Source organism: Providencia sp. (genome assembly GCF_003533305.1).
GTDB lineage: Bacteria > Pseudomonadota > Gammaproteobacteria > Enterobacterales > Enterobacteriaceae > Providencia.
Genome location: NZ_DOEH01000022.1, coordinates 1 through 57,671, shown reverse-complemented (window position 1 = coordinate 57,671; position 57,671 = coordinate 1). Strand labels below are relative to the sequence as shown.

Here is a 57,671-nt window from a genome sequence, read left to right as displayed (position 1 = left end):
CTTTTTGAAAGACTTTATCTTAAAGTCCACAAATCAATATCGCAGGTGCTATAGTTAGCAAATGGAAGTGACATAAATTCTCACAAATTTAAATTTAGACTATTGCGCTGCGGCTAGTAGTATGACAGGTATAAAGGAGCCAAAAAATGAAAATATTAATTACTGGTGGCACAGGCCTAATTGGCACTCAACTTGTCCAAGAGCTCGTCTCTCGCTCACATCAGATAACCGTCTTGAGCCGCTCTCCGCAGAAAGTTTATAGTCTTTTTTGTAAAGCAGTTGAATGCTGGACCTCCCTTAGTGATATAAAAAACTTAAATGATTTTGATGCTATCATCAATCTAGCGGGGGAACCCATCGCTGAAAAACGTTGGACTGATGAACAAAAAAAAATACTCTGCGATAGCCGTTGGAAAATTACGCAGCAGCTAACCGAACTTATCAATGCAAGTGAAACACCTCCAGCAGTATTCCTATCAGGTTCTGCCGTGGGTTACTATGGTGATCAAGGCCAATCTGTTATTACTGAGTTTGACCAACCCCATGACGAGTTTACCCATCAACTTGCTCAGCATTGGGAAGCGCTTGCACAAAATGCACAATCCTCTGCAACGAGAGTCTGCTTAATGCGCACTGGACTTGTTTTATCGCCAAAAGGTGGCGTATTAGAAAAAGTGCTACCTATCTTTAAAATGGCTGCGGGTGGTCCTATCGGTCACGGAAAACAATTCATGCCATGGATACATATCGACGATATGGTCAGAGCAATTTGTTTTTTACTCGATTCCCCTGAACTTTCTGGACCATTTAATATGACAGCGCCTTACCCTGTGCATAATGACCAGTTTGCCGCTATTTTAGGAGATATCATCAACAGACCTGCGTTTGTCCGCACCCCTGCTTTTGTTATTAAAACCATGTTAGGGGAATCTGCCGCTTTAGTATTAGGCGGACAGCAAGCTATTCCAAAACGATTAGAAGACGCTGGGTTTGAATTCAAATTTGTCGAATTAAAAGAAGCACTAACTGACTTGTTAGTGAAAGATGATACTTAGCTAAACGAATATGAGCCTATTTATCCCCTGTCCAACGGGTAAATAGGTCGTTTTCTAGCTCGATATCAAACTGATCAAGCACTCTATTGATAGTTTGATCCACGATATCTTGAATCGTTGCAGGTTGATGATAAAAAGCAGGCATGGGTGGCATAATAACAGCGCCCATTTCTGCCGCTTGCACCAATAAACGCAAATGACCTAAATGTAGTGGTGTTTCTCTTATGCCTAATACTAATTTCTTACCTTCTTTTAACACTACATCTGCCGCTCTGGTCACCAACGTATCAGTATAACTATGCACAATGCCAGAAAGGGTTTTCATGGTGCATGGCATTATTACCATGCCAGCGGTACGAAATGAACCTGAGGAGATAGCGGCTGCAATATCACGACTATCATAGACATGGTCAGCTAGCTGATGTACATCTTTAACGCTATATTGAGTTTCTAAGGCTAATGTCTGGCGAGCCGCCGCACTTATCACCAAATGAGTTTCTACATTTTGTACAGGTTTTAATACTTCCAGCAATCTAATGCCATAAATCGCACCACTTGCCCCAGTTAACCCAATGATAAGTTTCTTCATACAGCTTTTCCGTTTAATCAAAGTCATCGGTAATAATAGTAGCAATTATTACAAAGAAAAGCCCTTAAATATATAAATCATGATCCTAACGATTCGTTAGCCTGCAAAGAGACATTAATCATAATAAATAACATCAATAGATACAAAAGTACCCGCGATTAAGGCGGGCACTTAAATTAAATAATAAGGAAATGTATAAAACTTAACCTTCGTTGTAGATTTCTAAATCTTCAACTTCATTCTTATCTTTAAGCTTTAACTCATCATCTCTACGTAGATTTTCAAGGTAATCTAAATAGCTTTGATCAATATCTTTAGTGACATAAATACCATCAAAAACCGAACACTCAAATTCATTAATTTCAGGATTTTCTTCGCGAACCGCATCAACTAAATCGGTTAAATCTTGGAAAATAAGTGCATCTGCACCAATCAATTTGCGAATTTCGTCTACTTCCCGACCATGAGCAATCAATTCATTGGCATTTGGCATATCGATACCATAGACGTTTGGAAAACGCACTTCTGGCGCTGCTGACGCAAAATAAACATTTTTTGCCCCAGCCTCACGAGCGAGTTCAACAATTTGCTCAGACGTGGTACCACGAACAATAGAGTCATCGATTAACAACACGTTTTTATCGCGAAATTCGGCACGGTTTGCATTGAGTTTACGGCGGACAGATTTACGACGCTCCTGCTGACCAGGCATAATAAAAGTACGACCAACATACCGATTTTTCACAAAACCTTGTCGATAAGGCTTATCCAAGATATGTGCAATTTCTAATGCAATATCGCAGGATGTTTCTGGAATAGGGATCACCACATCAATATGTAAATCATCCCATTCACGCGCAATTTTAGCGCCCAGTTTTTGTCCCATACGCAATCTTGCGTTATATACCGATATTTTATCGATAAATGAATCTTGGCGCGCAAAGTATACGTACTCAAAGATACACGGCGTCAATTGTGGGTTATCAGAACATTGGCGTGTAAATAACTGACCTTTTTCTGTTACATACACCGCCTCACCTGGTGCCACATCACGCAAAAATTCAAATCCTAGCGTATCAAGCGCAACACTTTCAGAAGCAACCATGTATTCATGCGCACCGTTTTCAAGAATACGGCGACCTAATACAAGAGGGCGAATCCCATGAGGGTCACGGAATGCCAACATGCCATGGCCAATAATCAATGCAACGCAGGCGTAAGCACCACGTAATTTTTTATGCATCGCAGAAACGGCACTAAAAACATTATCTGGTTCAAGAGGAAAATGATCGAAACGGTCTAATTCATACGCCAACACATTCAATAAAATCTCAGAATCTGAAGTCGTATTCACATGGCGGCGCGCTGTCTCAAATAAACTCCGCATGAGTTCGTGAGCGTTTGTCAGATTACCATTATGAGCAAGTGTGATTCCAAAAGGAGAGTTTACGTAGAAAGGTTGAGCTTCAGATGCGCTAGAGCTGCCAGCCGTTGGATAACGAACATGTCCCAGCCCCATACAACCTTGCAATCTGAGCATATGGCGAGTTTCAAAAACATCTTTAACTAAACCATTCGCTTTACGTAAACGAATATTGTTATTGCCATCGATAGTAGCAATACCTGCTGCATCTTGCCCACGGTGCTGTAGCACCGTCAATGCATCATAAATTGATTGGTTTACCGGTGTAACACCGGCGATCCCGACAATACCGCACATTAGTCTTTCCTCATCAGCCAGACGGAGAAATATTCTCCGGTAGGAAACTTGACGCATTTTGCAGGTAGTCAAAAAACCACCTGATTATATGACTGAACTGCGGAATAAGTTCTGAACGTTGCCAGTCCTCGCTTTGAGGAAGAGGCGTAAATGTATCGAGAAAGAATAGTAATGCCGATACAATTAACACACCACGCAACGCACCGAAACAGATCCCCAGAACACGATCTGTACCCGATAATCCCGTTTTTTGTACTAATGAGCTAATCACATAGTTAACGACTGCACCCACAATTAATGTGGCAATAAACAAGGCAGCAATGGCGATACCATTTCGAACTAACACATCCTCAAAGCGGGTAAAATAATCCGCCAAGTAAGGATAAAAGGTGCTAGCAACAAAAAAAGCACAACCCCAAGTGATTAATGATAATGCCTCACGTACAAAACCGCGGATCAGGCTTACTAGTGCCGAGAAGCCAATAATGGCGATAATTGTGTAATCAATCCAGACCATATTTCATTCCATAATTCGCACTCACGACAGCAGCGGAATGCATTCTAACAGAAAACGAAAACGTTTGCGTAACCATTTTACATTCAATTAAAAAAAATTAGCGGCGAAAAGAAAAATCATAATCGCCGCAGTAAGTTACTAAATCCCTTCATATTTTAAGGATGTTTATTTTAATATTAAGGTTTAAATGTTTGAATTATCCCTTTTGTCCCTGTAATTGCGTTTAGCTCTGAAAGCGAAGCTTCTAATTTCTGTCTTGACGCTTCTGGCCCAACATAAATACGCGTTAACTTATTGTTCACCGGTTTCGCTGGGACGGTATAAACCTGATATCCAGACAATCTAAGCTTCGCAACTATCTCTTCAACCTTGGCAGCATTATTCAATGCGATTACTTGAACCACAAATGCTTTACCTTGAGGCTCATTTTTTGGTTCTGGCTTAGGCTCTGGCTCTACTTTTGGTTTAGGCTCAGGCTTTGGTTCTGGTTTAGGCTCTGGCTTCTTCGGTTTCTCTGCTTCAATCGCCGCAGGAACGTTAGCTATGCCTTGAGAAACTTGATTCGCAGCTGCGGTCTGTACACTTTGCTTTTGCTCAGTGAGCGCCTCTGAAAGCATCGCCTCCGATGCCCCTTCTGAAGAAGCAGTTGATGCGCTATGCGTAATTGGCGCAATCGCTTCAATATCTTCTTCATCACCCGGTTTAGGAATGATAGGTATGGCTGCAAATTCATTTTCATTATATTTCTTATCGCCATCAAGCAGAGCAGGAAGCACAATTACCCCCACTGCGACTAATACAACGGCACCAGCCAGACGATTTTGAAATTTACTAGCCACCAGCGCTATCCTTTTGATTTTTCTAATAACATCATAACATGGGCTACTGTATGAAATGAGCCACAAACAATAATGACATCTTGTTCTTTTGCATCGAGGTTTGCTTTTTGCCAAGCTTGTTCAATGCAGCTAAATTCATTGGCACTATCGAGGTATTGGCTTAATTGCGCTACATCCGCCCCTCTGAATTCCGTCAGTGAAGCAACATACCAATCAGTAACCTGTTGTGATAAACAATTCAATGTACCTTGAATGTCCTTATCACCTAGCATTCCAACAACAGCACGTATACGTCGCCCTTCAACCGCTGGTAATTGCGCAAGCTTAGTCACTAAATAACCGGCAGCATGAGGATTATGTGCCACATCAAGTATGGTTAATGGCTTTTTACTGATAATTTGAAAACGTCCCGGTAATTGAGCTGTTCTCAAGCCTTGATGTATCGCTTTTTCTGTGATTTTCTGCGCTAAATGATGATCAATTTGCATCAAGCAACTGATAACACCTAGCGCCGTTGCTGCATTTGCTAAAGGCACATTAGGTAAAGGAAGTTTTTGCCATTGTTGCTGCGAGCTATGCCAAGACCAACTGTCGCCCTGCTCTACATAATGCCAGTCTTTGTCTCGACGAAATAGCAAAGTACCAATCTCATCCGCAAATGCACCTATTGAGTCAGGCATGTCAGGTTCACCAACCACACCATAATGGCCTTTTCTGAAGATTCCCGCTTTCTCGTAACCGATATGTTCACGAGAGGAACCCAGCCAATCAGTGTGATCTAGCGCAATACTGGTAATCGCAGCAATATCAGCATCAACAACATTCGTTGCATCTAGGCGACCACCTAATCCAACTTCGAGGATCACAATATCTAAATTAGCTTGTTTGAACAATTGCAAAGCCGCTAACGTACCGTATTCAAAGTAAGTCAGGGAAATATTGTCTCGCTGAGACTCTATTGTTGCAAAGGCTTGACAAAAATCGGCTTCTGAAAGCTCTAACCCTTGAATACGTACACGTTCGGTATAGCGGACTAAGTGCGGGGAACTGTAAACACCCACTTTCAACCCTGCTGCCATTAAAATGGACTCAAGAGTATGACAAGTTGTGCCTTTCCCATTCGTTCCGGTAACGGTAATAACACGGGGCGCAGGTTGCGTTAAATTCATCTGACGAGCAACTTGCCCGACTCGCTCCAACCCCATATCAATATTTTGGCTATGTAAGTCGGTGAGATAAGAAAGCCAAGCCTCCAAAGGAGACTTGGCATTAGGAATGATTAAATTACGCATCATTTTTTTTAAGCTTTGCAGGATCCTTTTCTCGTTCATTGATATCGATACCTTCAATATTTTCAGTAATATCGATTTCGATTTCAGGATCTTCAATAACAATAACCGGTGGCGCACTGAAACCCGGTTTGTTGGTTAATATCGCAAGAATTTCGGCGAGTTTATCTCGCATTTCAGGACGGCGAACAATCATATCAATTGCGCCTTTTTCCAATAAAAATTCACTGCGTTGGAAGCCATGAGGTAATTTTTCACGCACAGTCTGCTCGATAACTCGCGGACCTGCGAAACCAATCAAAGCCTTAGGTTCAGCAACGTTGATATCACCTAACATAGCAAGACTGGCAGAAACACCACCCATAGTAGGGTCAGTCAAAACAGAAATGTACGGTAAACCACGTTCTTGCATTTTCGCTAATGCTGCGCTGGTTTTTGCCATCTGCATCAATGACAGTAGTGCTTCTTGCATACGCGCACCACCACTTGATGAGAAACACACTAATGGACAGTTATCTTCCAAAGCTTGTTCCACTGCACGAACAAAGCGTGCCCCGACAACCGACGCCATTGAACCGCCCATAAAAGCAAATTCAAATGCAGCGGCCACGATTGGCATCTCTTTTAGAGTCCCTTTCATGACAATGATAGCGTCTTTTTCACCTGTAGCTTTTTGCGCAGCTGAAAGTCTATCTTTGTATTTTTTTGAATCACGGAACTTGAGAATATCTTTTGGCTCAAGCTCGCTACCTAATTCTGTTGTTGAGTTTTCATCAAGAAAGGCTTCAAGACGTTGACGTGCATGAATGCGCATGTGATGGTCACATTTTGGACACACCGACAAATTACGCTCAAGCTCAGCACCGTAGAGCACTTGCCCACAGCTGTCACATTTAGTCCAAACGCCCTCAGGGATATTCGCTTTATGCGATTGGGTTACGTTACCTTTCTTTAAAATCTTTTCAATCCAGCTCATTAATGGACCTTTTTGTCTGCTTGATCTCTGGCTAACACCAGTATGTAATTTTTTGCCATTAAACCACAATGATATCTCACTGTAGATAAAAACTTTTTAAACCTGCTAACGGTTATTCATTTTTTGTGCAGCTGCACGCTTTTCTTTTGCAGCAATACGACGATGTCGAATTATTTCAATCACCCCCGGTAAAATTGAAATAAAGATAATCGCAACTATCAGTAATTTCAAATTTTGTTGCACTATCGGTAAATCACCAAATAAGTAACCCGCATAGGTAAATAGTAACACCCATATTAACGCACCGGTCACATTATAAAAGGCAAAATGACGATAAGACATTTTTCCCATTCCTGCAACGAATGGCGCAAAAGTTCTTACAATTGGAACAAATCGTGCAAGGATAATCGCTTTTCCACCATGCTTTTCATAAAACGCGTGGGTTTTATCTAAATAAACACGACGGAAAATTTTCGAATCTGGATTTTTAAACAGCTTTTCACCGAAAATACGGCCTATAGTATAGTTTACTGCATCTCCAACAATCGCAGCGACTATCATTAAACCAACCATTAAATGAACATTTAAATCATTACTATCTAATGCAGCAATCGCACCCGCCACAAATAATAACGAGTCTCCCGGCAAGAATGGCGTAACAACAAGTCCTGTTTCACAAAATAGAATAAGGAATAAAATGCCGTAAACCCAATTACCATAGGTTGCGACTAATTCTGCAAGATGAACATCGATGTGCAAAATAAAATCGATAATAAAACTGATAAACTCCATAAAAATCCTCATTATGAATAGCATCCATGCTATTTCTCATCGTCGTTTGAACCTTAGTAGTAAGCCTTATCGCTGACTATCACCTCATGTTACAAACAACTTTAAGGTTAAATTAAATAAGATTTACATCAGCTCATCGGCAAGAAAAAGAGGCCCCATCACACTCGTAGGTAACTCATATTTTTCGAGATAATCAACTTTCACCAAGTATAACCCTTCGGCTTTAGCTGTTGCAGCTGCTTTAGATCTATCTTGTAACTCAAGAAGATGGCTTATCCAGTTAATATCCTGATTTCCACAACCTATCTCAAGTAAACTCCCAACAATATTCCTAACCATATGATGTAAAAACGCATTTGCTTTAATATCAACCACAACATAATGACCATGGCGGCTCACATTCACGTCCATCACATTCCGCCAAGGTGTTTTTGACTGGCACTGTAACGCTCTGAACGAGGTAAAATCATGTTCACCCAAAAGTGCCTGTGCAGCTTCATGCATTCTTTTTTCATCAAGTGGATAATGAAAGTGCGTTATACCATTTGATAATATTCCTGCTCGATAGCGATGATTAAAAATCACATAACGGTATCGGCGAGCTGTAGCGCTAAAACGTGCATGAAACTCATCATCGACAGGTTGAGACCAGCGCACAGCAATATCACTGGGTAAATGGGTATTAGTCCCAATGGTCCATGCTGACTCTTTACGCAATGCAGAGGTGACAAAATGAACCACCTGCCCTGTTGCATGCACGCCTGCATCCGTACGTCCTGCACATTGCACTCGAATAGGCTCAGCTGCAATCTTAGATAAAGCCTCTTCGAGACAACCTTGTACACTTACGACTTCTTTTTGACTCTGCCAACCGTAATAATTACTACCGTTATATTCAATACCTAATGCGATACGATATAACTTTTTTGATTCTGACATCAGTAAAATAGCTCCTGAGCCAGTTTTTCCGCAGTTTCGATTGCCATTAACGCGCCACCAAAACGGACATTATCCGCAACTGACCAAAACTGTAAGATTTCAGGAATTCCATAATCATTACGTAGACAACCAATACTGAGTTGGTCATTACCCGAAGCATCTGTAACTTGAGTTGGATAATCACCCTCTTCTGAGACCTGAATATCAGCAAAACGTTCAAGTTCATCACGCGCTTCTTCCGCACCCATCGGCCTCAATGACTCTAAATAAACCACTTGGGCATTACCATAAAATACCGGAGACTGCACAAAGCTGACTGCAACTGGTAAGCCGTCATCTTGTAAAATTTTACGCACCTGCTCAACAAGGCGGCGCTCTTGCACGACAGTACCTTCCATATCACCTAATAATGGCAACATATTAAATGCTAATTGCTTACTAAAACGCCCTTCTTCAGGCGGAATACCATTTAGTAAACGCGCGCTTTGCCCTGCAAGTTCATCAACCGCCGCTTTACCATGTGCAGAAACCGATAACATATTCGTTAAAGTAATACGGCCGATCCCTGCGGCATCAATCAACGGCTTTATCGCGGTTAATAACTGGCTAACGTAGCTATCTGCTAACGAAATAATATTTCGATTTCGATAATCAGCTAAAACATGCGCATTAACACTTGGCACAACTAAAGGAACGTCAGGATCTTGAGCAAAAACGCCACTGCTATCAATAACAATACAACCCTCTTGTGCCGCCTGCTCTGCATATTGCAAACTTGCGGTTTCTCCCGCCGCAAAAAAAGCAATTTGAGCTTGAGACCAATCAAAATTGGCAGCATCTTCGACTGGGTAGCTTTTACCGTTAAAACGAATAACTTCACCTGCACTTCGTTCACTTGCTAATAAATACAGCTCGCCAACAGGAAACTCTCTTTCTTGCAGCAAAGTAATAATGGCTTCACCGACTGCGCCAGTTGCCCCTAATAACGCAATATTCCAACCTTCAGTCATGGTCGTTCCTCTAAAAATAAAAACCAAATGCTATTATTCAACTAATTGTGCAGTAAATCCTAATGCATTCAGTTGAATGGCAGTTTGTGCATCATCACACAAAATTTCAAGAGATGACCATTCGCGGCGCTCTTGATAATGTTTGCGTAACTTGTCAAATTCACCGGCTATCGCTGCGACATCTCTCAGTGCAGCATCATCACGGCGCACATCATACACTAGATGCACTAATCTTTTGAGTTGACCTTGCGTTAATTTACCATTAAATGTAATTGAACTGATATCGGGTTTTGGCAACAGTGAAGATAGCGACACTTCACAGGGTTTACCCAAGAATTTACAATAGGCTTCATAGACTTGAGTTGTTCCCCGAGCCTTACCTTCCAAGGTATAACCCGCAATATGAGGTGTACCAATATCAACCCAATCTAATAATTCAGTGTCTAAATTTGGTTCAGGCTCCCAAACATCTAAAATGACACTGAGTTGTTGTCCTAGTTTAAGCTGTTGTAATAACGCTCGATTGTCCACCACTTCGCCGCGACTCGCATTAATTAAAATCGTACCAGCACGCAAATTAGATAACCGCGGTTCATCCATTAAATGGAAAGTTTTATATTCACCAGAAATATTTAGTGGCGTATGAAAAGTGAGAACATCCGCTTGCTCAAGCAAAACATCTAATGACACAAAGTTTTCATCGTCACCATTAGCGGCTCGAGGAGGATCGCATAATAGCGTTTTAACCCCCCAAGCGGATAGGCGATGATGCAAACGCCCACCGACATTGCCGACACCAACAATACCAACAGTTTTATCTCGTAAATCAAAATTATCGCGCTCGGCAAGCAACAATAAAGAAGAGAAAACATATTCGACTACTGCGATAGCGTTACAACCCGGGGCAGAAGAAAATGCAATATTGGCCTCAGATAGCCATTCAGTATCAACATGATCAAAACCTGCGGTTGCCGTCCCTACAAATTTAACCGGCGTGTTATTCAACAGTGAGCTATTGACCTTGGTAATCGATCGCACCATTAAGGCATCCGCATCAACAAGTTCTTTCTCTGGAACTGGACGCCCTGGCACTGCTTTCACTTCCCCTAGCTCACTAAATAGCTGCTGAGCATATGGCATGTTTTCATCAACTAGAATTTTCACTTAATTTGTCCCAATAGATTGACGTATCTGTTGCTCGAGATATAACAAGGGCCTATATTTTGCCACGTTCCCATAAAAGCCACTACCCTAGATTACCTTGCACGATAAACTCTTTTAAACGAAAACGGTCAGGCGTCACACCTGATATCTGCTGGAACATAGCAATAAAAGCAGATGCAGAGCTGTAGCCGACATCAAGAGCGACTTCATAGACACTTTTTCCTTGTTCCAATGCGGCTACTGCATGTAAATAACGTAAACGTTGCCGCCACTCACTAAAAGACATCCCCAATTCTTGCTGGCAACGCCTTGATAGCGTTCTTTCTGAGGTATAATAGCGCTTCGCCCATTCCGCCAATGTTGTATTATCGGCAGGTTCTTTTTGTAATTCTTGTAATATCGGTGCTAGAAAACGGTCTTTAGTGGTCGGTAAATAGGTATCTTGGCAAGGCAAAACAGCGAATTGGTCAATTAATACCTCAGCCAATCTCGTATCTTGTTCTGTCTCGGGTAGTGAAACACCGCGTAGAAACATATCGGTCATAATGGAATGGAAAATTGCACTTAACTTTACCACGCAAGCACGCTGCGCAAATTTATCATTGTATTTTTGTGAAAAATCAATAATCCGAAATTTAACACTTTGCTTGCTAAAACTAGCATGTTGAGTATTGGCCGGTATCCAAATACAAAATTCAGGCGGCGCTAGATAATGTTTGCCCTCAACCTCCATTTCCATAATACCGCAGACAACATAAAGCAACTGCCCAAATGCATGTGCATGGGATTTGTACTCTGTCTGGGTATTAATTTGCTCATGACGTAATGCAATAAATGTGGGTTCAATAATATTGCATTCATTCACTAACCAAGTGTCAGATTTTGAATTTCGCATCTTATCCTGTCTGAAAAACGTTATCGAATGTCTGGTAATCAGTATATATAAAAAATCAGACAGATGTATACTAGTCCCACTCATTTGGGAGAATGCTTTTAATGAAAAATTTTCTTTTTCCGCTCATTGCGGTTTTTTTATGGTCACTCAATGCTATCGTCAGCAAAGCAGCAGCGACGGCAATAGATCCGGCTGCAATATCATTTTATCGTTGGGCTTTAGCGCTTGTGGTGATGACACCTTTTGTTTTTCGGTCAGTGCTTAAAAATAAACAAATTGTGATGAAACATTGGTGGCAGCTCGCCATTTTAGGTGCTTTGGGCATGATGATCTACCAAAGCCTTGCCTATTATGCAGCTCATACTGTCAGTGCCACATTCATGGGAATAATGAATTCATTAATTCCATTATTAACAGTTATTATTAGTATTTTTGTGCTACGCATTATTCCAACCGTGGGTATTGTTGTTGGTGCAGCCCTCTCGTTATCAGGCTTAGTGTGGCTAGTCAGCCAAGGCAATCCAAGTAGTCTGTTAACACACGGTTTAGGTACGGGTGAGTTACTAATGATCATAGCTTCCGCCGCTTATGCCTTATATGGTGTTTTAACTAAGCGCTGGGGGATTAAACTCTCAAGCTGGGATTCTTTGTATATACAAATCTTTTTTGGCGTGATTTTATTAATACCAAGCTTTGTATTAGCAGATGACGTCTCTTTAAATAGTCATAATATTGGATTAGTTCTTTTTGCGGGTATTGCCGCATCCATTATTGCACCTGCGATGTGGATCCAAGGAGTCATGCGCTTAGGTGCCAATACCACGTCAATATTTATGAACCTTGCTCCGGTATTTACAGCCATTATTGCCATCTTTGCACTCGGTGAAGAATTAAAAAGCTATCACTTAATAGGCGGAGGTGTGGTTTTATTAGGTGTAATGCTAGCGCAACAGCTCCGCACGCCGCTAACTCAAGTCTTTAGCCGTAGGAAAAAAACAACGCAGGAAGATAGCTGCCAATAATAACGATACGATTACAGTCTATCTATTCTATAGCGTGATACAAGTTTGAATGCAATGTCGTAACCAATATGCCCCACTTCCGTGGGGCTATTTTTATATAGATACTTTATGACGCTAATTTAGATAAATATCTTTTCATTCCCCTATTAATATTTATTGCGACTATGCTTTTTCGTGTGCAATGGGAATGGGATCTCAATGTTATATATTTTATTAATCATCCTACTAAATTTGCTTTTTATATATTTCGAAAATGCTTCCTTTAAAATTCTCAAGTCTTGCTTCAATATTGGAAAATGAAACCTCGTTACATTCATATCGATCCTTTTCATTTAAGTGATGAGATATATTTTACGATTTCAACCATAGATAAGTTCTCATACTTACAGCACCAATAATTTAACAAAATGATTCTCCATCAAGACTCATCACTTTTTTTCAAAAAAAAAACGAGAACCTAAGTTCTCGCTTTTTCTATTCGCACAATAATGACGCGATATAATACAAATTACGCTTTATATTTGCTCATCACTAATGTTGCGTTTGTACCGCCGAAACCAAAGCTATTTGACATAACAGTATTCAGTGCTTGCTCAGTAGGTTTAGTCACAATATTCAAACCTGCTGCTTTTTCGTCAAGATTTTCAACGTTAATACTTGGTGCAATAAAACCATGCTCTAACATCAATAAGCTATAAATTGCTTCTTGAGCACCCGCAGCACCCAATGAGTGACCTGTCATTGCTTTAGTTGCAGAAATTGCAGGTGAATCATGACCAAACACTTCTTGGATAGCTTCTAGTTCTTTCGTATCACCTACAGGCGTTGAAGTACCATGAGTATTAATATAGTCAATTTTGCCTTCAATACCGTGCATTGCCATTTGCATACAACGTACCGCACCTTCACCTGAAGGAGAAACCATATCGGCACCATCAGAAGTTGCACCATAACCCACAACTTCAGCATAGATGTGCGCGCCACGTGCTAATGCATGTTCTAACTCTTCAACAACAACAATCGCGCCACCACCTGCAATAACAAAACCGTCACGGTCTTGGTCATAGGTTCTAGATGCTTTATCTGGCGTTTCATTGTATTTCGTTGACAATGCGCCCATTGCATCAAATTCACAAGTCATTTCCCAGCTCAGCTCTTCACCACCGCCAGCAAAAACAACATCTTGCTTACCTAATTGAATAAGCTCAACGGCGTGGCCGATACAGTGTGCAGAAGTAGAACAGGCTGAACTAATTGAATAGTTTACGCCTTTAATTTTAAACGGAGTTGCCAAGCAAGCTGAAATACCTGATGCCATTGCACGCGTTACCATATAGGGACCGACGCCGCGTAAACCTTTAGCACGCATACCATCAGAACCCGCCACTTGGTTACGAGGTGAACCACCACCTGAACCAACAACGATACCAGTACGTAAATTTGAAACTTGGTCTTCTGCTAGATTTGAATCTTTAATTGCCTGCTCCATTGACAGGTAAGCATAAACTGAGCAATCGCTCATAAAGCGGCGGATCTTACGGTCAATCAAACCGTCAGTATCCATTTTAACATTACCCCAGACATGACTACGCAGCCCTGCCTCTTTAAATTCTTCTGAGAAAGTGATCCCGGAACGACCTTCCTTCAGAGAAGCCAGTACTTCTTCCTGGTTATTACCAATGCTGGAAACAATACCTAGGCCAGTGATGACTGCACGCTTCATTCGTTACCTCATAACTATAATTATTTGATTGCGGGATTACATGCAGTCACTTTAGCTTACACTTGTACGCTGAACAAGTCCGATCAGGGTAAATATTTGTATTTTTTTATTTATGACACTCATAAGACTTTTATGTGAAGGTAGCCTTACGCCGTCATCAGCGCTAAAATTCAACCATTATTTAAGTAAAAATGGATTGTAACGTGAAAAAGATAGCCATAGAGACTGCAAACCTTAGCTGGAATGAGGAAGGTACGCCAATGTCTGAACAATTTGAGGATATTTATTTTTCAAATCAAAGTGGCTTAGAAGAAGCGCGCCATGTGTTTTTACACGGAAATCATTTCCCTGAACGTTTCTCAACTCATCCATTTAAAACCTGTGTTATTGCAGAGACCGGATTCGGTACTGGATTGAATTTTCTCGTGTTATGGCAAGCTTTTGTTCAATTCAAATTAGCTAACCCACAAGCTACAACACAACGTTTACATTTCATTAGCTTTGAAAAATACCCTTTAACAAAACAAGATTTAATTACAGCGCACAGCTGTTGGCCTGAACTTGCCCCGCTATCAAAACGATTATGTGAATATTGGCCACAGCCCCTAGCTGGAAACCATAGAATACTCTTAGAAAATGGTGCGATAACCTTAGATTTATGGTTTGGTGACGTTAATGAACAGATATCTCAACTTAATTTCAGCTTAAACAATCAGATAGACGCTTGGTTTTTAGATGGATTTGCCCCATCAAAAAACCCACTTATGTGGAGCGAACAGCTGTTCACTACAATGGCAAAATTTTCCAAAAATAATGCCACATTTTCCACTTTTACCGTAGCGGGTTTTGTCAAAAGAGGATTACAACAAGCAGGTTTTGCCATTCATAAAGCCAAAGGTTTTGGTCAAAAGCGTGAAATGCTAATTGGTAGCTTAATTAAAAAAAGCACTGATCTACCAACACCATGGTTTGCACGATTACCTGCCAGTAAAACTGATGATATTGCCATTATTGGTGGCGGATTAGCCAGTTTAACCGCCGCTTATACCTTGATGAAACGCGGCGCTAAAGTCACACTTTATTGCAAAGACAAGCGAGTAGCCCAAAATGCATCAGGAAATCGACAAGGGGCAATTTACCCGCTACTCACTGGCAATAACGATCCCCTAGAACGTTTTTTTGTCAGTGCATTTCCATTTGCCTCGCGCTTTTACCATTATCTCGCCACCATAGGATTAGAATTTGATGGGCAGTGGTGCGGTGTTAGCCAACTCGCCTATAATGATAAAATTGCTCAAAAAATTGAAACCATGTTACAAACACAGTGGCCAGAAAATTTTGCAGTTGGTAAAAGCAAACAACAACTGAGTGAAATTTGCGGAGTGGAAGTAAATCATTCAGGTATTCACTATGCTACTGGTGGCTGGCTTTGCCCTGCTCAACTTTGTGACAGTTTAACTCAATATCTTCAAGCACAAGGTGTTGAGTTTTGTTTTGAACATGAGGTTAACCAACTCGAGCACAACGACGATAATTGGCAATTAGATATTGATGTTGCTGGCACAACAAAACAATTCATTCATCAAACTATTGTTATCGCTAATGGCTATAAACTCAGACAATTTACACAAACCGAATACATTCCAATCACGCCTATTCGTGGACAAGTCAGCCATATTCCAACCAATCCAACACTCCAAAAACTGAAAAACGTCCTCTGTTTTGAAGGATATTTGACCCCAGCAGACTCATCAAATGAACAACATTGCTTAGGGGCGAGTTATCAGCGTGAGCATCTTGATTTTGATTATAGTGAAGAAGAACAGCAAGGTAACAAGCAAAAGCTCATTGATAACCTGCCGGATCTAGCATGGCCACACGAAATCGATGTATCACAACAACGTTCACGTCAAGGCATTCGCTGTGTCATCCGCGACCATATGCCATTAGTTGGCAATGTCCCTGATTATGATAAGCTCATGTTGATATACAAAGAATTACCTCAACAAATGGCGCGCAAGCAATCTATCGCCAATGCCCCCGTTCACCCCAATTTATTTATTTTAGGCGCTTTAGGTTCTCGCGGTCTTTCAACGGCACCGTTATGTGCGGAAATTTTAGCATCGCAAATTTTTGGACAGCCATTGCCTTTAGATGATGAAACCTTAGCAGAATTGCATCCTAATCGATTTTGGGTAAGAAAATTGTTACTTGGCAGGAAAGTGAAAAAGCCTTACTAATGAATTGTATTGGTCTGTTATTTATATCTAGCAGACCAACTATTTAAATTAAAATAATTTCCATCGCACATCTATCTTGGGGTTCAAAACCAATATCTAACTCATGCTGCACAATTTGTTGTAATGCAGATGTTAGATTTTCTTTTTCAATAATTGAGAAACCTAAACTTTGATAGTAAGGTGCATTCCATGGAATTTCACAAAAAGTCGTTAGTGTAATTCGCGCTATCCCTAAATTAACTGCCGTATTAAAAACCTGCTTAATTAGCTGCTTGCCAATACCTTTTCCTTGCCATTGCTGACAAACAGATAATTCGCAAATGTGCAGGCTATTTTCGTGTTTTTCGAAATTAATAAAACCAATAGGCTCATCACTATTGTTAACTGCAATCCATTCCATTTGTAATTGAATAAATTTCAGATGATCTTGCTCAGTCTGCACATTACCTTGCGCTATCCAACCAAATTTATCATGTCCCAAAAAAGTTTGAGCCGCCGATTTTTCAACCGCAGGAAGATATTTAGCATCATATTGATTTGCAAGGCGAATGGAATACATAATGACTCGATAAGTTTAACTAATTGAAGTAATTTAATTAAAAGCGGTTTAAATCAATATAAAAAAAATCATATAAACATTACTCAAAATAGTTCGAGTTGTGGCTAGGCGGCAAGTGAAGCTAATCCCTAGGAGCATACATAAGTATGTGACTAGGGTTAGCAAGCGCAGCCAACAACGCCACAGCTTGAAATATGAAGAGTTGCGATTAGCCGGCAAGTGCAGCCAACACCACCACAGCTTGAAATATGAAGAGTAATTAACGCACCTCGTTCAACAGCTGCCCCCACATCCCCAACACCAAGATCTGATCAGGTGGTGTCAGCTCGCCAGCTTTAATCGCAGTTTGAATACTTTGCTCAACACGTTGATATAACGCATCTGCGCTTGTTTGGTTTTCTTCTTCTAGTTCTGCCACAGCAAGGGTTAAGTGACCACGCAAGTATCCACCCGCAAATAATTCGTCATCGCTAGCGTGTTCGACCATATCATCAATTTTTGTCAGTATGCGTGTTTCAAAATCCGCAAGCATGCTTAATCCTTACTATCATGAGTGTTTTGATTTATTAAGCGAAGATATCTTCCGGATAAGGGAATGCTTCCGCGCAAAGTGGAGGCGTATTGTAAAACGATTGTAACGCATTAACAAAGCGTAATGGTCGTTCTGGGATACCATTTTCTAAATATAACATCACTTGTGCGTGAACTTTGCGCATAAAAGCAATGCGATCTGGTTCAAAATCACCTTCTAGGTTGTCACAGCTGACATTAAATGGGATCCCCACTGCCACGCAAAATAACCAATCAAATGCTTGAGGCTTAATTTCCACCACTTCGAAATCACATTGAGTCTTTGCATCACGCCCATCTGGGCAGTACCAATAGCCGTAATCGACCTGCTGACGCCTTGCTTCTCCCGCAATGCACCAGTGTGAAATTTCATGCAGCGCACTCGTGAAAAATCCATGTGCAAAAACAATGCGATGATAAGAAATAGTTTCATCCGCAGGTAAATAAATAGGCTCATCATCCCCTTTTACCAACTTGGTGTTATATTCCGCACCAAAACATTCGTCGAAGATATTAATTAATTGCTGATAATTATGTTTAGTCATGAATAATTCAAATCATCTTAAAATAATGAGAGAAACCAAGCTTTGATCACGTCGCCATGGCTGTCATGAAGCAATTTAATGCTCATTAGCAATGAAATAATCACAATCATTGGTCGGATAAGTTTTTGTCCTTTAGTCAATACTAAGCGCGCACCTAACCTAGCACCGATCATTTGGCCGATTAGCATAACAAAGCCAAGTACCCAAAGAACATGACCTCCGATAATAAAAAACACTAAGGAGCCAAAATTAGAGGCAAAATTGAGTAATTTTGCATGAGCAGTCGCTTTCGCTAAATTATAACCAAGTAATAATACGTAGCCCAATGCCAGAAATGAGCCAGTGCCTGGGCCGAATGCGCCATCATAAAAACCTAAGCTCATGCCAATTGCCACCCCAAATACAGGCATGCTAACGCGTTGCTGTCGGTCTTGCGCACCAATAGATGGCGTCAATAAGAAATAGAGCCCCACGCAGATGACCATAATAGGCAATAACTGCTTGAGAAATGCGGTATCAATCATCTGGATAGCAATTGCACCAATCATCGCGCCTATCATTGTCATAATGAAAGGAAAGATTTGTTCACGCAGATTAATCGCTTTTCGCCGAACAAAATAGAGGGTTGACGAAAATGAGCCGCCTACCGCTTGCAATTTATTGGTCGCCAAGGCTTCAACGGGGGTAATACCCACAGATAGCAGTGCCGGTATAGTCAGTAAACCACCGCCACCAGCAATAGAGTCAATAAAACCAGCAAAGAGAGCAACGAAAAAAAGCAGTAAATAAACTTCCGGTGCAACGGCGGTCAGCCAATCCATTTTCACAATCCAGACAAAGAAAATAATGACGTAATATACCTTTATTTATCCATAGCGATAAGCGCCTCTAATAAACAAATGTATCACTGCCCAGATGAGATATTTTGAAAAAGGCATCATCCAAACCTTTATTTATCAGTAGGCAGATAATCTCATCTACCTACTGAATAACCCTATAAACAAACATCAATCAGATTAGCTATGGGGTTTTATGCAAAAGGTTTCATTGTCGGGATAACATCAGCACACTGCCCACGATGACGTAAGTAGTGATCCATCAAAACAATCGCCATCATCGCTTCGGCAATCGGCACTGCACGAATACCCACACAAGGGTCATGACGACCTTTGGTGATCATTTCCACTTCTTCACCATCACGATTAAGTGTTTTACCTGAAACAGTAATGCTTGATGTCGGTTTCATCGCAATATGCGCCACGATAGGCTGGCTGCTACTGATACCACCTAAAATCCCCCCTGCATGATTTGAAGTAAAACCATGTTGAGTAATTTCATCGCGATTTTCACTGCCTTTCAAGCTAATAACACCGAAGCCATCACCAATTTCAACGCCTTTCACCGCATTAATACTCATTAAGGCATGAGCAAGATCGGCATCTAAGCGATCAAATACGGGTTCACCTAGTCCTGCGGGAACATTTTCAGCAATAACAGTGACTTTAGCGCCAATAGAATCACCTTCTTTTTTCAATCCACGCAGCAATTCATCAAGGGCATCAAGCTTAGTCGGATCTGGGCAGAAAAATGGATTTTCTTCGACAATTGACCAATCTTTGATTTCGCATTCAATGGAACCCATTTGAGTCAAACAACCACGAATTTGAATACCTAACTTTTCTTGCAGATATTTTTTAGCAACCGCACCAGCAGCAACTCGCATCGCCGTTTCACGGGCAGATGAACGTCCACCACCACGGTAATCGCGCTGACCATATTTTTGCTCATAGGTATAATCGGCGTGCCCAGGTCTGAAAACATCTTTAATTGAACCATAATCTTGCGAACGTTGATCGGTATTTTCAATCAATAAACCAATGCTAGTTCCTGTCGTGATGCCATTAAAAACCCCTGACAATATTTTTACTTGGTCAGGTTCTCGGCGCGCCGTGGTGTAACGTGATGTACCAGGGCGACGACGGTCTAAATCGACTTGTAAATCTGCCTCAGTCAGCGATAACCCCGGCGGTACCCCATCGATAATACAACCTAATGCCAATCCATGAGATTCACCAAATGTTGTAACACGAAAAAGTTGCCCTATTGAATTTCCAGCCATCCCGAGTTTCCTATTTTAAGTCTATGCTTATATTATTAATATGCGATGTTGTATTTGATTACATTATTCTATGAAACAGTGCAACTATTCTCTCAATAACTCAAGCAACAGCAAGGTATACATAATATGTAGTTCGCACAAATGTGCACGATAAACAAAGCTGAAACTTGAATATAATGAGTTTACTAATTAGTCAATATACAAGTCAAAAAGCCCGTGATGTTCAACAAGTTGCTCACGCGTCAACATGAATACACCTTCTCCACCGTATTCAAAATCAAGCCAAATAAAGGGAACTTCTGGGTACTGTTCAACTAAATGCACCATGCTGTTTCCGACTTCGCAGATCAAAACCCCCTCTTCCGTCAGAAAACGTGGCGCATTAGCTAAAATACGACGAGTCAATTTTAAACCATCACTACCTGCTGCAAGTGCGAGTTCAGGCTCAACACGGAATTCTTCAGGTAGATCGGCCATATCTTCAGCATCAACATAAGGCGGATTAGTGACAATCAAATCATATTTGATATCAGGCATATCTCTGAATAAATCAGAGCGCATTGGTATAACGCGGTGCTCTAAGCCGTGATTAGCAATATTTTGCTCAGCAACGGCTAGCACATCCGCAGAAATATCAACCGCATCCACTTCTGCATCAGGGAATTCATAAGCACAAGCAATCGCAATACACGCACTCCCCGTACATAAGTCTAAAATATTTTGCGGCTCATCCGATAATAAACCCACAAAATGGTTGTTAATTAACTCAGCAATAGGTGAACGAGGAATTAATACACGCTCATCCACATAAAATTCATGACCACAGAACCACGAGCGATTCGTTAAATAGGCCACGGGTATGCGATCATTAATACGACGTAATACACGCTCAATAATACGATGACGTTCTGTTGGCGTTAGACGCGATGTGAGGAGCTCATCGGGTAAGTCGAGCGGTAAGTAAAGAGTAGGTAGCACCAGTTGTAGCGCTTCATCCCATGCGTTATCAGTACCGTGACCATAATAAACATTGGCAGCATTAAAGCGGCTCATTGTCCAACGTAAAATGTCCTGAATAGTGTGAAGTTCTGCTACAGCTTCATCAACGAAAATCTTTTCCAAAAAGGGATTCTCCAGTCGGTCTATTGAAAGGTAATATTTGAATGGTTAAAGTTTGCCACGAAGTGAGAGACAAATCAGCAGATTAATACAATAAAATAAAGATGAACATGCTCAAGAAGGGCTATTTGAATGATATTTTGTCTTATTAATGCCCTCGGTCTTCACCGAAGGCATTATTTCATGATTAATTATATTGTGTTTTTAACTTTCATTTTGTACAAGCACTTCCGTTTGTTTAACGGTTTTTTTTACCCATAAGGTATAAGCGATACTCAAAAGTACCAGCCATATAATTCCAACATACAATGCTATTCGTGTATCTTCAAAATAACCCAACACACCAAAAATAAATAACATGAATACAATCGCAATAATCGGTGCGACAGGCCACATAGGCACAGGGAATTTTATCTGTTTAACTTCTTCTGGCGTCATTTTTTTGCGCATCGCAAACTGAGAGAGCAAAATCATCAACCAAACCCAAATAGTGGCAAAGGTTGCAATAGATGCAATCACTAAGAAAACACTTTCAGGGATTAGATAATTTAAAACAACACCAATTAATAAGACTGCAACCATGACTAACACAGTCATCCAAGGCACACCATTCTTAGTTAACTTAGTAAATACTTTAGGTGCCTGTCCTTCATGAGCCATGCCATACATCATGCGTCCTGCACCAAAAATATCACTATTAATCGCAGATATTGCGGCGGTTATTACCACGACATTTAAAATATTAGCCGCAGATTGAATACCTAAACTATCAAAAATTTGAACAAACGGGCTACCTTGCTGACCAATTTGGTTCCAAGGATAAATACACATCAGGACAAATAAGGTCAACACATAGAATAATAAGATACGAATAGGAACAGCATTGATAGCTCTAGGGATAGTCACATCAGGATTTTTTGCTTCGCTGGCCGTGATCCCAATCACTTCTATTCCACCGAACGCAAACATCACCACGGCAAAGGAGGCTATCACCCCACCTATTCCATTTGGCATAAATCCATCGTGAATAAATAGGTTCGAAACACCCACAGCATGGTCTGCTGAGACACCAAAACCAAACATCATAATTGCCGCACCGCCAACTATCATCGCGATGATAGCGACAATTTTAATCAGCGATAACCAAAACTCCATTTCACCAAACGTTTTCACATGGCAAAGGTTAATTGCACCAATAAAGCAGATAATACTTAAAACCCATATCCACTGTGCAACATCAGGGAACCATAGCTTCATATAGAAACCAAATGCGGTCACATCTGCCAGACAAACAATCAGCATTTCAAAAACGTAAGTCCAGCCCGTGAAAAAACCGGCTCTAGGCCCTAAGTAATGGCTTGCATATTGTGAGAAAGAGCCTGCAAGTGGGCTATGAACCGCCATTTCACCTAAAGCACGCATCACCATAAAAACAGCCGCGCCACCAATTATATAGGCAAGCAGTACCGCCGGACCTGCTGTTTGTATTGCTTTTGCTGAACCATAAAATAGCCCCGTACCGATTGCAGCACCTAAAGCCATAAATCGTATATGACGCGCAGAAAGCCCGCGTGCAAGTTGTGATGTGCTTTGCATGATTTATCCTTCATATTATTTTATTAGTCTTGCAGATATACACAAAATAATTCAGGCTACATGTAGGCGACAGATGAAGCTATCTGGATAAGCATGCTCTAGAATGCAATTCAGGCAGCTAAAAGAAGTCCACAAGCATGCAACTTGAAGTATAACGGGTATAAATACTTCGGGCAGCCGATACGTCGCCGGCTGCCTTTTCTTTGCTTGATATGCTATTTAGGGAAGATTGTCCCTGTAGAAAACAATGTTGATAATTTATGTTGATTAATCAATTCGATCGCAGCTTCAATGTCGGGTGCAAAGTAGCGATCTTTATCGTAATACGCGACCTGATTACGCAGTGTTGATCGCGCTTTTTCTAGGACTTCACTCGATTTTAGCCCTTCGCGAAAATCCATGCCTTGGCAAGCAGATAGCCATTCGATGGCTAAAATACCGGTTACATTTTTGGCCATTTCCCACAAGCGACGACCTGCGGCAGGCGCCATAGAAACATGGTCTTCCTGATTCGCTGACGTCGGTAAGCTATCAACACTTGAAGGATGCGCTAAGGCTTTATTTTCACTCGCAAGCGCTGCTGCTGTCACTTGTGCAATCATAAAGCCTGAGTTTACGCCGCCGTTATTCACCAAAAATGGCGGTAACTGAGACATATGCGTATCCATCAATAACGCAATACGTCTTTCCGATAACGCACCAATTTCAGCAAATGCAAGGGCAAGATTATCCGATGCCATCGCCACAGGCTCCGCATCGAAGTTTCCACCTGAAATAATGTCGCCATTGTCAGTAAATACCAATGGATTATCTGACACTGCATTTGACTCAATAAGAATAACTTCTGCCGCTTGGCGAATTTGAGTTAAACAAGCACCCATGACCTGTGGCTGACAACGCAAAGAGTAAGGGTCTTGCACCTTAATACAATTTTCATGGGAATGAGATAGTTCGCTATTTGACGTCAAGACTTCACGGAACAATGCCGCGACATCAATTTGTCCTTTTTGACCGCGAACCTCTTGAACTCGTGCATCGAAAGGTTTACGAGAACCCAAAGTTGCTTCAACACTCAATGCACCACAAACAATGCCAGAAAGGAGTAGATTTTCAGCCTCAAATAATCCTTTAAGTGCAAATGCCGTTGACACCTGAGTACCATTTAGCAGCGCAAGTCCTTCTTTCGCCTCTAGTTTTAATGGTGACAATCCAGCTTTTTCTAATGCTTTTTTCGCTGAGATCCATTTTCCTTGGAAACGAGCTTTACCTTCACCTAATAAAATCAAACTCATATGAGCAAGCGGAGCTAAATCACCTGATGCCCCTACAGAACCCTTGGCTGGTATGAATGGATAAACTTCCGCATTTACCATCGCAATTAAAGCATTAATCACCTCAAGGCGAATACCTGAAAAACCACGAGCAAGACTGTTTACTTTAAGTACCATTATCAATCGAACTATTTCATCTTCTAATGGCTCGCCCACACCTGCGGCATGGGACATCACGATTGACCGTTGTAATGATTGCAAATCTTTGGTGGCAATACGGGTATTCGCCAGTAACCCAAATCCAGTATTGATGCCATAGGCCGTTTTATCTTCAGCAATAATCTGATTTACAGTAGCAACACTTTTTTCAATCGCAGTATGAGAACGTTTATCTAGCGAGATAGTGACTGAATGCTCAAAAACATTGCGCAAATCGTCGAGTGTCATTTTTCCTGGGTGAATAGTTAATTTAGTCATCGGTGGCACCCCTTAACGTGTTTTTAGCATAGGTAAATTAAGATTTTTTTCTTGTGCGCATTTAATGGCAATGTCATATCCTGCATCCGCATGGCGCATCACCCCAGTCGCCGGGTCATTATGCAAAACGCGAGCAATACGTGCAGCAGCTTCATCAGTACCATCACAAACAATAACGACGCCCGAATGTTGAGAGAAGCCCATACCAACACCGCCACCATGATGCAGAGAAACCCATGTCGCCCCACTTGCGGTATTTAACAATGCATTGAGTAGTGGCCAATCTGAAACCGCATCAGAGCCATCTTTCATTGATTCTGTTTCACGGTTTGGACTTGCAACAGAGCCTGAATCTAAATGATCGCGCCCAATAACGATTGGTGCAGAAACTTCACCACTTCTGACCATTTCATTAAACGCTAAACCGAGTTTTGCTCTGTCGCCTAAACCAACCCAACAAATGCGCGCTGGCAGCCCTTGAAAACTAATACGCTCACGCGCCATATCCAACCAGCGATGTAAGTGCTTATCATCAGAAAGTAATTCTTTCACTTTTGCATCAGTTTTGTAGATATCTTCAGGATCGCCTGAAAGCGCAACCCAACGGAAAGGTCCAACACCACGACAAAATAGTGGACGAATGTAGGCAGGTACGAATCCAGGGAAATCAAACGCATTTTCTACGCCCATTTCAAGTGCCATTTGACGAATATTATTACCATAGTCAAACGTTGGAATACCCTGTTGCTTAAAGGCCAACATAGCTTTTACATGCTCAGCCATCGATTTTTTGGCGGCAAGTGCAGTTCCTTTCGGATCTTTCACGCTTTGCTCACGATACTCATCCCAACTCATGCCTATAGGTAGATAGCCATTAAGCGGGTCATGAGCGCTGGTTTGGTCTGTGACCATGTCAGGTTTAACACCACGTCTTACTAATTCAGGTAAAACTTCTGCCGCATTGGCACACAAAGCAATAGAAACCGCTTTACCTTCTGAGGTGTATTTTTGGATACGGGCTAAGGCATCATCAAGGCTAGTCGCTTGCTCATCCACATATTTCGTTCTTAAACGAAAATCGATGCTGTTTTGCTGGCATTCAATATTGAGCGAACAAGCGCCGGCTAAAGTTGCGGCTAGTGGTTGAGCACCACCCATCCCACCAAGGCCAGCGGTTAGCACCCAGCGTCCGGTTAAATCACCATTAAAATGTTGGCGACCTGCCTCAACAAAAGTTTCGTAAGTTCCTTGGACAATCCCTTGGCTACCAATGTAAATCCAGCTACCTGCTGTCATTTGGCCATACATTGCCAACCCTTTAGCATCGAGCTCATTAAAATGTTCCCAAGTAGCCCAATGTGGCACGAGATTTGAGTTAGCAATGAGTACGCGAGGTGCATTTTCATGGGTTTTAAAAACACCAACAGGCTTTCCTGATTGAACCAACAAAGTTTCATCACTTTCCAATTTTTTAAGCGATTCAACGATTTGGTCATAGCATTGCCAGTTACGTGCAGCACGGCCAATTCCGCCATAAACCACTAATTCATGTGGATTTTCTGCAACATCAGGATCAAGGTTATTCATCAACATGCGTAAAGGCGCTTCTGTCAGCCAGCTTTTTGCATTAAGTGTATTTCCTCGTGGAGATCTAATTTCGACATTTCTATATTTATTATTGAGTTCTGTCACTTTTATATCCTTTTGCTATTACGTCGCTGGTACTGACAGCGTCATTTATTCTGATTCGGTCTCCATATAGATATAGTTGTATATACATGTACTATCAATTAGTTTTTTAACAACTAAATTAGGTGAAATAATAATAAATATAATTATTTCCAATAAATATCATGCAGATAAAATATTTTCATACACTTGCAGGGCAATTTATTTCTTCTGAATTTGCCTGCCAAGTCACATTTCATTCACAGTCAATTCACATTCAATGCAATTTAACTTAAGGAGAAAACAATTAGTTTTAGTGATTCAATCAAAATATGACGGGAAGTTTTAGCGGATAAAAGTGGAAAATAATGGGCATAATTCATTAACCACTTTGCTGTATAAAAAGATATTTAAAGGGGTATTTAGGAAGAAAAACGACCTTTTAATTTATAACGATGACCGGGAAACAATAATTTTGTACTCGTAACCGTGAAAGCTTGTGACCATGTTCGACGTGTAATCAGCAAACATGAAGACCCTGCATCAATATGTAATAACCTAGCAGAGCGCTCATCCGCTTCCACCGCTTCGACAATATGTTCACCCTGGGTTAAAGGTGCTACTTGGGAAAGATAATCGTGAGGGGTGATGGATAAAAAATTTTGTTTTAGATAGTCAGGTGCGGCTAATGCATTAACATACCGATCTTCTATTTGTACTGGAACATCATTTTCAAGATGCACAATAACAGAATGAAAAACAATGTTGCCTGATAATATATTCAATTCTTGCGCCAATGCAGCAGAGGCCGTAACTTGCTCTAACTTAATAATCTTACAGCTATACCGATGCTTTCTCGCAACAATTTCAGATTCAATACTGTGAATTTCAAATAATGCAGACTGCCCTTTTGGCTCAGCAACAAAAGTTCCCACGCCTTGTAATCGGATAAGCAGACCTTGTGCTGTTAATTCACGTAAAGCACGATTTGCGGTCATTCGACTACATTGAAATTGAATAACTAATTCAGATTCAGAGGGAACGCGGTCATTTACCTGCCATTCACCCGTCACTATTTTCTCAGTAATCAAATGCTTTACCTGCAAATATAATGGGATTGGTGTGGCTGATTTCTCTTTTTTATCGGCTGTCACAGTTATTTCCAGTTTAGTCAACAAGATGGCCAAACCTGCCTCTAAGATATTCAAACCTTAAACACAGGCTACTTCACTACTTTCGGTTCCTAATCATCCTGACAGTCGTTAATAAAAAAATGCTACTCAATGGTATTAAATAAAACTAAGCCCCATTGAGTATTTATTTATAGAAAAGTGTTACTGCATATATTGAACATGATCCTAACCCGCAGCAATAAGAACTTTATTAATTATCACGATAATTCGTGCCATTAGTCTCTTTTTTAATGTTATTTATTATGATGCGTAATCGTCCCTTGATGCACTCGCATATACAGAGGGTTACTGCCTTGTTCATAAATCATTTCAACAGGTTCGTGAGCATTCCACACCACAAAGTCTGCTTGAAAACCTGCTTTTAGCTGTCCATGACTATGTTCACGTCCAAGCGCTTTTGCAGCATGACAAGTTACCCCAGACCAAATTTCTTCTGGTGTTAATCTAAATAGCACCGCCGCCATATTCATTATCATTCGTAAAGATGCAAACGGACTGGTTCCTGGGTTAAAATCAGTAGAAACCGCCATAGGTATTTGATGTTCGCGCAATAGCTCAATGGGTGGCAATTTAGTTTCGCGTAAAAAATAAAATGCCCCTGGTAATAAAACGGCAACTGTACCGCTCTCTTTTAATGCTTTAATACCATCCAAATCAAGATACTCGATATGATCGACAGATAGTCCTTTAAAGCTCGCCACTAATTCGCTACCGCCCAGATTCGATAATTGTTCCATATGACCTTTAACTGGGATCCCTAATTTTTGCGCCGCTAAAAATAATTTCTTACTTTGATCAAGTGAAAAACCTACGCTCTCGCAAAATACATCGACAGATTCAAAAAGCCCTTTTTCCCACAATTGAGGCATTATGGTATGGCAAATAAAATCAATATATTCATCTGGCTTACCTTTGTACTCAGGTGGAACGGTATGGGCAGATAATAGCGTCGAGCTCACTGTAATAGGATAAACCGCAGATAATCTTTTCGCGACTAACAGTTGTTTTTCTTCACTGTCAAAATCAAGTCCATAACCTGATTTCATTTCGATAGTCGTCACGCCTTCTCGGATTAACGCCTCTAGCCTTGGCTGTGATGCACGAAATAATGCATCTTCATCTAATTGCCTTGTTGATCGCACTGTAGAATTAATACCGCCACCTTGTGCACTAATTGTTTCATACGAAACGCCATTCATTCGCTGCTCCCACTCAGCAGCTCTATCACCACCAAACACTAAATGCGTATGGCAATCAATCAATCCCGGTGTGACCAACCTTCCCTCAATATCAATAACCTGACATCCATTTGTGTCAACGGTATCACTAGGCAGTATTGCCATAATTTTATTTTCACGAACAATCAAGTCATGACCTTCGACTAATCCATAAGCAGTTGTTAAATCAGTATTCATTGTAGCAATGCGGCCATTGCGCCATACAACATCTTGAGATTGAGCTATAAATGACATTGAATTTCCTATTACTATTAAGGCGATATTTGTCAGCTTCACAAATAAAAGTATATATATGTATATACAATTAGACTAAGAAACCATCTCTTGTCAATATATAACAAGTCAAATAGTTATAAATTTGTTACACAACATGGTTATTATTCAATTGTGACCGTTTAAACGGAAAATAGGTTACACTACAGAAAGTCATATCAATCTAAAAATAACTAATTAAAACACGATGAAAAACAAATTTGGACTGAAAGATGAAGATATTCATCTATTCAAAGAAGCGATTACTGGTGCAAAAAAGATCCGCCAAGATCAGATTTTACATGCGCCTATTCGCGCTAAAGTCACGAAGCCATCCAGCAAAAAAGTGATGCAAGAACAAGTTGATGCTTCTTTTTATTTTTCAGATGAGTTTCAGCCACAACTTGAAGATGAAGGTCCAACTCGTTATTTAAAGCCTGATTCAAACCCCTATGAACTCAAAAAATTACGCAGAGGCGATTACACCCCTGAGCTTTTTCTTGATTTGCATGGGCTAACGCAGATGGAAGCAAAAAAAGAAATCGGCGCACTCATTGCGGCTTGTAAAAGAGAAAATGTATATTGTGCCTGCATTATGCATGGACATGGGAAGCATATATTGAAGCAGCAGACGCCACTATGGCTTGCGCAGCATCCAGATATCATTGCTTTTCATCAAGCACCCAAAGAATGGGGGGGTAGTGCAGCACTTTTATTGTTAATTGAAACCATCGAGAGCGCTCGTCGTTAAGCACTCTTTATCGATAAGTTTGCATCATAACTTAAGTATATGAGTTATTTTGCAAACATCACTTGTGAAGGACTTAGCATCCATTCAACATTACTTTTCAACTGTTCCATGTTGAGATTAATGCAAGCGATAGTTGATGTCGTAAACATCGGAGGTTCTTTATGTGGGCACAACTCCGAAACCAAATATCCCACCAAGGGTAAATGAGAAACCACCAAAACTGCATTAGCACCCAACGTTGCCAAATCACGAATATGATCGGCGACAAATGCTGCATGCCCTCCAGGTGTTAACTCCTCCATCACCTGCATTTGCGTTGGTAATTCAAGGTTATCCCTGATGACTTGTAAGGTTTGTTCTGCTCGTAAATAAGGACTAACTAACACTTTATCGATATCAATCTGTGGCTCATGATGATTTAACCACTGTGCCATTAATGCAGACTCATCTCTTCCCTTTTGGGTTAATGGTCTTGCAGAATCACTGGGAGCCTGTATTGCCGCATCACCATGACGCATAATATAAACTTGCATAATCCACCATCTGGGTAGCCAATCCTAAATGAATGGCTATTCTTTTTGTTAAGATAATTGTTGTAAAAGTCACCATCAGTTGGGGTGAAACCTGATTCTGCAATAAACCACAGATAAATAAAATGACTTGCATTGTTTTTTGCTGAAATTTTTTATTAATATCTTTCGTCAGTATTTTACACTTACGGCTAAACTAGACTTTTACTCGAAAAAACATCACAAAAAAACCTGATAACCCAAGTGAATGTAACAAATGAATGCACTAGGGTATCAGGTTTCCCACTGAAACTAAAATAGCAAGCTTATTAGCTATAACCCGACTTATTCACTCTGAGTGGGATAAAAGGTTTGGTTATTTTTAGCCATTTGACACAATAAATCACAAGGTGAAAATTTTTCACCGTGGCTTTTAGCTAAGGCTTGCATTGTCTCCACTGTTTTAGCAATACCTAAACTATCCATATACCTAAAAGGACCACCAAAAAATGGCGGAAAACCAATACCAAAGACAGCACCGATGTCGCCATCTCTTGCACTGCGAATAATTTTTTCATCTAAACAGCGTGCCGCTTCATTTAACATCAACATGACACAGCACTGTGCAATATCTGTTTTACTCAATTTATTATCAGGTTGAACACCAATTAATGCGTAAATTCGTTTATCCACCTGCCGTTTTGGTGCCTTTTTCCAAAATAACAGTTTTGAACTTGTATGGCCGTACTCATAAAAACCTCGGCCATTCTTTTTTCCTTTCCTGTCATCATTAACCACTTTGTCTAAAGCTTCTGGTGCCTTAAATCTATCGCCAAAACGCGCAACAAGAATAGGTAATATTTTGGTGCCTACATCAATCCCGACTTCATCGAGTAAATTAAAGGGACCAACAGGAAAACCGAAACTGACTAATGCACTATCGATATGTTCAATCGACTCACCCTGTACAAGGCATTGAGTTGCCTCACATAAATAAGGCGCTAATATTCGGTTCACATAAAATCCAGCATCATCGCCAACCACAATCGCCGTTTTACCTTGACGCTTAGCAAAAGCAACTACAGTGGCAATTGTCGTGTCATCCGTATGTTTATGAGGAATAACTTCCACCAACGGCATTTTATCTACAGGACTAAAATAATGCAGACCAATAATTTTTTCAGGGTATTTAGCTTGTGCAGCAATTTGATGAATAGGTAATGACGATGTATTTGAGGCAAAAATAGTCTTCCCATCGGATATTTGTTCTATTTCAGCGACCATTTTTTGCTTCAATGCTAAATCTTCAAAAACTGCCTCAACAGCAATGTCTGCTTTTTCAAAACCTTGGTAATTCACAGTTCCCGATATTTTCGACATTATTGCCGCTCTTTCACGAGCAAGTAATCGCCTTTTTGATACTCGTTGGGTGAGCAAATCCCAGCTATAACGTAATGCCTGAGCCACGCCTTTATCCGAAATATCTTTAATACGAACAGGCAATTTTCCTTGGGAAGCACTGATATACGCAATTCCACCGCCCATCAAGCCACCGCCAAGAACACCAACTTGCTGAATATTTATCGGTTTTGCTTTAGAACCTGTTTCATTTTTAAGAGAAGTCACGGCAAAAAATAAACTGCGTAATGCGGCAGATTCAGGAGTCATTACTAACTCGCCAAACGCTTTAGCTTCTTGGGCATAGCCCGCTTTCGCCCCGTTATTCATACCAGTTTTAACAACTTGAATAATTTTATCCGGTGCCGGATAGTGGCCTTTCGTTTTACTAAGTGCTTTTTGTTTTGCACTATTAAACACCTGATTACGCAATAGCTTGCTACTCAATAAGCGCTGTTGCCAATGAATAACAGGTCTCTTTACACCACCTTTTTTAGCCAACTGCACAGCCACATCTAATAAAATGGATTCAGGTACAACATCATCAACTAAACCTATTTTTAGTGCCTGTTTTGCTCTTAATTGCCGACCTGTTAGCATTAAATCAAGTGCATGAGGAATACCGATTAAGCGAGGTAGACGCTGCGTACCACCTGACCCCGGTAGTAAACCTAATTGTACTTCAGGCAAACCCAATCGAGTTTTTTCGTCGTTTGAACAAATTCTTGCATGGCAAGCAAGCGCCAGTTCTAATCCGCCACCAAGGCAAGCACCATGAATTGCGGCAATAATAGGGAGTGGATAATTATCTATTTTATCAAACAGTAAATGCCCTTCTTTTGAAAGTTCACTCGCTTGCTCTTTATTTTCACAGTTAGCAATCATGCTGATATCAGCACCGGCGATAAAATTGTCTTTTTTACCCGATGTAATAACCAAGCCTTTAAGACCCGAGGTTGATTGTGCCTGCTGTAAAATAGCCAAAAATTGCTCTGCAAACTCCGCTTTCAGCGTGTTCACTTTTTCATTTGGCACGTCAATGAAAATCACTCCGACATTTTCGTTGTAAATTTCTAATCTAAACGCGGGTTGACTAGCTTTTGTATCCATTTCACTAGCAGTTTCAACCTCTATAGCAGAATGTTGTTTCATTATTCCACCTCCAAGATCATCGCTGCACCTAAACCACCCGCAGCGCAAGCCGTTGTTAACCCAAAACCACCACCACGCCGGCGCAGCTCATTTAATGTTTGCGTTACCATGCGGGCTCCCGTAGCAGCAAATGGATGCCCATAAGCGATTGAACCACCTAATACATTAAATTTATCCATATCGATGTCACCAATCGCTTGTGTTAACCCAAGTTTCTCTTGAGCAAACTTGTGGCTTGAAAACATTTGAACGTTTGCCAATGTTTGAGCAGCAAATGCTTCATGCATATCAATCAAAGTTAAATCTTGCAGTGTCAGCCCTGCGCGTTTTAATGCAATTGGCGTCGCGTAGGAAGGGCCTAGCAGCATATCTTCCCACACATCAATGGCAGAAAAGGCATAGCTTCGGATGTAACCTAGCGGTGTATAGCCAAGTGCTTTTGCTCTCGATTCTGTCATCATCAATACCGCAGCAGCACCATCAGTAAGCGGTGTACTATTTGCTGCGGTCACACTTCCATGTTTACGGTCAAAAGCCGGTTTTAATTTCGCATAGGAAGATAAAACTGAATTGCCTCTTATTGTATTATCTTGAGAAAAGGCTTGCTTAAATGGTGGCATATAAGCCGTCATGACTTCTGACTCCAACACCCCGCTATCCCAAGCTTTGGCCGCAAGTATGTGTGAGCGATGCGCTAATTCATCTTGCTCTTCTCGACTAATATGATAACTTTTTGCCATCTGCTCGGCAGTATCGCCCATTCGCAATCCAGTAGAATATTCAGCCACACCTGGCGCAACAGGCAATAAATCTTTTAAGCCTAATTTTGAAATTAAAGATAACTTTTGCCCAAGACTTCTCGCTTTACTTAACGATAATAATGTCGCGGCTAATTTCTTTGAAACACCAATAGGCAGTACCGAGGATGAATCTGCTCCGCCAGCAATACCGATTGAAATATCACCAACCATCATACTTTGAGCCACATTAACAATGGTTTGGAAACTGGTTGCACAGGCTCTAGAGACACTATAAGCATCGGTTGATACGCTCATACCCGTGCCCAACACAATTTCTCTGGCGATATTTGGCGCTTCTGGCATCTGCACAACTTGCCCAAACACTAATTGTTCAATCAAAGATTTATCTAAATCACTACGGCATAACAGCTCAGCGACAACTGCCTTACCTAAATCAACGGCAGCAATCCCTTGATAAGCAGTCGCTTGTTTTGCGAAAGGCAAACGTAATCCGCTAACAATAGCGATTCGTTCCTTTGCTGTATAAGTGCTTTCGCCATGTTGGGAAAGTTGATTCATGGGCGCTCCCGCTAAAAGAAAAAATGAAAATTAAAATTGTTTTCTTCAATACTGACCCGCAGAGGTCTGACCTGTACTGATTGTTAACATAATCTTCACAATTATCAAATAGCGTTAATGAAAAATGGGAGCTCGCACGCAACTTAAAGTGAAATAAAAATAGAGGTAAGAAATTATTAAGAAAGGGGATATAAAAAACCCTTTTATCTGGGGATCTGAATTGATAAAAGGGTTATTAGCGGCAATTCAATCGTTTGATTAACGAAGTCCTAACTGAAAAATCAGACTTTCTGCTTCACAAGCAAAATTAAAATCAGCAGTGAGTTCAATACCACCTTCAACAGCCTTGAAGGAATGGGTAATTACACAAGGTTCTGACTCAACAGATTTCGCTTTATCTGTGAGTGTTTTCAACATGGAATCTGCCTCACCTTGTGTTGCGAAAACATGCTGATACGATGCTGTGCAGTCTTTATTATCTAAGACTGTACCTACATCAACACAACAGCAAGCAGCTGTTTCTTCCGCACTACAACGGTTAATCGCATCAGTCATCGTACTCTCCAAATAAACAAACTGTTAAGTGGCTATCATAACGCTGAAAAAGTAGTAAAAACCAGTGTGCATCAATATTTATTGCAAACAATCCAACATAAGTTTGATCTGACCCCGTACATGGTCTTTTATTGTACTTTAATCTTGGTTTTATGTTGTAATTTTGTTAAATGCATCGCATTTTTGAAAACAAGGTCACAATAAACACAAAACATACTTGCAACATATTAGGTGGTCAGACCTATACTCTAGTAACTGGTCTGATTTGTCATAACGACATCCGACCCTACAATTCTGCGCTTCTTGCGATAAGAAGTCGCTTTATTTAAATAAAACATACAAGAGGGTTTTGGTCATGAGCCAGAAAAACCTGTTTAATCGATCAGCTTTAGCAATAGCAGTGGCAATTATCTCCTCCAACGCAAGTGCAGCTGGTTTTTTGCTTAATGAATATTCCACTTCTGCATTAGGACGTGCATTTTCGGGAGCAGGCGCAGTTGGCGATAACGCAAGTGAAGGGAGCCGTAACCCTGCGGCAATGATGTTATTCGACCGCCCAGCACTTTCAGTCGGCGCAGTTTATATTGACCCAACGGTTGATATTAAAGGCCGCGACAATGACATGTTTACAGCCAATAACATCGCACCGAATGCCCTTGTTCCAAATGCGCATTTTATCTTCCCAATCAATGATAAATGGGCTGTGGGTACATCGATGACCACTAACTTTGGTCTCGCTACTGATTTTAGTAAAGATTATGCAGGCGGCCTTGCTGGTGGTAAAACTGACCTAAAAACAGTTAACTTGAACTTAAGTGGTGCTTATCGTCTTAATGATAATTTTAGTTTTGGACTAGGCGCTAATGCAGTCTATGCTGATGCTGAAATCACTCGTCACCTCGGAGTTGCTTCTGGTAAGTATCCCCCAATGTTTGGCCTCACGCCAAATACCACAGCTGCAAAACTTCAAGGTGATGATTGGGGTTATGGCTGGAATGCTGGTATTTTGTATGAAATTAACCAAGATAACCGCCTAAGCTTCACCTATCGCTCAAAAGTTAAAGTGAAATTTGAAGAGGGTAAATTCTCTAATGATCTACCATCCCAAGTAGGTGGACTTAATGGTAGCAGTGTAAAAGGTAAACTTGATCTTAATCTACCCGATATCTGGGAATTCTCTGGCTATCATAAAGTCGCGCCACAGTGGGCTGTGCATTATACTGCGGCCTATACTGGATGGAGTGAGTTTAAAGAGTTAACGGCTTATCAAAAAAGTGATGGAAAGGAATTATTCCACAAACCAGAGCACTTTAAAGATGCTTGGCGCCTAGCACTAGGTACTACCTATTTCTATAATGATAACTGGACCTTCCGTACAGGTATTGCCTACGATGAAAGCCCAGTTCCAGCAAAATATCGTTCAATCTCAATTCCGGATCAAGACCGTTACTGGTTAAGTGCTGGTTCTACTTACGCTTTCAATGAAAATGCGTCTGTCGATGTCGGCATTGCTTATATGTATGGTAAGAAAGTTAACATTAGTGAAAGATTGGTTGAGAAAGACCCAAGCACGTTAACTGAATTCAAATCTGAAGGTTCTGCATGGTTATATGGCGTGAACTTTAACTATACATTCTAAGATATTAGCCACTACAGTAGGCTTTATTCATTGCTATATCAGGGGAAATCATCCCCTGATATCATTCACGGCACATTGCATGATGTTTGAATACAACAGAGTAATACGGTTTCACCCTATTATATTATTAATCTATAGAATCTAAATCCCCTTGAATCGCCGCTGCATTCGGATTTTCAACCGCTTCTAATACTCCGCCATTAGCGAGGAAATCGTTACGTTGGAAATAAGCCTCACGCAACATTAAATATGGGTCAGATGAATTTCTGAGTAAACCATCGGAGTCTAACAGTCTAGAACGCGTTTCTATTCCTTCAAGTGCCCATTTACCGGCTGACATCCAAAAAGTTAAATAGCTCAGCATCGGATAGAGTCCATCAACAAGGTCGCCCCCTTGTTCACGCACTGTAGCACTTCCATAGCCGGGTAAGACGACGTAAGGACCATAACCAACGTCATAGTAACCAAGTGTATTACCAAAGCGCTTAGGCTCTTCTTTCGCTAGTTGTGGGTTTGCCATTGAAGCGACATCAATCAACCCACCCATACCAAATACGGTATTGAGGAAAAAGCGATTAAAATGTTTAAATCCTTGGGTCACTTCACCACGAGCAAAACTGTTAAGCATACTCGCAGGCTCTTCAAGGTTAACAAAGAAGTTAGTTAATCCATTTCGAGCTGGCATTGGGACATAGTCTTTCCAAGCAACAGCTACAGGCCTCAAGACATAAGGGTCTAAGACGTTGTAGTTAAAGTTGAACATGGCTCGGTTAAAACCTTCCAGCGGGTCTGAACGTTCTTGCGTTACAGGATCAATAGAACTAGCACAGCCAGCTATTAGCACCCCTGCAAGAAAAACGCTAGTCATTCGAAACTTCATCATCCTCTCCATTCCCTGTACCACCAGCCTCGGTACTTTCCACAGTTTTAACTTATGTGTTTTATAATAAAGCCAAATAGAATTATTTGTTAATCGTTTTGAGTGATCCAACAATCCATATCTACTAATTATAACCTATTTAATTATATATTTATTATAAGAATAATGACTAATAAGTACAAAAATAGCACAACATATTAATATGTATCATAATATTAATTATGATTATTTATCAAAAAGTTACTAAACAGAGGTATCCATGGCGATGAAAAAAGCGATATTATTCTCATTATCTGACATTACTAATCACCCAGTAAATATCTAAAGAAAATCAATAAATTAACCAATTGATTTCATCAAAAACCAGTCTATTAATTCACTTTATTACCGAATAGAACAATGTGTCTTTTTATGCGCTATTTTCATAATAGATAACGTATCACGGTTTAAAAAAATTTAACTATCAACAAACAATAAGAATAATCACTCACTAATTATTCATATAGTGTCGTTGATATAATGATTTAGTCACTCACGATTCAAAAAATTAATAATCAACTGTTTTTTATATGTTTTTCAGCTAACCATTACATGACATAATCAACCGTTCAATTCCATTTTTGAATAAAAAACAACCTAAAAAGTACTTTTTTTAGTATAAACAGAAGAATTTTAGCGTAACAACTTGATTCAATTAGATGTGACCAGTAAAATGCCCCACTCTGCTTGCCATTTCGCATTTATGTCCCCTTAGTTAAATGGATATAACGAGCCCCTCCTAAGGGCTAGTTGCAGGTTCGATTCCTGCAGGGGACACCAATACCACTTCTAAAGACCGCTCAAGACCTCCAATTTTTCAAATAAAAACAACAAATTAATTATTTTGACTTCCAAGAAGGTCTAGTAACTTCTAGTGAAATCTAAGTAATAATGTGTATAGTATTGTGTATAGGTCTAAGTTTGATAAAAAAGCTATACACATTATGCTGCTCACTGATATCCAAATTCGGAAAGCTAAAGCTTATGCCCTAACTGTTTATCATTGCACAAATCTAATATTCCATTCCCAGTTTATTAATAAACGCTCGGCTATCATAAGTGAGATTTATTTATCACTCACTAAATTTAGTCATAATTCAATATGACCTCTACTGTGAAAATATTGAGAATAATATTAATAAAAAAATTTATAGAATTCTCCCATTTTTATATCGACCTATTTCAGGTTTCTTCACGACTCGTTATTATTCACAACAAGTAGCGTTCCATCATCAACCATTAGGTAGCTATCCATGAAATACATACTAATAATTGTTTTCTTAGTTCTAACTGGTTGTAGTGCTAGCAATGACTCGCGGGTTGTTTTAGCGGGAATGTCAAAACAACAAGTTATTGAAATTGAGGGCGTGCCTGATGAAGACGCAATGGAGAGTACAATAAAAGACAATTATGCTTTATTACTCTATCTCGACCAAATGATGCCCGAATCCAGTAAAAATAAAGCAGATCGCACTTTTGTTTTTCAAAATGACACATTGATTGAATATACTGTTATGAATATCAGACCAAAAAACGAAATTAACTCATCTATCAGATTAAATGCAAAACAACGCCTAGCATTGTGGTTAAAAAATCAAGATTCGCCACAAAACCCTTCGGCAACAGCAGGCTGTATTATCGAAGATAACAATATGAATTGCTTTGATAAATAATCATCATAAACACATTTTTATTAGAATCCTCCTAATTATCGATTTATCTTAGTTAATTGGTAACAAAAAAATCAATACTCATCTATTCTCAAACTAAGTAAATTTACTTAAATCATAATTCGATTAAATATAGCGATAATTTGTTAACGCTATTCATGGCTATGTTCACTAAAGCAAATTTTCAATTAAGGTTAAATATGAAAAATTTAGAACATGCGAATAATAATGTACCTGAAGGTTATATTTATGCGCCAGATGCAGGTATATCACCAAATACAGGTAAAGATCTGAGTCATGTCATTTTAAATTTACTCAAAAAAAGTCATACTTCTCGTAAAGGTATCTATTTCCCTGCGGGTACTTACCTATTTTCCAGTGATGTGCTACTAACATCTTATAATTCTTTATTAGGTTCAATTGAAGGTACTATTTTTCGCTGTTTCGACATTACAAAAAAATCAGTGATGTTCGGCGATAGTACTTATGGCACAACAGTCTCGAACCTCAGTATTGAAAATATTATCTTTGACAACATTCGTGTGCATTTTTATGGACGGAAATCAGCAATTAGCATTAGCCACAACATATTTATCAACACGATAACCGAGCAAAGTACGGCGCAACTGACATGTTCAAGTAACGCTTATACAATTAATGGCAATATTTTTATGCGTGGACGTCACTATGCGGGTGTTGGTCTTAGCACCTATGGTAACAGTACAGGTTTACTCATTGAGCAAAATTTTTTAGGCTCTATCGAAGATATTAATGTAGCGACGCCATGGCTTGATGATAAAACGCAAACACTACTCACAACACTTTTAAGTTTAAGAGATAAAGGATTAATGTCTTTTGATGATGCTCAAGGTAACTTTGTTTCAGGCTGGTATTCGACGAGTAATTTAAAAAAAGGAATATTTCGTAAAAACTTTATTTCCGGTAATAACGAAATTTATCTCTATAACCCTGAAACTGGGAAAAATGATATTTCTCGTGATCATGGTGTTTATATTAAGCAATATACGCAAGTTGAAGTCATTCAAAATTATTTTTCTGGCTGGACAAAAGACGAGCGAGCATCCGGTCAATTAAAATTTCGTAACGCTAAAGGACTTGTATTTGCAGGTAATTATCTTAATCAGATTTCATTTAATGCGCGTCCTTATGATAATGTCGATGAACAATGGTTAATCATGCAGGATACCTTTATTTTTAATAATTACTTATCTGATGCTTTAATTAGCTATTGGCAAAATTTTATTGATACAAAAGATAAAGCCATTAATGTTAAAAATTATCTTGTTTTCTCTAACCATTTTATTAATCGCCCTGACAATAAGCCACTAATTACCTCGCCAAACAAATCACTATCTTCTAATCAGTTTTTTTGTTCAGAAAATAGCTTCATTGAAACAGGTAAACAAGTACCAATAAGTGGTGTCATGACAGAAATTACTCTGGATAAAATAAAAGCACTACTACCCGATTACGCAGCACAATATTTATTGATCAAACCAATTATGCCCTAATTCACAATAACTTTTTATTCATAACGTTTAGTTAGATAATGTCTTTGCATACCTAATTCAGGAAAATCGGGTAAGCTCATTTGTTGTATATACCCTAACCTTTCATAAAAAGGTAATGCTTGGAAACTAAATGTATCAACTAAAGCGTGTTTACAGCCTAATTTAATTGATTCCTGCTCTGCACTTGTCATTAAAGTACGGCCTAAACCGCTTTTTCTTGCATTTTCACTGACCCATAAATAATCAATGCATAGCCAGTTTCCTTTAGTCGAAGCAAGTAGACCACCGGTTATCATACCTATTTCATTTTTTGCATAAACAGCCAATTGACCAAAACTATTTTCTTTAAGATATTGAATATTATGCTGCCTTAGCCCAGCTAAAACTGCGTTCCTATCTTCATCCGCTATTTGGTGTGTGATAATAATATTCATATGCCGCCCTCTTGCATCGTAGTTATCCTTTATCTATCTCCATCATATTATAACTTATACTAAGAGTGGCAATTAACATTTGGAAAAGCATTCATATCTAAGCTGCATATGAAATAGATAATTAAGTTATGATTTTTTAGAGCGATTAACATTGTCAATCAGCGGAAGGTAATTAAAGGCTAGAAATAGATTAAGTTAAGAAGTTAAAAAACATCAGTTTCTAAAATTTGTGCAATTAAAGCGGTTACCGATAGGACTAATGATGACTTTATCATTTGTTGGTATCGATACTTCTGTAAATCGATGAGTTGTTTATCAACTAAATCTTCTGGTTGATTAAATCGCATCATTTCAGGCAATGGTTCCATACAATGTAACATTTTAATACTGCCTAATATTTCATCATCTGTAAAATTTAAAACTATACCATTGGTAGGCAAAGATCCTTTCAATGCTAAAAATAACTCAATATCTTCATATACCTCTCGAGTAATTGCACCTAAAGCAAATAATAGTTTTAATCTCACTGAAAGTTCACCTAATGGCCCACTTCCCGTTAAAAGGGGTTCAACAGCATATTTTACTGCATAGTCATCTTTACGAAAAACTTTTAGCATCAGTTGATCAATAGCTTCTGTGATCAAAATAATCACTTCCTGAACAAATAAATGGACTTCCGGCCGTTGATTTAGCCGCTCCAAAATTTGATTTTCTATATTTTGTCTATTTTCCATAACATCTTCTTTGTTCACTTTATGGTGACCGATTAAGTCACCATAAAGTCATTATTATCCTAGACTCAGACCTTGATCTGCAAAGTTATTTTCGTATTGACTCTAATAATTGATATTCACCGCAAATAGCCTCAATTATCAACGGATAATCATCTAATTGACACAATTGTTTCACTGCCTGACGAATTCCTTTCTCATTTATGAGCTCCGCCATTTCGCTCGCTTGCGGATCACTGTTACATCTAAAATGTAACGCTGAAGCAATTCCAATAATCAAATTTTTATGTGGCAATTGATATTCAAGCGTTCCTAACAATGGTTTAATGAGTCTATCTTCAGAATTTAATTTTCTAATCGGTTGACGCCCTACTCGGCTAACATCATCGTGTAAATACGGATTAGCGAAACGACCTAATATTTTGTCAATATATTGAGCATGTTGCTCGGGATTAAAACCATAACGTTGAATCAATACTTGACCACTTTCTAACATTGCTGCTTTAACTACTGCACAAATCGTCGGATCACTAATGGCGCTACTGATAGTTTGGTGCCCATATAATTGTCCAAGGTACGCTGTAATGGCATGCCCAGTATTAAGTGTAAATAGTTTTCGCTCAACAAAAGCCATTAGGTTATCAGTAAGTTCCATCCCTCCGATAATCGGAATATCACCAATGAATTGAGTTTGGTCAACAATCCATTCACTGAAAGATTCGACAGTCACATCCAATGGGTCATCATTTGCAGCATCCATTGGTGGAACAATGCGATCAACTGCTGAGTCAACAAAACCAATATATCGCTCAATCCATTCATGATTGCTATCTGGTATTTGAGCTAATACGTGTCGCTTTAATTGACTCGAACCTCTGACCATATTTTCACAGGCTATAATATTTAATGGTTTATTATTATTGAGTTCCTTCCTCATCAAGAGGCCTTTCGCTAATGTAACCGCAATTTTTTCTAATACTTGAGGACCAACAGCAGTAGTTACCATGTCGGCTTGAGCAATGTATTCAATAGTTTTTGGATCCTGACTATTGATCGCGTGAACATGTTGAACTTTTTCAATACGATGCTCTTGCCCAACAATATGAACTTGATAAGACTGTTGATGAGCCAGTTGATCGATTAAAGGTTGATTCACATCTGTAAATGTTAATTGAGAATTTGCATCTGCCAATAGCTTACCAATAAAGCCACGTCCAATATTTCCGGCACCAAAATGAATAACTTTCATGATTTGTCTCCCTATGCTGCACTTTGAGCGGATAAAATTTCGAGAACTTCTTGAATGCTTTGTGTTTTGCTTAGTTTTTCAATAACACCAGCCTCATCAAGCGCAGAAGTAATTCGCATAATAACTTCTATGTGCTCATTATTTTGTGCAGCTATTCCTATTACAAGGTGAGCAATTTCATCTGGTTCATCACCAAATTGGATACCATTTGGATATTGGCAAATAACAATGCCCGTTTTAATAACTCTATCTTTAGCTTCTATCGTGCCGTGAGGCACCGCAATAGACTCCCCTAAATAAGTTGATGTTAGTTTTTCTCTCGCTAGCATGGCATCAATATAATCGGGTTCAACATAACCGCCTTCAACTAACTTTTGTCCTGCATAGCGAATAGCTTGTTCTTTATTTTGTGCGCTTAAATTCAAGTGAATATGTTTTGCACTTAAGGTGAATATTGCGTCTTCACGCGTTTCCATTTGATAAGATTCATCATTAGCCGCAATAATAGTTTGCTTAATTAAGCGTCCGTCATTTGCAGCTTTTGGATTTCTCTGAGCAATTAAACGCGTCACTAAATCACTATATGTTTGCCCATCTAGGAAGTTTGTTAGGGAAATATGAATTGCATTCGGTGCAAAAGTCTTCGCTCTTGCCGTTAAATCTTTATGTGTCACGACAATATCAACATCATCAGGTAAATCATTAATCGCCATATTGGTGACAGATATATCAAGTAGACCTGCATCACGCACTTTTTTAGCTAAAACACCAGCCCCCATAGCACTTGATCCCATTCCTGCATCACAGGCTACAATAATCTGACGGATATTGACTAAACTTGCAGCTAATTCATTCTTCTCAGAATTTTTATGTGAAGACTTAGATTGAGCCTTCATTTCACGTATTTTTTTCGTCGCATTATCCAATTCATCTTCATCTCCTACGCGAGTTCTTCTCAACAAGATTGCGGAAACTAAGAATGAAACGAGTGTTGCACTTGTGACTGATAAAATCACACCAATTAATGACGATTTTGGTGTCATCAGTAAAACTGCAAAGATTGAACCTGGAGATGCTGGAGAAACTAATCCTGCGTGGAAAACATTCATCACAAAGACACCTGTCATTCCGCCAAGAATAACAGCAATAAGAAGACGCGGATTCATTAGAACATAAGGGAAATAAATCTCATGAATACCACCAAAGAAATGAATAATTGCCGCCCCTGAGGCTGATTGCTTTGCATTTCCTTTACCAAAAAACATATAAGCCAATAACACGCCAAGTCCTGGACCTGGATTTGCTTCAATTAAAAAGAAAATTGATGAGCCTGTTTCAGATGCTTGTTGAATACCAAGTGGTGAAAATATACCGTGATTAATCGCATTATTGAGGAAGAGTATTTTTGCAGGTTCGACAAAAATCGAGGTAAGTGGTAATAAGTTATTTTCCACCATGACATTTACACCAGCCGCAAGGATCTTGGACATTCCCGCAACCAGTGGGCCGATGGCCAAATAAGCCAGTATCGCTAACAACATGCCAATGATGCCTGATGAAAAATTATTCACCAGCATTTCAAAACCTGTTTTAACTTTACCTTCAATCCAGCGGTCAAAACGCTTGATGACAAAGCCACCGAGAGGGCCAGCTATCATTGCCCCCATAAACATAGGCATGTCAGCACCAACAATTACCCCCATAGTCGTGATCGCGCCAACGATCCCGCCGCGTTCACCACCAACCAACCGCCCACCCGTATAACCAATTAATAGTGGCAATAAGTAAGTGATCATCGGTCCTACAAGCTGTGCTAGCGTTTCATTTGGCCACCAGCCGGTAGGGATAAATAGCGCAGTGATTAATCCCCACGCAATAAAAGCACCAATGTTGGGCATCACCATATTACTGAGGAAGCGCCCAAAATTCTGTACCTTTAATTTGATATTTGATGTTACCATGATAGAACCCCGTGGTACGAGAATGATAAGGTTGTAACGTTATCGCCAAATAACGTTAGTGAGATTTTTTGAACACTTTCACTCTAGCATGTCCTTTCTCTGATGCGTACCACGCGGGCTTTCTGTGATAGATATCACTTTACGCCCCCCACCCCCCCCCATCAATTAGTGACTCCCCTCACAAATTAATCATGTTATTTAATTACATTGAGTTATTTTTACACAAAAAGCCTTTTTTATGTGATACTGATCACTTATTTTGTTAGCCTGTTTTTTATAAATTAGTGACTTTGATCACGAAATATTTTCATGTTCATGACCTTTTTAACATTTGAATTCATTTAAAATTAGTTTTATTTACGCATAATTTATTTTGTAATAAAATTTCAGCATATATTTCAAGTTTAAATAAAAACCACTTTACGCTTTAAAACGCCTATTTTTCGTCAACAACTCTTGCTTATCTTACATATCGTCAGCGACCATTCTTTTTGCGATGCTCATTATTAGGAATAAACGCAACTTATTATTATTAAAGATTATTTAATCTTGCCTCCATGGTTATTCACCGCTAAATTAAGCATAATTTAACTCAAAAAATGTGATTGCTATGACGCTAACTATTATTATTTTCCTACTGGTTTATATCGCAATGGGTTTTGGCAAACTACCCGGCTTTAAAGTTGATAGAACAGGTGCGGCGGTTATTGGTGCCTTGGCAATGATGGCAATAGGTAGCATTACCCCGCCTCACGCTTGGAATTCAATTGATTATAGAACTATAGGTATGTTGTTTGGTTTGATGGTAGTTTCCGCATCGTTTGTAGTCTCTGGCTTTTATAGTTGGACGGCTGACCGTGTTGCTATGTTAAAGGTTAGTGCGCCAACATTGCTTGCCGTATTAATTGCAGTAGGAGGGCTACTTTCTGCCTTATTAACAAATGATGTCGTTGTCGTGGCGATGACGCCTTTATTAGTCTCTATTACCTTATCTCGTGGCCTTAATCCTATTCCCTTTTTATTAGGATTCTGTTTTGCCGCCAATAATGGTGCCGCTGGCTCATTAATTGGTAGTCCACAAAATATGATTGCAGCGCAGGGTCTGGACCTTTCATTTGTTGGGTTAATTCAAGCAGCGGCTATTCCTGCTCTTCTTTCATTACCAATCACTTGGTTAGTTTTAGTTTGGCTTTATCGTAACCGTTGGTATTTAGCGAAAGAAACAACACAAATACCTAGCACACAATCACAATCAGAAAAACTCAATATTTGGGAAACAACAAAAGCAGGTATCATCACCTTCGCTGTTATCGTTGCTTTTGTCGCTACTGATATTCCAAGGGAACTCATTGCGTTAACCGCAGCAGGCTTTTTACTGCTTAATCGTTCTATCGCTTCAAGTGATATGTTAAAACTGGTTGATGGCAATCTTTTATTACTGATCATGGGGTTATTTGTAGTCAATGCGGCTTTTGCATCAACTGGTTTACCACAGCAATTACTGAATGATTTGCGTAGTCATGGGGTTGAATTAAATAATCCAATTGTTTTATTTTTAGTCACTGGCGTACTCAGTACTATTGTAGGAAATAACCCATCAGTAATGCTACTGGTTCCATTTTTATCTCCTGACGGCAATGCGGATTCATTAGGCGCTGCACTCGTTTTGGGTTCTGGATTTTCCAGTAATTTATTTGTTTTCGGTAGTTTAGCGGGCATCATTGTTGTCGAACAATCCGCAGCATATGGCGTGAAAATCTCATTTACAGAATTTGCTAAATCAGGTGGTATTGTCGCTGCGCTGTGTATGCTACTTGCCGCCGCGTGGATATTAATCGCTTTATAATTTGATGGCACCAATTTGCGCTATTACCTACAAATTGGTGCATTTTAACTTAGAAAGTCACGTTTAAATTTAAAGTAAGAATAGTATTACGGAAGAATAGCAAAAGAGCGAACCGGAAAGCCACTCGCATTATTAGGTTTAGCGACAACGTTAAAAATAACCGCCCCTCTAGTCGGAAGTTGGTCTAAATTTGCCATCAACTCAACTTGGTACGTGTCTTGCTCTAAAACATAATATTCAGCCAATAATGCATTATTTTGACGAAAATCTTTTGCTGCATCGGTATCAAAAGTCTCATGTCCAATGGCTTTAACGCCTCGTTCTTCAAATAAAAATTTTAACGCATCAATTCCCCAACCCGGTATTTGGTTTTTACCTTCTTTATCTTTATTATCCATAGCCTCTTGAGACGGCCAGCGGTGACTCCAATCAGTTCGTAACGCGACAAAAGTACCAGACTCTATTTGTCCATGTTGTTGCTCAAATAAGATTACATCTTCACGAGAAAACGAGAAATTAGGGTCTTGTTTCGCTCTTGACGATTGATCAATCACAATAAGCGGCAATACTAATTCTTTAAGCTCCAACTCATGTAAATAACGCTTTCCTTCAACAAAATGGCATGGTGCATCAATATGAGTGCCATATTGCCCAGGAAACGTAAATTGTTGTGCAAAAAATCCGTCGGGATAACCAAATAGCGTTTTGAATTCAGCAGGTTCAAACATAAAAAAATGAGGTGAGTCTTTATCAAAACGGTGAGTCAAATCAATCCACGTTTTTGATTTAAGTATATTAAGTGCATTAATCAGTTCATTAGCCATCTAGTTTCCCCTGTTTGGTTCATTTTAAACGCTTTCCAGCAATTATTTTTGTGTTATGACATTTATTTATTTTAATATTAAATAACTAAATTAACTTGTCTACACTTCTAATACGAATGTTTTTCATGTTGAATTTGAAATGAAAACTGGCAGTAAGATATAATGTGAAAAATAATTAAAAATATAATGATAGCTCTCAAATATCATTTAGTTATTGTGACTAACATGTTTTGAAATGAAAACGCTAACTAATAAGATGTGTTCTAAACAGCTGATACTGTAATAACGTTAAGTACTCACATTAAATATACCGAATCACATAGAAACTATATGATTCGGCAAGCAGAATAACGCTAATCACGCGGTTATTCTTAATATAATTAATATTTATTTAGTCCAGCTTGCAGGTTCAATGAATCCATCATATATGCGCTGAGAGCGAATATAATCTGCGTATTCTTTAGAATCAAAAGCGTCTTTTAAATCTTTAGCCCACTGCGCATCGACATCTTTTTGTAATACAGTGACGATAATACGATGCTCTAATGGCGAATTTTCAACCACAAGCCCATCAGCTATTCGTTGTCCTGCACTTGCCACATAGTTACCATTAACCACGACAAAATCAACATCATCTAATAAACGTAATCCTTGCGCGGCATCAGTTTCACGAATATCTAAATTATATTTTCCAGGTTCAATATCATTCACACTGAAGCTTAATGTGCTGACATTAGGTTTTATTTTTATCCAACCCAATTGCTCTAAAATTCGTGCACCGCGCTCTGCATTTACCGGATCATTTGATAACGCGACAATCATGCCATCTTTCACTTCATCTAATGACTTATGTTTATTAGAACGCAAGCTCTGTGGCGCGCTTGGCGAGTCCGTCAATGCCACCATATTGATATTATTTTTTTTATTGTATGCATCCATATATGCACGACTTTGATTAACCGATGCATCAATTGCGCCCTCTTCAAACGCTGGGTTTATTTGCCTGTTTTGAGAAAATTGGCGCAAATTTACTGTATAACCTTTTTTCTCTAAGATGGGCACAATGCCTTTATCAACTTGGTCGATGTAGTTTCCAACCCCAAAACCAATCGTAATTTGTTTTTTATTTGGATTATCTTTCTCACTATTATCACCACACGCCACGAGTGTAACAATTGCAGTTGCGATGAGTGAAAGACTTATTAATTTTTGTTTTAACATATGTAACAACCCTGTAATGACATTTTGGGCAGTATAGACATAATTTTTTGATTCTACTTAGACCAGATCGTTATAACTTAAAACTAAAAGCATAGATAAATTTAATTTTAATTCCATTTAGTTATATGCATATAACAATTCATTCGTTCGATAAATGATGTGCATGATATGTAATGAAGGAGATAAAAAAACGTTTAAAAAAAGTGAGTTATTTTATGACAATTTTTAATAATGATTTAATTGATTCCCTGACTAATTTAACGCCAGAATCTCATTTAGCAAAAATACGCCAAGAACGATTGGTTGCGACCGAAAATACACAAGCGGCTTTTGAGGCGATTTTTTCCACGCCCTCAGACCTACTACCTATCAATGTGAAATATCATTTCGCTCTCGAAGTCGCCACGCTGACAGGAAGCCAAAGTTTAATCCATTTTTATAGCCAACTGTTGCTGTCGCAAACACCAATTACATCAACACCAGGTTTCGAAGCCGCCAAAAAATATCTTCAAATATTAACTTCGTCGCCAAAAGAAACCGATTATTCGCTCATTGAACAATTAACCGATCATGGTTGGCAAAATGCAGATATTGTTTTATTAGCCCAGTTAATCACTTTTGTCACCTATCAAGCCCGTTTAGTCGAGGGTTTAAATTTATTGCAAGGCCATAATAGTGACCATAGCAATATAACAAAAATTAAAGCTGGGAAATGGAATAATCGTCCATTAAGTCGGCATGGAAAACTATCACCAATCGCATTTACACAAGATGAATTGGGTTGGGAGGCTTGGTTAGATGCCAGAGCCGCAAACACGCTCAGTGCCGATGAAGCTCAAGTAATGAAAAAATTCGGTCAACTTAGTTCTGAATATTTTTTATTACTCGCCCACCATAGCAGAATTTTAGAAATTCGTACATTGATTGATCGCGGCGTTTTCTATACATCAGGCGGTTTACCGCGTTGGGAACGTGAATATGCAGCCGCTGTAGTGAGTAAAGTTAACGGCTGTATTTATTGTGCTTCCGTCCATGCACGTAAAGCGAGTCAATATGCAAAAGAGCGCCGTAATGATGTGGATAAATTATTAGCAACAGCCACAGGCTCTATTTTAGCTGAAGGTTTTGATGATAGGTTGCTCGCTATTACTGATTTAGTGGCATCTTTGTCAGCGACACCAATTCAATCATCAACCTCACAAATTGATAGGCTGCGAGAGTTAGGTTTGTCTGAATTGGAATTAGTCGATTTAATCCAATCTAGTGCCTTTTTTTCATGGGCCAACCGCTTAATGTTATCGCTCGGTGAACCCTTTGAAATTGTAGAGAACAAGGAGTAATTCAATGGAACGAATTGAGGGTTTACTCGCTCTGGAAGAGCAAATAAGACTAGATTTACAATATTTAAATTTACCGATCGCGACATGGTCATTATCCAATAAAGACTCACTTAATCAAATTGATGTCGCGATTATTGGTGCTGGTATGTCAGGGGTTACTGCCGCTTTTGCACTCAAACTACGCGGTATTGATGCAACAGTATTTGACCAAGCAAAAACAGGTAAAGAAGGCCCGTGGCAAAAGCCAGCATTAATGGAAACATTACGTTCACCAAAACACGTTGTTGGTCCTGCACTTGCTTCGCCATCTCTAACCTTTCAAGCATGGTTTAAAGTACAATTTGGTGAAGATGCATGGGAAAAACTGGATAAAATTCCGCGCTTACAATGGGGTGAATATTTACAATGGTTCAAATCCATAACTGAACCTCAGGTTTTCAACCAATATCAATTAATTGATATACAGCTCAGCGCGAATGGCAGCGAACTCTCCTTTGACACACCGGAAGGCACGAAGTGCTATATCGCGAAGCATGTCATCTTAGCAACGGGTATGGAATCTTTTAGTGAGCCTAACATCCCTGATTTTATGGCACAGATCCCAACATCTTATTGGGAACACTCATACGCTGGTAGTGATTATAGCCGCTTTAAAGGCCTGGATATTGGTGTCGTTGGTTATAGCGCGGGAGCGATGGATAGTTCGGCCACGGCACTTGAGCAAGGTGCAAATTCAGTCGAAATATTAATTCGTGCAAGTGATATGCCCCGCGTTAACCGTGGCAAGGTTGCTGGAAGTCCAGGTTTCACTCATGCATATGCTTATTTCTCTGATGCGCAAAAATGGCATTATGCCGATTATGTCGCTAAAGCGAAAACCCCTGCACCACATGGCAGTACATTGCGAGTTTCGCGCCATGATAATGCCTATTTCAACTTTAATTCCCCCATTAAACAGGTTGCATTAAATAATGGAAAATTACAGGTTACAACAGCTAATGATAAATTCACCTTTGATTATCTTATATTAGCGACGGGTTATCGTATTAATTGGTTTAAACAAACCGCCTTTAATAAGTTAACGCCCTATATTCAAACTTGGGGTGATGTATATACGCCACCGCAAGCTGAAGAGAATAGTGAATTAGCCTCTCACCCCTACCTTGGCTCACATTTTGAATTACAACCTAAAACAGGGTGTGACTTGCCTGAATTAAACAAACTTTATTGTTTTAATTTAAGTGCGTCTTTGAGTATGGGACCTGTCATTGGCTTAATACCCGGCACGAATACCGGTGCTGAAAGACTCGCAGACCATATAGCGGCTCAATTATACCTCGCCTATCAAGAGCAACATCTTGATTTAGTTAAAACAAGCACTGAAGCAGAACTTTTAGGTGATGAATGGCAAGCCGCTCTTTCACCAACAGAACGTATGCAACTAACCGATAATGTGGAGTAAATCATGATCACATTTCAAAATGTCCAAAAAGTATATGAAAAAGATGGGCAATCTTTAGTTGCGTTGCAAGATATTAATTTGCAAATCAATAAAGGCGATATATTTGGTTTTATTGGTTATAGCGGCGCGGGTAAAAGCTCTCTCATTCGCTTAGTCAACCAATTAGAAAAGCCGACCAGTGGTGCTGTAATTATTGATGGCCAAAATATTGCCCATCACAGCCCTGCTGAAATTCGTGCCCATAAAAGAAATATTGGCATGATCTTTCAACATTTTAATTTATTAGAAACCAAAACAGTCGCGCAAAATATTTCAATGCCACTGGTTCTGCTCGGACTTGATAAGCAAGAGATCAATCGCCGAGTCGATAATATCCTTGAATACGTTGAGTTAAGCGATAAAAAACATCAATATCCTGGGCAATTATCCGGGGGACAAAAGCAGCGAGTTGGTATTGCCCGTGCATTAATTAATAATCCTGAAATATTACTTTGTGATGAAGCCACATCAGCACTTGATCCACAAACAACTCGCTCAATTTTAGCGTTGCTGCAAAAAATCAGTCGTGAACAAAAGATAACAATTTTATTAGTCACTCATGAAATGGAAGTCATTGAACAAGTTTGTAATCGTGTTGCCGTCATGGAGTCAGGGCGAATTGTTGAGGAAGGAACCGTATTAAATATCTTTGCTCAACCTCAACATTTAACGACACAAAAATTTGTTCGTACGGTTTTAAATGAAGAAATTCCTGAACGTGTTCTTCACAATCTTGAACATCAACAAGATGTATATCGATTAGAGTTTTTAGGTAAATCCGCTCAAGAACCGGTTGTTAATGAGCTCATTGTGCAAAATATTGTCAAAATAAATATCTTGTTTGCCAATATGAAAGAAATTAGCGGCGTGGTACTTGGCAGTATGTTTGTACAAATAATTGGTGAGAAAGAACAAATTGATGATGCGGTGAATTTCTTACGTCTCCGTGGCGTAGCAGTAAATAAGGGGGCACTATGACACAATTTTTTGAGACGGCACTCACTAGTAAACAATTTTTATTAGCGATGTCAGAAACCTTTACTATGGTGAGCATTGCCCTTGTACTTGGCTCATTATTTGGGATTTTATTAGGCATTTTACTGGTTGTAACAAGGCAGGACGGTATTTGGGAAAATAAATGTATTTATCGAATTGTTAACCCTATTATAAATACTATTCGCTCTCTACCTTTTATTATTTTATTAGTTGCCATGATCCCACTAACACGATTCATGGTAGGAACATCAATAGGAACTACTGCTGCGATTGTGCCTTTAGTTATTTATATTGCCCCTTATACTGCACGTTTAGTCGAGAACTCTCTTCTTGGCGTTCACTCCGGCATCATTGAAGCGGCAGATGCAATGGGCGCAACCAATTGGCAAATTATCTGGCACTTTATTTTACCCGAAGCCAAGTCGTCATTAATATTAAGTTTGACTGCGGCAAGTATTACATTAGTTGGCGCAACGGCGATGGCAGGTGCTGTTGGCGGTGGAGGTATCGGTGATTTAGCACTCAACTATGGGTACCAACGTTTTGATAATGTTGCGATGGCAATCACGGTAGTCACTTTAGTGATTATTGTTCAAGGCATGCAACTTATTGGTGATTACTTAGCGAAGAAAGCACGCTTTCATTAACTTAATTGAGGTCGATATTATCATTATATCGACCTTGTTAGCTTTTCATCGATGCTACCAATGCAATTCACTAACCCCTTCTTTTATCTGCACTCACGTTTAATCAACATGCTCAGCAATGGCATCTATCAACAATCTATCAATACCCATCAATGTTGAATCGATTAGTCTAGCTGTAATGATATTCATCGTTGGAATAAATTGCATATTAATTATTTATAATGCGACAAAATAACAATTTATTTGAGTATTTTATATTATAATCATGATGATATACCTTTTAATATTTGCTCTTGGTATGTCATGAAAATAGCCATTAGCTAAATATTTTATTATTTTTTTGTGCTTTATTATTACCTACATGCGCTTTGCGATGCATCGTCAGCGTTTTATTCACCTACAAATTAAACTGATTATGCCTACAATTGAACAATTAATCCTACTCACATCAATACTCATCCTACTCGGTATATTCTCGAGTAAATTATCCGCAAGGCTCGGCCTGCCGATGCTAGTTATGTTCCTTTTCATCGGTATGCTTGCAGGCGAGGATGGAATAGGAAAGATCACCTTTGATAACGTTAATGTTTCTTATGCTGTTGGCTCCCTTGCTCTGGCTTTAATTTTATTTGATGGTGGACTTCAAACATCTGTAAAATCTATTCGCCTAGTCTGGAAACCTGCATTTACTCTTGCCACTTTAGGCGTTCTAGTCACCGCTGGTGTAACGGGAGTCGCTGCCGCTTATATTTTAGGGATCCCATTACTTGAAGGTCTTTTATTAGGTGCGATTGTGGGTTCAACAGATGCCGCCGCCGTATTTTCATTGTTACGAAACGCCGGAATTTACCTCAATGAACGTCTTCAATCAACACTCGAAATTGAAAGTGCAACAAATGACCCAATGGCTATCTTTCTCACCGTAGGGTTATTACAACTATTAATGAACCAACAAGCTTCAGGTAGTGAGCTGGTCTTGCTATTTTTCAGTCAGATGGGCATTGGCACTGTTATTGGTCTAACGGTGGGCTGGGTATCCGTTAAGATAATTAACAAAATTAAATTAATGGCAACGGGGCTTTACCCTGTACTCGTCGCAGCATGTGGTTTACTTTCATTTGGATTAGCGAGTAATTTAGAGGGTAGCGGATTTCTTTCTATTTTTGTCACCGGTGTCGTGATTGGAAATCATCGATTTGTTTTCCAACGCAACACATTTTTATTTCATGATGGTTTAGCATGGCTTAGCCAAATCATTATGTTTGTCATGTTAGGATTGCTAGTCAATCCAAGTTCATTGCTAGAAGTATGGCTTGAAGGCCTAGCTATCGCGTTAGTACTCACTTTTGTAGCCAGACCACTTGCCGTTATTCCAGTACTAAAACTATTTGGTTTCCCTAAACCAGAGATAGCCTTAATTTCTTGGGTTGGCTTACGTGGCTCAGTACCAATTATATTAGCTATTTTTCCTTTTATTTACGGCTTACCCGGCGCAAATTTAATTTTTGATGTTGTCTTTTTCGTCGTACTAATCTCAGCAACCCTGCAAGGCTCAACACTACCTTATGTCGCACGTAAGCTTAATTTAATGCAGCCACCACCGCTTATTCCGGCTGCAACTTTAGATATTACTGCTGTAGACCAAATAGATGCCGATTTAGTGGAATATACATTAGGTGAAGATTGTTCTGCTGTAGGTAGACGCTTATCTCAATTAGCATTACCTGACCAAACTGTTATTGCAATGATCACTCGAGGTAAATCAGTACTACCCCCTAGAGGTTCAACACAACTTTTTGCGAATGACCATTTATTTGTTGTCCTTAAACCTGAGAACAGGCTTTTTCTTGAACATCTTTTTTCAGAAAAAATATCACCTGAGTTTGAGGCTGTAGAATTACCATCTACAGGCTTAAGTCTTAAAGGTACAACTCGATTAAATGAGATATATGCTTCTTATGGCATACGTATTGACGAAAATGACGATATCACATTAGACAAATTTATTTATGCCAATACTACAACTGAACCAACTCAAGGCAGCGTGATAAAATTAGAACATTTACAACTGAAGATAGTTGAAATGATCGATACTCGTATTGTTACTGTAATATTAGAACCTATTGATGGTACAGACTAATGAATTTCCATTTTCTTTATGCTATTTACGTTATTCATTAAAACTGATGTTCAACTTAAATTTATATTAATAACCAAAAAATATATCTTAGATAAAATAAAAGCCCGTAATGGGCTTTTATTTTCATAATTACACGCTATTCGAGAGAAGATAATATATGAGTATGACCATTAGCATAATTATAATAACCACACGCACACTTATGCCCTTAATTGAAGCAATTAAGAAATCAAAATTTAATTAAGTTCCATTTTGAAACATAAGTATTAAATATATTATTAAACTAGAGAATAAACTGAATCATCAAATCCTTTTGTTTCTCTGCTCTCTACTGACTGGACATCATCATGCAGAATCTCACTAAAGAATTCGCCCATGTTAATATCTAATACTTTCAATACTCGCACTAGACAATCTATATCGATACGATTCACACCGCGCTCATAACGAAATAGTTGTTGTTCACTGATATCAATCTCTTTAGCTAACTGAAAGACAGTAAAGCCTTGAGCTTTTCTCAATGATTTTATTTTTTGTCCAACTGCACAAGCGACAGGATATTTTGTATTCATAAACATTCTCGCTTCAATTTATATTATTGAATTAAAAAACAGCAGGTACTTCACTGCGTTTCTCTATTGTTATCTTTATATGGATATAGCCATTAATTATGATACTAACGATTCAGCATATATCTCGAGACGAATGATATACTAGCCATCTAATTAGTTTCAACTAGTCTAAAAATGACATTGCAACTATGTAACAAAAAATTACGATAATTACATATGATTTAAGTATTAAAATTAAGTCAATAATTTCAATTAGTTAAGGGGTTAAGCGATAAGTGAGTAATGAGCGTACCTTGCAGTACCGACAGTTCATGGTCAGAACAATACACTAAAATGTAGTCATTTGCCCGATAAAAAATCCAAAAATAAAGGAAATAAACAGAATAATTTAACACTGTAACAAATTTGATGATTGCTTTTCAACATATTCGTTTTATGAGTATATGAAGTGAGATAAATGATTAAATTCTGTAAAATAAGGTAAAAGTTATACATTTTATATATATAATCATATTCTACTATCTACTATCAATGACATACATTGATGATATTTAGTTACAACCCACATTAAATTTGCTCGATTTTTAAAGTAGCCTTAGAAATTTACTCACTTAGCCTATTCAAGATAACAAAACATTAACGTTAAAAACGTTTAGTATTCACTTTACTTGATGAACATCACAAAAATATGAAAAATAAATGACGTATTTAATTTAGTTTAATTGTTTTTTTGACCTCAAAGATTAAACCGACAAACAAATAGTCTACTAAATTTGAATATAAAGACATTTAAATCTAACTACTGTACCTTCAGCGATTTCATTTCTCTAAGATAAGACAAATTTTATTGTATTGCCATTTTCAATAACCCAACGACTCAATTAACTATTGTGATAATAAAATAGTACATAGTTTAATTACGTCACATTCTCTCAAATGTTAATATTTTAATGATCTCCTATTTTAGTTAACTGGCTTATTGCTCTTTTTTAAATCTATTAGTTAATAAGAATAAGAAAAGTGCCTTTAGACGTCCCTCTTTGACGGGTCGAACCTGCAACCAGCTTATCGAGGGATCTGCGAGTTTACTACTGAGTAATGGTCTATCTATTGGTATGGGATTTTTTTTAGATGGTGGGCCGTGCGGGACTTTTCAGCCTTCGGCTTCACCCTACGGGTCGAACCTGCAACCAGCTTATCGAGATAAGCTGCAAGTTTACTACTGAGTAATGGTCTATCTATTGGTATGGGATTTTTATTTAGATGGTGGGCCGTGCGGGATTCGAACCTGCGACCAATTGATTAAAAGTCAACTGCTCTACCGACTGAGCTAACGGCCCATCTATTAGGATGGTTTAATGCTTTAAAACTTTAAGATGGTGGGCCGT

48 protein-coding genes and 2 tRNA genes are annotated in these 57,671 nt (G+C 39.3%); 14 read left to right on the top strand and 36 right to left on the bottom strand.

Annotated elements, in window-relative coordinates:
- Positions 1-146: 146 nt before the first annotated feature.
- Complete coding sequence (locus DD649_RS14140; RefSeq protein ID WP_294107978.1) at positions 147-1,055, top strand: TIGR01777 family oxidoreductase; 909 nt, start codon at positions 147-149, stop codon at positions 1,053-1,055.
- 16 nt (positions 1,056-1,071) lie between these two features.
- On the opposite strand, the gene DD649_RS14135 is transcribed toward DD649_RS14140, so the two are convergent.
- The 11 genes from DD649_RS14135 to DD649_RS14085 form a co-directional block, all read right to left on the bottom strand.
- Positions 1,072-1,644 carry a UbiX family flavin prenyltransferase gene (locus tag DD649_RS14135; protein ID WP_294107976.1) on the bottom strand — a complete coding sequence of 191 codons (573 nt, stop codon included), beginning with the start codon at positions 1,642-1,644 and terminating at the stop codon, positions 1,072-1,074.
- Positions 1,645-1,846: 202 nt separating this feature from the next.
- Positions 1,847-3,364, bottom strand: coding sequence for an amidophosphoribosyltransferase (gene purF, locus DD649_RS14130; RefSeq protein ID WP_294107974.1), 1,518 nt, complete (start codon positions 3,362-3,364; stop codon positions 1,847-1,849).
- A gap of 13 nt (positions 3,365-3,377) precedes the next feature.
- Positions 3,378-3,881 carry a colicin V production protein gene (gene cvpA, locus DD649_RS14125; protein WP_336430861.1) on the bottom strand — a complete coding sequence of 168 codons (504 nt, stop codon included), beginning with the start codon at positions 3,879-3,881 and terminating at the stop codon, positions 3,378-3,380.
- A 176-nt stretch (positions 3,882-4,057) separates the two neighbouring features.
- A complete protein-coding gene (gene dedD / locus DD649_RS14120; protein WP_294107972.1) occupies positions 4,058-4,720 on the bottom strand; it encodes a cell division protein DedD in 663 nt (220 codons plus the stop codon).
- Positions 4,721-4,725: 5 nt separating this feature from the next.
- Positions 4,726-6,012 (bottom strand): bifunctional tetrahydrofolate synthase/dihydrofolate synthase, encoded by a 1,287-nt coding sequence (gene folC, locus DD649_RS14115; RefSeq protein ID WP_294108088.1) that lies wholly within the window; start codon positions 6,010-6,012, stop codon positions 4,726-4,728.
- Positions 6,005-6,985: an acetyl-CoA carboxylase, carboxyltransferase subunit beta gene (gene accD / locus DD649_RS14110; protein WP_294107971.1), complete on the bottom strand. Its 981-nt coding sequence runs from the start codon at positions 6,983-6,985 to the stop codon at positions 6,005-6,007. The genes folC and accD overlap by 8 nt, the downstream gene beginning before the upstream one ends.
- Before the next feature lie 105 nt (positions 6,986-7,090).
- The gene (locus DD649_RS14105; RefSeq protein WP_294107968.1) at positions 7,091-7,777 is read right to left on the bottom strand and encodes a DedA family protein; all 687 of its coding nucleotides are present in this window, start codon (positions 7,775-7,777) and stop codon (positions 7,091-7,093) included.
- A 123-nt stretch (positions 7,778-7,900) separates the two neighbouring features.
- Positions 7,901-8,716: a tRNA pseudouridine(38-40) synthase TruA gene (truA, locus tag DD649_RS14100; protein ID WP_294107966.1), complete on the bottom strand. Its 816-nt coding sequence runs from the start codon at positions 8,714-8,716 to the stop codon at positions 7,901-7,903.
- Positions 8,716-9,726: an aspartate-semialdehyde dehydrogenase gene (locus DD649_RS14095; RefSeq protein ID WP_336430860.1), complete on the bottom strand. Its 1,011-nt coding sequence runs from the start codon at positions 9,724-9,726 to the stop codon at positions 8,716-8,718. Before DD649_RS14095 ends, truA begins: the two co-directional genes overlap by 1 nt.
- Before the next feature lie 33 nt (positions 9,727-9,759).
- On the bottom strand, positions 9,760-10,890 hold the full coding sequence (pdxB, locus tag DD649_RS14090; protein ID WP_294107962.1) for a 4-phosphoerythronate dehydrogenase PdxB: 1,131 nt from the start codon (positions 10,888-10,890) through the stop codon (positions 9,760-9,762).
- 82 nt (positions 10,891-10,972) lie between these two features.
- Positions 10,973-11,785: a helix-turn-helix transcriptional regulator gene (locus tag DD649_RS14085; RefSeq protein WP_294107960.1), complete on the bottom strand. Its 813-nt coding sequence runs from the start codon at positions 11,783-11,785 to the stop codon at positions 10,973-10,975.
- A 101-nt stretch (positions 11,786-11,886) separates the two neighbouring features.
- Between DD649_RS14085 and DD649_RS14080 the strand changes: the two genes are divergently transcribed.
- Positions 11,887-12,807, top strand: coding sequence for an EamA family transporter (locus tag DD649_RS14080; RefSeq protein ID WP_294107958.1), 921 nt, complete (start codon positions 11,887-11,889; stop codon positions 12,805-12,807).
- Positions 12,808-13,315: 508 nt separating this feature from the next.
- Here the strand turns inward: DD649_RS14080 and fabB are convergent.
- Positions 13,316-14,530, bottom strand: a complete 1,215-nt coding sequence (gene fabB, locus DD649_RS14075; protein ID WP_294107955.1) for a beta-ketoacyl-ACP synthase I — start codon at positions 14,528-14,530, stop codon at positions 13,316-13,318.
- Positions 14,531-14,733: 203 nt separating this feature from the next.
- On the opposite strand from fabB, the gene mnmC reads away from it, so the two are divergent.
- Complete coding sequence (gene mnmC / locus DD649_RS14070; RefSeq protein WP_294107953.1) at positions 14,734-16,770, top strand: bifunctional tRNA (5-methylaminomethyl-2-thiouridine)(34)-methyltransferase MnmD/FAD-dependent 5-carboxymethylaminomethyl-2-thiouridine(34) oxidoreductase MnmC; 2,037 nt, start codon at positions 14,734-14,736, stop codon at positions 16,768-16,770.
- A 43-nt stretch (positions 16,771-16,813) separates the two neighbouring features.
- On the opposite strand, the gene DD649_RS14065 is transcribed toward mnmC, so the two are convergent.
- The 11 genes from DD649_RS14065 to hutI form a co-directional block, all read right to left on the bottom strand.
- Positions 16,814-17,329 carry a GNAT family N-acetyltransferase gene (locus tag DD649_RS14065; protein ID WP_294107951.1) on the bottom strand — a complete coding sequence of 172 codons (516 nt, stop codon included), beginning with the start codon at positions 17,327-17,329 and terminating at the stop codon, positions 16,814-16,816.
- Positions 17,330-17,588: 259 nt separating this feature from the next.
- Complete coding sequence (locus DD649_RS14060; protein ID WP_294107949.1) at positions 17,589-17,861, bottom strand: YfcL family protein; 273 nt, start codon at positions 17,859-17,861, stop codon at positions 17,589-17,591.
- A 34-nt stretch (positions 17,862-17,895) separates the two neighbouring features.
- Complete coding sequence (locus DD649_RS14055; protein WP_294107947.1) at positions 17,896-18,444, bottom strand: elongation factor P hydroxylase; 549 nt, start codon at positions 18,442-18,444, stop codon at positions 17,896-17,898.
- A 17-nt stretch (positions 18,445-18,461) separates the two neighbouring features.
- Positions 18,462-19,265 carry a TSUP family transporter gene (locus tag DD649_RS14050; protein WP_294107945.1) on the bottom strand — a complete coding sequence of 268 codons (804 nt, stop codon included), beginning with the start codon at positions 19,263-19,265 and terminating at the stop codon, positions 18,462-18,464.
- A 209-nt stretch (positions 19,266-19,474) separates the two neighbouring features.
- Positions 19,475-20,563, bottom strand: coding sequence for a chorismate synthase (gene aroC, locus DD649_RS14045; protein WP_294107941.1), 1,089 nt, complete (start codon positions 20,561-20,563; stop codon positions 19,475-19,477).
- A 189-nt stretch (positions 20,564-20,752) separates the two neighbouring features.
- Positions 20,753-21,685: a 50S ribosomal protein L3 N(5)-glutamine methyltransferase gene (gene prmB, locus DD649_RS14040; RefSeq protein ID WP_294107939.1), complete on the bottom strand. Its 933-nt coding sequence runs from the start codon at positions 21,683-21,685 to the stop codon at positions 20,753-20,755.
- Positions 21,686-21,886: 201 nt separating this feature from the next.
- Entirely contained in the window at positions 21,887-23,278 is a 1,392-nt protein-coding gene (locus DD649_RS14035; protein ID WP_294107937.1) for an amino acid permease, read from the bottom strand.
- Between the two features lie 215 nt (positions 23,279-23,493).
- Positions 23,494-25,026: a histidine ammonia-lyase gene (gene hutH, locus DD649_RS14030; RefSeq protein ID WP_294107935.1), complete on the bottom strand. Its 1,533-nt coding sequence runs from the start codon at positions 25,024-25,026 to the stop codon at positions 23,494-23,496.
- 12 nt (positions 25,027-25,038) lie between these two features.
- A complete protein-coding gene (gene hutU / locus DD649_RS14025; protein WP_294107933.1) occupies positions 25,039-26,718 on the bottom strand; it encodes a urocanate hydratase in 1,680 nt (559 codons plus the stop codon).
- 398 nt (positions 26,719-27,116) lie between these two features.
- Positions 27,117-27,848, bottom strand: a complete 732-nt coding sequence (gene hutC / locus DD649_RS14020; protein WP_294107931.1) for a histidine utilization repressor — start codon at positions 27,846-27,848, stop codon at positions 27,117-27,119.
- Positions 27,849-28,120: 272 nt separating this feature from the next.
- Positions 28,121-29,359, bottom strand: a complete 1,239-nt coding sequence (gene hutI, locus DD649_RS14015) for an imidazolonepropionase (RefSeq protein ID WP_294107929.1) — start codon at positions 29,357-29,359, stop codon at positions 28,121-28,123.
- A 226-nt stretch (positions 29,360-29,585) separates the two neighbouring features.
- Between hutI and smrB the strand changes: the two genes are divergently transcribed.
- Complete coding sequence (gene smrB, locus DD649_RS14010; RefSeq protein WP_294107927.1) at positions 29,586-30,128, top strand: endonuclease SmrB; 543 nt, start codon at positions 29,586-29,588, stop codon at positions 30,126-30,128.
- Between the two features lie 44 nt (positions 30,129-30,172).
- Here the strand turns inward: smrB and sixA are convergent, their stop codons facing one another.
- The 4 genes from sixA to DD649_RS13990 form a co-directional block, all read right to left on the bottom strand.
- On the bottom strand, positions 30,173-30,661 hold the full coding sequence (gene sixA, locus DD649_RS14005) for a phosphohistidine phosphatase SixA (RefSeq protein ID WP_294107924.1): 489 nt from the start codon (positions 30,659-30,661) through the stop codon (positions 30,173-30,175).
- A 321-nt stretch (positions 30,662-30,982) separates the two neighbouring features.
- Positions 30,983-33,145 (bottom strand): fatty acid oxidation complex subunit alpha FadJ, encoded by a 2,163-nt coding sequence (gene fadJ, locus DD649_RS14000; RefSeq protein ID WP_294108086.1) that lies wholly within the window; start codon positions 33,143-33,145, stop codon positions 30,983-30,985.
- A gap of 41 nt (positions 33,146-33,186) precedes the next feature.
- Complete coding sequence (fadI, locus tag DD649_RS13995) at positions 33,187-34,506, bottom strand: acetyl-CoA C-acyltransferase FadI (protein WP_294107922.1); 1,320 nt, start codon at positions 34,504-34,506, stop codon at positions 33,187-33,189.
- A 258-nt stretch (positions 34,507-34,764) separates the two neighbouring features.
- Entirely contained in the window at positions 34,765-35,061 is a 297-nt protein-coding gene (locus tag DD649_RS13990) for a YfcZ/YiiS family protein (RefSeq protein WP_294107920.1), read from the bottom strand.
- Between the two features lie 355 nt (positions 35,062-35,416).
- Between DD649_RS13990 and fadL the strand changes: the two genes are divergently transcribed.
- Entirely contained in the window at positions 35,417-36,700 is a 1,284-nt protein-coding gene (fadL, locus tag DD649_RS13985; RefSeq protein WP_294107918.1) for a long-chain fatty acid transporter FadL, read from the top strand.
- A gap of 127 nt (positions 36,701-36,827) precedes the next feature.
- Here fadL and mlaA read toward each other — a convergent pair whose 3' ends face one another.
- On the bottom strand, positions 36,828-37,580 hold the full coding sequence (gene mlaA, locus DD649_RS13980; protein WP_294108084.1) for a phospholipid-binding lipoprotein MlaA: 753 nt from the start codon (positions 37,578-37,580) through the stop codon (positions 36,828-36,830).
- Between the two features lie 744 nt (positions 37,581-38,324).
- On the opposite strand from mlaA, the gene DD649_RS13975 reads away from it, so the two are divergent.
- The 3 genes from DD649_RS13975 to DD649_RS13965 all read left to right on the top strand — a co-directional run bounded on the left by DD649_RS13975 (position 38,325) and on the right by DD649_RS13965 (position 40,821).
- A tRNA-Arg gene (locus DD649_RS13975) sits at positions 38,325-38,399 on the top strand.
- A gap of 473 nt (positions 38,400-38,872) precedes the next feature.
- Positions 38,873-39,292 (top strand): hypothetical protein, encoded by a 420-nt coding sequence (locus DD649_RS13970; protein ID WP_294107916.1) that lies wholly within the window; start codon positions 38,873-38,875, stop codon positions 39,290-39,292.
- Positions 39,293-39,489: 197 nt separating this feature from the next.
- Positions 39,490-40,821 (top strand): glycosyl hydrolase family 28-related protein, encoded by a 1,332-nt coding sequence (locus DD649_RS13965; protein ID WP_294107914.1) that lies wholly within the window; start codon positions 39,490-39,492, stop codon positions 40,819-40,821.
- A 14-nt stretch (positions 40,822-40,835) separates the two neighbouring features.
- Here DD649_RS13965 and DD649_RS13960 read toward each other — a convergent pair whose 3' ends face one another.
- From DD649_RS13960 to DD649_RS13945, 4 genes are all read right to left on the bottom strand, one after another.
- Complete coding sequence (locus tag DD649_RS13960; protein ID WP_294107912.1) at positions 40,836-41,255, bottom strand: GNAT family N-acetyltransferase; 420 nt, start codon at positions 41,253-41,255, stop codon at positions 40,836-40,838.
- A 203-nt stretch (positions 41,256-41,458) separates the two neighbouring features.
- Complete coding sequence (locus tag DD649_RS13955; protein WP_294107910.1) at positions 41,459-41,989, bottom strand: MltR family transcriptional regulator; 531 nt, start codon at positions 41,987-41,989, stop codon at positions 41,459-41,461.
- Between the two features lie 85 nt (positions 41,990-42,074).
- Entirely contained in the window at positions 42,075-43,235 is a 1,161-nt protein-coding gene (locus DD649_RS13950; protein ID WP_294107908.1) for a mannitol-1-phosphate 5-dehydrogenase, read from the bottom strand.
- A gap of 11 nt (positions 43,236-43,246) precedes the next feature.
- A complete protein-coding gene (locus tag DD649_RS13945) occupies positions 43,247-45,196 on the bottom strand; it encodes a PTS mannitol transporter subunit IICBA (RefSeq protein WP_294107907.1) in 1,950 nt (649 codons plus the stop codon).
- A gap of 610 nt (positions 45,197-45,806) precedes the next feature.
- On the opposite strand from DD649_RS13945, the gene DD649_RS13940 reads away from it, so the two are divergent.
- Complete coding sequence (locus DD649_RS13940; RefSeq protein ID WP_294107904.1) at positions 45,807-47,042, top strand: SLC13 family permease; 1,236 nt, start codon at positions 45,807-45,809, stop codon at positions 47,040-47,042.
- 86 nt (positions 47,043-47,128) lie between these two features.
- Here the strand turns inward: DD649_RS13940 and DD649_RS13935 are convergent, their stop codons facing one another.
- Together DD649_RS13935 and DD649_RS13930 are read right to left on the bottom strand one after the other, a co-directional pair.
- Positions 47,129-47,866, bottom strand: a complete 738-nt coding sequence (locus DD649_RS13935; protein ID WP_294107903.1) for a cyclase family protein — start codon at positions 47,864-47,866, stop codon at positions 47,129-47,131.
- A gap of 387 nt (positions 47,867-48,253) precedes the next feature.
- Complete coding sequence (locus DD649_RS13930) at positions 48,254-49,087, bottom strand: MetQ/NlpA family ABC transporter substrate-binding protein (protein WP_294107901.1); 834 nt, start codon at positions 49,085-49,087, stop codon at positions 48,254-48,256.
- A gap of 215 nt (positions 49,088-49,302) precedes the next feature.
- Between DD649_RS13930 and DD649_RS13925 the strand changes: the two genes are divergently transcribed.
- The 5 genes from DD649_RS13925 (at position 49,303) to DD649_RS13905 (ending at position 55,711) form a co-directional block, all read left to right on the top strand.
- A complete protein-coding gene (locus tag DD649_RS13925) occupies positions 49,303-50,427 on the top strand; it encodes a peroxidase-related enzyme (protein WP_294107899.1) in 1,125 nt (374 codons plus the stop codon).
- A 4-nt stretch (positions 50,428-50,431) separates the two neighbouring features.
- Positions 50,432-51,889 (top strand): NAD(P)/FAD-dependent oxidoreductase, encoded by a 1,458-nt coding sequence (locus tag DD649_RS13920; protein ID WP_294107897.1) that lies wholly within the window; start codon positions 50,432-50,434, stop codon positions 51,887-51,889.
- Positions 51,890-51,892: 3 nt separating this feature from the next.
- Positions 51,893-52,906, top strand: a complete 1,014-nt coding sequence (locus DD649_RS13915; protein WP_336430859.1) for an ATP-binding cassette domain-containing protein — start codon at positions 51,893-51,895, stop codon at positions 52,904-52,906.
- On the top strand, positions 52,903-53,571 hold the full coding sequence (locus DD649_RS13910; protein ID WP_294107892.1) for a methionine ABC transporter permease: 669 nt from the start codon (positions 52,903-52,905) through the stop codon (positions 53,569-53,571). The genes DD649_RS13915 and DD649_RS13910 overlap by 4 nt, the downstream gene beginning before the upstream one ends.
- Before the next feature lie 373 nt (positions 53,572-53,944).
- Positions 53,945-55,711, top strand: coding sequence for a potassium/proton antiporter (locus tag DD649_RS13905; protein WP_294107890.1), 1,767 nt, complete (start codon positions 53,945-53,947; stop codon positions 55,709-55,711).
- Positions 55,712-55,989: 278 nt separating this feature from the next.
- Here DD649_RS13905 and DD649_RS13900 read toward each other — a convergent pair whose 3' ends face one another.
- Positions 55,990-56,283, bottom strand: coding sequence for a helix-turn-helix transcriptional regulator (locus DD649_RS13900; protein WP_294107888.1), 294 nt, complete (start codon positions 56,281-56,283; stop codon positions 55,990-55,992).
- Positions 56,284-57,547: 1,264 nt separating this feature from the next.
- Positions 57,548-57,623 (bottom strand) — tRNA-Lys (locus DD649_RS13895).
- Positions 57,624-57,671 lie beyond the last annotated feature (48 nt).

Excerpts from the sequence above, each read along its gene's own strand:
- DD649_RS14055 (WP_294107947.1), bottom strand. The coding sequence starts at position 18,444 with ATGACTAAACATAATTATCAGCAATTAATTAATATCTTCGACGAATGT.
- DD649_RS14050 (WP_294107945.1), bottom strand. The coding sequence starts at position 19,265 with ATGGATTGGCTGACCGCCGTTGCACCGGAAGTTTATTTACTGCTTTTT.
- DD649_RS13990 (WP_294107920.1), bottom strand. The coding sequence starts at position 35,061 with ATGACTGATGCGATTAACCGTTGTAGTGCGGAAGAAACAGCTGCTTGC.
- hutI (WP_294107929.1), bottom strand. The coding sequence starts at position 29,359 with ATGTCATTTATAGCTCAATCTCAAGATGTTGTATGGCGCAATGGCCGC.
- DD649_RS14080 (WP_294107958.1), top strand. The coding sequence starts at position 11,887 with ATGAAAAATTTTCTTTTTCCGCTCATTGCGGTTTTTTTATGGTCACTC.
- DD649_RS13915 (WP_336430859.1), top strand. The coding sequence starts at position 51,893 with ATGATCACATTTCAAAATGTCCAAAAAGTATATGAAAAAGATGGGCAA.
- DD649_RS13955 (WP_294107910.1), bottom strand. The coding sequence starts at position 41,989 with ATGGAAAATAGACAAAATATAGAAAATCAAATTTTGGAGCGGCTAAAT.
- DD649_RS14140 (WP_294107978.1), top strand. The coding sequence starts at position 147 with ATGAAAATATTAATTACTGGTGGCACAGGCCTAATTGGCACTCAACTT.
- DD649_RS14085 (WP_294107960.1), bottom strand. The coding sequence starts at position 11,785 with ATGCGAAATTCAAAATCTGACACTTGGTTAGTGAATGAATGCAATATT.
- DD649_RS13925 (WP_294107899.1), top strand. The coding sequence starts at position 49,303 with ATGACAATTTTTAATAATGATTTAATTGATTCCCTGACTAATTTAACG.
- accD (WP_294107971.1), bottom strand. The coding sequence starts at position 6,985 with ATGAGCTGGATTGAAAAGATTTTAAAGAAAGGTAACGTAACCCAATCG.
- folC (WP_294108088.1), bottom strand. The coding sequence starts at position 6,012 with ATGCGTAATTTAATCATTCCTAATGCCAAGTCTCCTTTGGAGGCTTGG.
- truA (WP_294107966.1), bottom strand. The coding sequence starts at position 8,716 with ATGTCAGAATCAAAAAAGTTATATCGTATCGCATTAGGTATTGAATAT.
- DD649_RS13960 (WP_294107912.1), bottom strand. The coding sequence starts at position 41,255 with ATGAATATTATTATCACACACCAAATAGCGGATGAAGATAGGAACGCA.
- DD649_RS13910 (WP_294107892.1), top strand. The coding sequence starts at position 52,903 with ATGACACAATTTTTTGAGACGGCACTCACTAGTAAACAATTTTTATTA.
- fadJ (WP_294108086.1), bottom strand. The coding sequence starts at position 33,145 with ATGGATACAAAAGCTAGTCAACCCGCGTTTAGATTAGAAATTTACAAC.
- sixA (WP_294107924.1), bottom strand. The coding sequence starts at position 30,661 with ATGCAAGTTTATATTATGCGTCATGGTGATGCGGCAATACAGGCTCCC.
- hutH (WP_294107935.1), bottom strand. The coding sequence starts at position 25,026 with ATGACTAAATTAACTATTCACCCAGGAAAAATGACACTCGACGATTTG.
- DD649_RS14095 (WP_336430860.1), bottom strand. The coding sequence starts at position 9,726 with ATGACTGAAGGTTGGAATATTGCGTTATTAGGGGCAACTGGCGCAGTC.
- DD649_RS13965 (WP_294107914.1), top strand. The coding sequence starts at position 39,490 with ATGAAAAATTTAGAACATGCGAATAATAATGTACCTGAAGGTTATATT.
- DD649_RS14035 (WP_294107937.1), bottom strand. The coding sequence starts at position 23,278 with ATGCAAAGCACATCACAACTTGCACGCGGGCTTTCTGCGCGTCATATA.
- aroC (WP_294107941.1), bottom strand. The coding sequence starts at position 20,563 with ATGGCTGGAAATTCAATAGGGCAACTTTTTCGTGTTACAACATTTGGT.
- fadL (WP_294107918.1), top strand. The coding sequence starts at position 35,417 with ATGAGCCAGAAAAACCTGTTTAATCGATCAGCTTTAGCAATAGCAGTG.
- DD649_RS13930 (WP_294107901.1), bottom strand. The coding sequence starts at position 49,087 with ATGTTAAAACAAAAATTAATAAGTCTTTCACTCATCGCAACTGCAATT.
- mlaA (WP_294108084.1), bottom strand. The coding sequence starts at position 37,580 with ATGAAGTTTCGAATGACTAGCGTTTTTCTTGCAGGGGTGCTAATAGCT.
- DD649_RS13945 (WP_294107907.1), bottom strand. The coding sequence starts at position 45,196 with ATGGTAACATCAAATATCAAATTAAAGGTACAGAATTTTGGGCGCTTC.
- purF (WP_294107974.1), bottom strand. The coding sequence starts at position 3,364 with ATGTGCGGTATTGTCGGGATCGCCGGTGTTACACCGGTAAACCAATCA.
- DD649_RS14105 (WP_294107968.1), bottom strand. The coding sequence starts at position 7,777 with ATGGAGTTTATCAGTTTTATTATCGATTTTATTTTGCACATCGATGTT.
- DD649_RS13900 (WP_294107888.1), bottom strand. The coding sequence starts at position 56,283 with ATGAATACAAAATATCCTGTCGCTTGTGCAGTTGGACAAAAAATAAAA.
- DD649_RS13970 (WP_294107916.1), top strand. The coding sequence starts at position 38,873 with ATGAAATACATACTAATAATTGTTTTCTTAGTTCTAACTGGTTGTAGT.
- DD649_RS13920 (WP_294107897.1), top strand. The coding sequence starts at position 50,432 with ATGGAACGAATTGAGGGTTTACTCGCTCTGGAAGAGCAAATAAGACTA.
- DD649_RS13935 (WP_294107903.1), bottom strand. The coding sequence starts at position 47,866 with ATGGCTAATGAACTGATTAATGCACTTAATATACTTAAATCAAAAACG.
- DD649_RS14065 (WP_294107951.1), bottom strand. The coding sequence starts at position 17,329 with ATGTATTCCATTCGCCTTGCAAATCAATATGATGCTAAATATCTTCCT.
- DD649_RS13950 (WP_294107908.1), bottom strand. The coding sequence starts at position 43,235 with ATGAAAGTTATTCATTTTGGTGCCGGAAATATTGGACGTGGCTTTATT.
- cvpA (WP_336430861.1), bottom strand. The coding sequence starts at position 3,881 with ATGGTCTGGATTGATTACACAATTATCGCCATTATTGGCTTCTCGGCA.
- smrB (WP_294107927.1), top strand. The coding sequence starts at position 29,586 with ATGAAAAACAAATTTGGACTGAAAGATGAAGATATTCATCTATTCAAA.
- DD649_RS14060 (WP_294107949.1), bottom strand. The coding sequence starts at position 17,861 with ATGCTTGCGGATTTTGAAACACGCATACTGACAAAAATTGATGATATG.
- DD649_RS14135 (WP_294107976.1), bottom strand. The coding sequence starts at position 1,644 with ATGAAGAAACTTATCATTGGGTTAACTGGGGCAAGTGGTGCGATTTAT.
- DD649_RS13940 (WP_294107904.1), top strand. The coding sequence starts at position 45,807 with ATGACGCTAACTATTATTATTTTCCTACTGGTTTATATCGCAATGGGT.
- fadI (WP_294107922.1), bottom strand. The coding sequence starts at position 34,506 with ATGAATCAACTTTCCCAACATGGCGAAAGCACTTATACAGCAAAGGAA.
- DD649_RS13905 (WP_294107890.1), top strand. The coding sequence starts at position 53,945 with ATGCATCGTCAGCGTTTTATTCACCTACAAATTAAACTGATTATGCCT.
- fabB (WP_294107955.1), bottom strand. The coding sequence starts at position 14,530 with ATGAAGCGTGCAGTCATCACTGGCCTAGGTATTGTTTCCAGCATTGGT.